The organism is Campylobacter sp. CNRCH_2007_0968H, assembly GCF_025773245.1.
GTDB lineage: Bacteria > Campylobacterota > Campylobacteria > Campylobacterales > Campylobacteraceae > Campylobacter_D > Campylobacter_D lari_D.
Map to the genome: position 1 here is coordinate 57672 of NZ_JAKMTQ010000006.1, position 57204 is coordinate 114875.

A 57204-nucleotide genomic window follows, 5' to 3' on the forward strand; every position below is an offset into this window, starting at 1 on the left:
TCAGTTGTTCCTGGTTCTATTATGCCAGCTTACAAACATATGTTTAGCAATAATGCAAATATAGAAACAGCTTATGCAGAAGCACTAACTGTAAAAAAAGTTTTCAATGTTCCTTATGATGTTGAAAATGGTACAAAACTTGGTACTTGGGAAGAAGCTCAAGCAGAAGTTAAAGCAGAAGCCCAAGCTATAGTAGATCAAATGAAAAATCAAGATGTTAAAGATGCGTTTGCTAGAGGTGAAATTAGAGAAATTGTCGCTTTGATTGCGTATCTTAATAGTTTGAAATAGGAAAAATTATGGATTTAGAACTAATAAGAGAGTTGCAAGCTTATGGCTTTTTTGCCCTTGTAGTATTCTTAGTGGTAGTTTTGTATTCTTATTGGTTTCATTTGTATAGATCTGAAAAAACAGGTAGAAGAAACTATGAAAAATATGCTGATTTAGCATTACATGATGAAATTGGTGATCGTGTTTTAGAGCAAAATAAAAGGAGTGCTTAATGCAATGGTTGAACTTACAAGATAATGTTAATTTATTATCTTTTATTGGAGCAATTCTTATCATATTGATTACGCTTGTTGTGGTAGGAAAATTGTTTAAAAGTATGAAAGAAGAAAAAAGTCAGGGTGAGCTAAGTGAACATAGTTGGGATGGTATAGGTGAATATAAAAATCCTATACCACTTGGCTGGGCTGTGGTATTTTTCTTAGCTATAGTATGGTGTATATGGTATTTTCTTTGGGGGTATCCTTTAAATAGTTATTCTCAAATTGGTCAATATAATAAAGAAGTGCAAGCGCATAATGAGAAATTTGCACAAAAATTTGCAAATTTAAGCAATGAAGATAAGCAAGAAATGGGTAAAAATATCTTTTTAGTTCAATGCTCTTCTTGTCATGGTATTACAGGCGATGGTATCAATGGAAAAGCTCAAAATCTTAATGTTTGGGGTTCAGAAGAGGGACTTATAGAAGTAATTACTAAAGGTTCTAAGGGCTTAAATTATCCTATGGGTGAGATGTTAAGTGCAGCAGATAATGGTATAGATGAAGCTGATATTCCTGCAATTGCTGCTTATGTTGCTTCTGAAATTTCAGCAATTAAAAAAACTGAAAATCCTCAACTTGTAGCAAAAGGAAAAGAATTATTTGTCACTTGTACAGTATGCCATGGTGAAGATGGAAAAGGAACTATTGATGGTCAATTAGTGGCTCCAGATTTAACAAAATATGGTAGTGCAGAATTTGTAGTAGATGTTTTAAATCGTGGTAAAGCAGGTAGTATAGGTGTAATGCCTCATTTTAACAATGGCTTGTTAAATGAGCTTCAAAAAGAAGCAGTTGGCGAATATGTGATTTCTCTTTCAAGGGGCGAATAATGGAAAATTCAAACAGATGTGTATTTTCACTTTCAGGCGTTAGCGGAATGTTAATAGCAACTATTTTATTATTATCGATTTTAGCAGGATTAACTATTTTGGGTCTAAAAACACAACAAGATGTTATGCAAAAACCTTATAAAATAGAAAATGCAGAACAAATTAAAATGTTTGACTCTAAAAGAGAAGAACATATCATTATAAAGGAATGATTATGGCAAAAGTTCTTGAGTATTTAATCATAGCCGGTTTAGTTGTAGCGGCTGGAATCACTGCTTGGTCGGTTTTAACTGCAAATCATCTTTTTATAGGATGAAAAATATATTTAAAGGCGGTTTTTTAGCCGCCATTTTTATTTGTTTTGCTAATTTTTTACATGCTGAAATATTGTTAAATGATAATATCTTAAACACTGCGATAGAACAAAATATCACTACAAGTTCTAGACAAATTTATGAATTAACTGGAGTAAATATCGCTTTAGCATTAAGTGATAAAAAAGATTTTGAAAGTTTAAAAAATTATGAAGCTAATTTAAGTAAGCCATATATTTTACTTGTATTTTCTAAAGCTTCACATAAGGTAGATATACTTGCAAGCGATGATGCTTTGGCTTTTTTTGATAAAGAAGGTGTTTTGAGTCCTTATCCTGAAAAAGGAACAATTTTACCTATACTTGCAAATCCTAAACAAAAAGATATTTATAATGCAGCTATTTTAAATGGTTATGCAGATATAGCCGATCAAGTAGCAAATTATTTTAATATAAAACCTTTTTATGGAAATTCAAATCGTGATACTTTAAATATCATGAGAATTTTAATCTATGGATTTTTATGTGTTGCAATTTTAATGCTAGTTCAAAGAAAAATCAAAAGGAGAAAATAAAAATGGAAAATAAGAAAACATTTTGGCCTTATGGTATTTTGATTTCTTTGGGGCTTATTGTTATAGCTTGTATTGTTACGATTTTTATTGCAAGCAAGGCTCCTGTGTATGAAGATAATTTTTATTTTGATTCTTATCAAAATGTAGAGTTAAATTATAATGAAATTCAAAACAGACAAAAGACTTTTGATGAAAATTTTAAGCTAAGCATTAAAGACAAAGAAAGCTTTATGCATAAGAAAAATCAAGTTTATTATATCAATGAAGGACAAAATGAGCTTAGGATTACAATTGAAAATTTAAAAGATTATGATTTAAGTAAGCTTCAAATCCAAACTTTACTTTCGCGTCCACATACAAATGTAAATGATGAGAATTTGCAAGTAAGATTAGAAGGAAGTGATTTGGTGTTTGATTTTAATATCAAAGAAAAAGGTGTTTGGCAAATACTTTTAAAAATCACTCAAGATGAAAATAGTGTAGGGTTTTTTAAATTCTTTTTGCAGACTAAATAATGAAACTTTTTGTATTTAGCTCACTAAGAGCTTTAAGAAAGTATTATGAGAAAAAACTACAGGTTGATAGTTTAGTAGAACCGGCTATGAGTATAGCCGAATTTATACAAAAGTTAGTTTTTTCTCCGCATTTTCAAGCAACACACTATGAGTGTTTACTTTTGATGAAAAAGGCTTGTGAGCAAACTAAAAATTTAGAGCAAAGCTTAAAAATACCGAGTAATTTTTTTGCTTTCTTAAAAAATAATGCTTATTTATTTAGTTTCTTTAAAGAGCTTAGTTTGGAAAAAAAAGATATCAACTCATTAAAATTTCATGATGCTTACGCTCAGTATGATGAACATTTGCAAATTTTAGAAGAACTTTTTAAAAATTATCTTACCTTGTTAAAAGAGCAAAATCTATATGATGATATTTCTTTGCTGCTAGATTATGAAATTAATAGTGATTTTTTAAAAAATTATGATGAGATTATTTTTGATTTTCAAGGTTTTTTAAATGCCTTTGAAGTAGAGCTTTTGTTAAAAGTTAAGGAAATACTTCCTCTTAAAGTGCAGTTTAATTGCACTAAATTTAATAAAGATTTTTTAAATACTCTTAGCTTTTTACAAGGACTTTCTCTTAAGGCAAATTATGCTTATTTGTTTGATTTAAATCAAAAAACAATTTTAAAAGAAGAGTGCTTTTTTAAAGAAAGTAAAATTAGTTATAAAAGTTTTCATTTAAGATCTTTGCAAGCTGCTTTTGTTTTTGAAAAAATTAATTCTTTTTTAAAATCCGGTATAAGCGCAAAAGATATTGTAGTGATTACACCTGATGAGAATTTTGTAGATATTTTAAGACTTTATGATAAAAACAATGTTTTAAATTATGCAAGTGGAGAAAGTATTAAAAATACACTTTTTTATCATAGATTAAAGTCTTTGTATGAAAGTGCTAAAGATGATGAGTTTGAGTATGAAGAAAATGAAGAATTTTATGAAAGGTGTAATTTAAACAAACATTTGTGTAATTTACATTTTTTTCCTTCTAGTGTTGATTTTACAGAGTTTAAAAAGCTTTTTGATGAAAATATTTCTTATGATTTTTTTGAGAATTTTATTTTTAATTTGCTAGAAGATAGTGATGAGGAATTAAAAAATTATATACACCAAGAGCTTATTTTTATCAAAGAGCTTGTAAAAACACACGAGTTAAGCTTTGTGCAAATTTTAGAATTATTTTTCATGCAAATTGATGGTATAAAATTAAGCAGTGTTGGTGGTGGTGAAGTTACTGTAATGGGACTTTTAGAAAGTAGGGGACTTAGATATGACGGGGTGATTATAGTCGATTTTAATGATGAATTTATCCCAAAAAGAGTTTCAAGCGAGTTATTTTTAAACAATGAAATTCGCAAAAAAGCAGGACTTATCACTCATGCTCAAAGAGAAAATTTACAAAGACATTATTATTATACTTTAATAGCTAAGGCAAAATTAGTTGGAATTTCTTATGTGGAAAATGAAGAAAAAATCAAATCAAGATTTTTAAACGAACTTGAACTTCCATTTTATGAAGACAAGACTTATAGTAATAATGCTTATGTGAAATATTTTCAAACTTATCCATGTACTTTTAATCTTGAGCCTATTGTAAGTATTAAAGCAAAGCACGATTATTTTCAAAACGATCTTTCTTTTTCAAGATTTCATCTTCTTGTGCATTATGGTTTGGATTATTATTATAAATATGTTTTAAGATTAAAAGAGCCAAAGACTTTAGACGATACACTTAGAGCAAATGAGTTGGGGAGTTTTATCCATAAGGCTTTAGAACTTTATTATACGCAAAAATCTAAAAATCATTTTGATTATGAAGTTTTTATGCAAGTGGTAAAAAGCATTAAACAATACCGAGTTGATGCGCTAAATTTAGCTTTAATACAAACTATATTTAAAGAATTCCAAACACTTGAAAATGAGCATTTTAAGCAAGGTTATGTGGTAGAAAAATGTGAATTTAATCCACCAAGAAAAGAATTTATTGCAGAAAATGGAGTGAAAATTCACGCCATAGGCTTTTTAGATAGAGTAGATAATAATGGCAATGAAAGATTGATTATAGATTATAAAAGTGGCAAGGCAGATGAAAAGTCTTATCAACTTGCTTTTTATAAGTTTTTATTAGAAAATCAAAATGCCTTATTAAATACAAAAGCTTGTTTTTATGATCTAAAAAATATCAAAATCATACATGAAAATGTTAAAAGTAAGAGTGTACAAGAACTTAAAGCTTTACTTAATGAGCTTGCTAAAGAACCTTTGGAAAAAGAATTTTTTAATCAAAAAAACGACAATACTTACAGCCCTTATACCATGCTTTATAAAAAGGAGTTTAAGCTTTGAGTTATCATTTTGAGCCTTTTTTAGCTTTGGAAGCTAGCGCAGGAAGTGGAAAAACTTTTGCATTAAGTGTGCGTTTTGTAGCTTTGGTTTTAATGGGAGCTAAGATTAATGAAATTTTAGCCCTTACTTTTACTAATAAAGCTACAAGCGAAATGAAAGAAAGAGTTTTTAAAACCTTTTTAGAATTTGATGTGCTTGAAAATGGGGAGAATAAAGCAGAGTGTAATGAGCTTATGAAAATGCTAGGTAAAAGCAAAGATGAGCTTATAGCTTTAAGAGAAAAATACAAAGATGAGTTTTTAAGATCTAAGCTTAATATCTACACTTTTGACAGCTTTTTTTCACAAATCATTCGTTCTTTTGCTTTAAATTTAGGTCTTATGAGTGATTTTGACATTATAGAAAGTCAAGATAGTTATAAAAATTTCATTTCTAAATTAGACGAAGAAGAATTAAGAGCTTTAGCTTATTACATTGTCCAAACAAAAAGTAAAAGTGATTTTTTGCAAAATCTTGAAAGCTTGTATGAAAGATCTTGTGAAATAAAATCTATACAAAATGCACATTTTCCAAATAAAACTTTTTTAGAAAAAAGCTTAAGTGAGTTTATAGCTTATGCAAGAAATTTAAACACAGATAAAAACTATCAAAAAAATTTCGAATTTGAAAACATAGAAGATTTCTTTACTAAACCTATTATTTGTGATTTAGATAAAAAATATTTTGTAAAAGTCATCGATAGTGAATTTTTACAAAAAAGAGCAGAGTTTTTACAAAGCGCAAAAGAGTATTTTACTCAAATGGAAAATTATCGCATTAGTATGCTTGCAAAGCTTTTGAAGCATTTTAAAGAAGCAAGAAATGAAAATAATGCCAAGCAAAATGCACTGACTTTTTCAGATATAGCTTTAAAAACTCATGAGTTAATTAGTGATGAAACTAATAAAGATTTGATTTATTTTAGACTCGATGGTTATATTTCGCATTTATTAATCGATGAATTTCAAGATACTAATGTTTTGCAGTATCAAATTTTAAAACCCATCATTGCTGAGCTTGTTTCAGGCGAGGGAGTGAAAAAAAATAGAAGCTTTTTTTATGTGGGGGATAAAAAGCAAAGCATATATGGTTTTAGAGGGGGTAAAAAAGAGCTTTTTGATAAGCTTTTAAAAGATTTTCCACAAATTAAATTAGAGCATTTAGATACTAATTATCGTAGTAAAAAGATTATTGTTGATTATGTAAATGAAGTCTTTAAAGATAAATTTTTTGATAGCTTTTTAAATCCTAGCTTTACTTTGCAAAAAAGCATTAAAGAAGGTGGATATGTGGAAGTTTTACAAAATCATATCCCACCAAAAAGTTCTTTGCATGAAGCAAGTGGCAAAGAAGTTTTAAAAATCATCCAAAAGCTTTTAGAAAAAGGCGTAAAGCTTAGTGAAATTTGCATTTTGGTGTGGATTAACAAAGACGCTACTTTAATGAAAGAATTTCTTGAAGAAAATGACATTAAAGCTTATACGCAAAGCAATGTAGCTTTGATGGATTGTATTAGCGTAAGAGTGCTTTTTGAGTATGCAAAGGCTTGTGTACTTAAAGATGAGTTTAGTTTGTACTTTGCAAGCAGTATTTTAGAAAAAGAGCTTGAGTTTATAACGCTTGATTTAAACCGCAGTGTAGGTGATATTTTAAAATACTTAGTACATGTTTTAAAGCTTGATTTAAGCGATGTTAATCTCATCGCATATTTAGAGTATGCAAGTACTTTTGATAATTTCTTTAATTTTTTATTTGCTCCATGTGAGTTAAAGTCTTTACAAGCTCAAGATGATGGAGTAAGCATTATGACCGTGCATAAATCTAAGGGGCTTGAATTTGAAAATTTAATCGTACTTGATAGACTTAGTAAAAAAGCTCCGGATAATGAAACTTTAATGTTTGAGTATGATTTAGAGCAAGGTTGGGAAGTAAAATACCGACACAGTGCTAGAAAACATCTTGAAGATCAAAATTACAATACCTTTTTAGCTAAAAGAGAAAAACTTCAAGCAGAAGATGAGATAAATTGTCTATATGTAGCACTTACTAGAGCTAAAAATTCTCTTTTTATCATAAAAAACGATGAGAGTTTTAAAACCTTTAAGAGTTATTTTCAAGACTATGAAGAAAAACAAATAGGCATTATAGAAGAACAGCTTGTTAAAACAAAAGAGCCTTTAGAAAATTTAGAACAAATAGAAAACTTTGAAGAATTTCAAAAGGTAAATTTGCAGGAAGTTAAAGTAAAAAGTCATCTTTCAAGCACGCAAATACACTTTGGTTTGGCTTTGCATGAGTTTTTGCAATATTTTGATTTTAACACTAAAAGCAATTTTGAATTTTGCAAGCAAATGGTGTATAAAAAATATCGTTTTTACTTAGATGATGAAAGTTTTAATGAGCTTTTTAAAAGACTTACTATGCTTTTAAAAGATGAGAGCTTTAACGCGCTTTTAGCGGGTAAAAAGCTACTAAAAGAGCAAATCATCACTTATAAAGGTGAGCAAAAACAACTTGATATGCTCGCATTTGATGATAATGAAGCTATCATTATAGACTATAAAACGGGTTTAAATTTAAACGAGCATAAAAAGCAAGTTTTACTTTACAAAGAAGCCATAGAAAAAATCTTAGCCAAGACTTCTACTAAGGCTTTTTTGGTGTATATTTTAAAAAATAAAGTGGAGGTAATGTATGTGTAGTATAGATAAAGAACAATTTTATGGTAATATTTCTCTTTTTCACGATAAAATAAAAAATGGAAACAATCATCGATATTTATCTTGGGAGCATTGCTATAAGTATTTTTATATCTATAGGAAGGATGTAGATTATGATTATGCTTCTTTGATGTTATCTTTTTATTTAGCTAGTTGGGGTATGTATAGAGGCTCTTCTTTTTTGTTGCATTATGATTATCAAATATATAAAACAATGCTAAAAGAGCTGTTAGATATTAACTTATGGGATAAGCATGATTGGATTCAAATAACTGAAGCAGGTAAAATTATAAAAGAAAATTTATTAAAGTATAAAGATAAAAATAAAGATAAAATTAGTGATATACTGATCACAAAAATTTTATTAGGAATTTTTGGCTGCACCCCTGCTTATGATAGATTTTTTGTAAATGGGTTAAAAAAGTATAATATAAACAACAATAAGATACCGATACAATATTGTGAAGATAGTTATATGGGAATTATGGACTTGATAGATAGATGTAAAAGTAGCTTTGAATTTCCAAAAATAAAATTAAAATTCAATGAAGATATATACTATCCGGATATGAAAATTATGGATATGTATTTTTGGGTTTTAGGACAACAAAAGCTTTAAATATTCTTAAATTAAGTATTAATTAAGCTAAAATAACTATAATCTCATTTTTAAAAAAATTTTTGGCAAAGGTAAGATGATGACAAAGATAACAAAGCCAAACGAAGTAAAACGCGAATGGATCGTTTTAGACGCTGAAGGAAAGCGTTTTGGTCGTCTTTTAACAGAAGTAGCGACTATTTTAAGAGGTAAAAATAAACCTTGCTATACTCCAAATGTTGATTGTGGAGATTATGTAATCATTATCAATGCTTCTAAAGCAGTTTTCACAGGTGCAAATAAAGCAGAAGATAAACTATACCACAGACATTCAGGGTATTTTGGAAGCGTAAAAAGTGAAAAATTTGGTGATTTATTAGAAAAAAATCCAGTTAAATTATATAAATTAGCAGTTCGTGGTATGCTACCTAAAACAAACCTAGGTAGAGCTATGCTTAAAAAATTAAAAATTTATGCAGGTAGCGAACATCCTCATACTGCTCAAATTGCTAATAAAGGAAAATAATCATGGCAACAACATACGCAACAGGTAAAAGAAAAACCGCTGTAGCTAAAGTTTGGGTAAAAGCTGGTAGTGGTAAAATCATCGTTAATGGTATGGATTTAAATACTTGGCTTGGCGGACATGAAGCTATAAAATTAAAAGTAGTTCAGCCTTTATTAGTAACTAAACAAGAAACTTCTATGGACATTAAAGCAACAACTTTAGGTGGTGGTTACAGTGCTCAAGCTGAAGCTTTAAGACATGGTATTTCAAGAGCTTTAGCTGCTATGGATGCAGATTTTAGAGCATTATTAAAACCAAAAGGACTTCTTACTAGAGATAGTAGAACTGTTGAACGTAAAAAATACGGTCGCAGAAAAGCAAGAAGAAGTCCACAATTCTCTAAACGCTAATATTTTTTGGATCCATTTTGGATCCATTTTCTCTATTTTTTTAAAAAAATCATATTTTTTTCATATATTTTTATTTTATTTAAAATCAAAGGATTTTTTGTTTAGAATAAATATTTATAATTCCAAGGTCCGATCAGGGAAACCTCCTTTTTGTAGTAAATTTAAGCCCCTTACCCAAAGGGGCTTATTTTATTTTAATCTTCTTTTTTATATAATCGCTCAATTTATTTTATAAGGATTGTTATGAAAAAAATTATAAGCTTAGTTAGTTTAGCTAGTGTTTTATTTGCTTTTGATGCTAGCAAAATAGAAATAACCCCGACCTTTAACTATACAACACCAGAAGGAAATTTAGATCTTAAAAATTATGGTGGAGTTGGCTTAAGATTTGGCTATCACTATGATGATTTATGGATAGATCAAGCTGAACTTGGTTTAGAGTATTATGATAATGCAAAATATAATAATCCAAATGATAATACACATACAGATACTAGTGTTTCAAGATTTTATGTGAATGCTATTAAAGGAATTGATTTAGCTAATCATGTGTATTTATATGGATTATTAGGAACAGGTTATGAGTATTTAAGTCATGGGGCTTATGAAAATAAAAGTGGTATGTTTGCTCAATATGGTGCGGGTTTTAAATTCGCGCTTGGAGAAGATTTAGCTTTAAGACTTGAAGCAAGAGATCAAATTAAATTCAACAATGGCGAACATAATTTAATTTCTAGTGTTGGTTTAAGTTTTTATTTTGGCAATAAAGCTCCAAAAACTCCTAATATTGAAACTAAACAAATTGAAGAAAAGCCACAAGTAAAACAAATCGATAAAACATGTTCAGAACCAAGAAAAGGTGCTTTGCTTGATCATATAGGTTGTGAAAAAACAATAGCCCTTGAGGGACATTTTGGTTTTGATCAGACTAATATAAATCCAGAATTTGCTCAAAAAATTCAAGAAGTGGGTAAGATCTTAGAAGAAAATCCTCAATACTATACTATTTTAGAAGGCCATACAGATAGTACAGGTCCTAAGGCTTATAATCAAAAATTATCATTAGAGCGTGCTAATGCCGTAGCGAAGGAACTTGAAAAAACAGGTGTTGCTAAAGAAAAAATTGTAACTAAAGGCTATGGTTTTGAAAAGCCAAAAGCAAGCAATGATACCAAAGAAGGTCGTGCGCAAAATAGACGCGTTGAAGCAAAATTTTTTATTAAAGAATAAACTTTGCTAAAAAAGACAATTTTATTTGATTTAGATGGCACTTTGATAGATTCTACAAGTGCCATTTTAGATGGATTTGATGCTGCTTTTAAAGCTTTTAATGAGCCTTTAAGAGATCATGAAGCTATTAAGGCTTTGATAGGTTTTCCTTTGGATGTAGCTTTTGAAAAGCTTGGTGTGGCAAAAGAGAAAACAAGTGAATATATTAATGCTTATAGAAATGTATATCAAAAAATCTATATAGAACAAACTTCTTTACTTCCTTTGGCAAAAGAAAGTGTATATGAGGCTAGTTTATTTGCTGATTTAGCTGTTGTTACGACTAAAAGTTCTAAATTTTCTAAACCTTTACTTGATCATTTAGGTATAGGAGAGCATTTTAAAGTTATTATAGGTAGAGACGATGTGACTTGTCCAAAGCCAGATGCTGAGCCTATTTTATTAGCTTTGAAGAAACTTTCTAAAAACAAAGAAAATGCTTTTATGGTAGGTGATACTCATTTAGATATAAAAGCTGCTCAAAATGCCAATATTATTCCTGTGGCTGTAAGTAGTGGTTATGAAAGTAAAGAAAGTTTAGCTAAATTTGAAATTCCGCTTTTTAAAAATACCTATGAAGCCATAAAATATATAAGAAATATCCGATAATTTCCCATTTAAACTCTATACCTATAAATAATAAAAAATTTTTATTATTGTTTAAGACAATTAAAGATAAAGTAGTTATTGACTTTAAGTAATTATTTAATTATAAGGATAGATTAAATGAGTAAAATAATGAAAACGATGGATGGTAATGAAGCAGCAGCTTACGCTGCTTATGCATTTACAGAGGTTGCTGGAATTTATCCTATCACTCCAAGCTCTCCTATGGCTGATTATACTGACATATGGGCTTCTCAAGGCAAAAAAAATCTTTTTGGAGTGCCAGTTAAAGTTGTAGAAATGCAAAGTGAAGCAGGTGCAGCAGGGACAGTTCATGGATCTTTACAAGCGGGTTCTTTAACCACGACTTATACCGCTTCTCAAGGACTTTTGTTAAAAATACCAAATATGTATAAAATTGCAGGTCAACTTTTACCTGGAGTAATTCATGTGGCAGCTAGAGCTTTAGCATCTCAAGCGCTATCTATTTTTGGAGATCATCAAGATATTTATGCTGCAAGACAAACAGGTTTTGCTATGCTTTGTTCGCATTCTGTGCAAGAAAGTATGGATTTAGCAGGTGTTGCACACCTAGCAGCTATTAAAGGTAGAGTGCCTTTTATGCATTTTTTTGATGGTTTTAGAACCTCTCATGAAATCCAAAAAATTGAAGTAATGGATTATGCACATTTTGATCGCTTATTGGATCGTAAGGCTTTATTGGAATTTAGAAATTCCTGTCTAAATCCAGAAAATCCAAAAACAAGAGGTACGGCTCAAAATGATGATATTTATTTTCAAACAAGAGAGTTGGCAAATAAATATTATGAAGCTGTTCCTGATATTGTTAATGAATATATGCAAGAAATTTCAAAAATTACAGGAAGAGAATACAGACCTTTTGTGTATTATGGGGATAAAAATGCAACGCGTGTTGTTGTAGCAATGGGTTCAGTGACTGAAGCTTTAAAAGAAGTTGTAGATTATTTGAGTAGCAAAGGTGAAAAAGTAGGGGTTTTAAAAGTTCATTTATATAGACCATTTAGTTTAAAATATTTATTTGATGTAATGCCTCAAAGTGTTGAAAAAATTGCTGTTTTAGATAGAACTAAAGAGCCAGGAAGTTTAGGCGAGCCACTTTATTTGGATTTAAAAAGTGCATATTATGGAAAAGAAAAAGCACCTTTAATCGTTGGTGGTAGATATGGACTTTCTTCAAAAGATGTGGATCCTGCTCAGTTAATAGCAGTTTTTGAAAATCTAAATCAAGCAAATCCAAAAGATGGTTTCACCATAGGAATTAATGATGATGTAACCTTTACCTCATTGCCTGTGGGAGAGAAAATTTCTTTGGGTGATGAAAGTACTATAGAGTGTTTATTTTATGGACTTGGTGCCGATGGCACTGTAGGTGCAAATAAAAACTCTATTAAAATTATAGGAGATAAAACAGATTTTTACGCGCAAGCTTATTTTGCTTATGATTCTAAAAAATCAGGTGGTTACACAAGAAGCCATTTAAGATTTTCTAAAAAACCTATTACTTCAACTTATTTAGTTTCTACGCCACATTTCGTAGCATGCTCAGTGGCTGCGTATTTAGAAATTTATGATGTTTTAGCAGGTATTAGAAAAGGAGGAACTTTCCTTTTAAATAGTATTTGGAGTGCGCAAGAAACTATTGAAAAAATTCCAAATGCGGTAAAAAGAGTTTTAGCGCAAAAGGAAATTAATTTTTATATCATTAATGCTACAAAACTTGCTAGAGAGATAGGACTAGGTAGTAGAACAAACACGATTATGCAATCAGCATTTTTCAAACTTGCTAATATCATTCCTTTTGAAGATGCGCAAAAATATATGAAAGAATTAGCTTATAAATCATATAGTAAAAAAGGTGATGCTATAGTTGAAATGAATTATAAAGCTATTGATGTAGGTGCAGATGGACTTGTAAAAGTTGATATTGATCCTTCTTGGGTAAATTTAGCTAATGAAGCAAAAGAAGAAACTATAGCTTATAAAGGTACTGAGTTTGTTGAAAAAATCGCAAAACCTATGAATGCAGCTAAGGGTGATGATTTACCAGTTTCGGCATTTTTGGGCTATGAAGATGGTAGTTTTGAGCATGGTACTACTGAGTATGAAAAAAGAGGCGTTGGTGTTATGGTGCCAAGATGGATAGAAACTAATTGTATTCAGTGTAATCAATGTGCTTCAGTATGCCCTCATGCAGTTATCAGACCTTTCTTGATTGATGAAGAAGAATTAAACAATGCTCCAGCAGGTGTAAAAGAGCACAGCTTAAATGCAAAAGGCGTGAAAGAACAAAAATTAAATTTCAAAATTCAAGTTTCGCCGCTTGATTGTACAGGTTGTGAGCTTTGTGTGCATGAGTGTCCTACCAAAGAAAAATCTTTAGTGATGGTACCACTAGGTGAAGAGCTTGATCATGGTGAGCAAGAAAATGCAGATTATTTATTCAAAAAAGTAAGTTATAAAGATAATATTTTAAATAGAGAAAATACCAAAGGCATCCAATTTGCTCAACCTTTATTTGAATTTCATGGAGCATGTCCAGGGTGTGGAGAAACTCCTTATATTACTTTAATTACTAGATTATTTGGTGAAAGAATGATTGTTGCTAATGCAACGGGTTGTAGTTCTATTTATGGTGGCTCAGCTCCTTCAACTCCATATAGAAAAAGCAATAAAAATGGTCATGGACCTGCTTGGGGCAATTCTTTATTTGAAGATAATGCTGAATTTGGTCTTGGTATGAAAATAGCAACTGAAACTACAAGACATAAAATAGAACACATAATGAATGAAAGTATGCAAGAAGTACCTAACGCACTTTCTGCATTATATAAAGAGTGGATTGCAAATAAAGAAGATTCTAAAGTTTCTTTGGAATTAAGAGATAAATTAGTTCCATTGTTAGAAGAAAATAAGCAAATCAAAGCAGTTAATGATATTTTAGAACTTAAAAGCTATTTAAGTAAAAAATCACATTGGATTTTTGGTGGTGATGGCTGGGCTTATGATATAGGTTATGGTGGACTTGATCATGTTTTGGCAAGCGGTGAGAATGTAAATATTTTAGTGCTTGATACTGAAGTGTATTCTAACACAGGCGGCCAGAGCTCAAAATCTTCAAGAACAGGTTCGGTAGCACAGTTTGCTGCAGCAGGTAAGCCAGTGCAGAAAAAAGATCTTGGTCAAATTGCTATGACTTATGGTTATATTTTTGTGGCTCAAGTAAATTCTAATGCAAATTATGCACAATTGTTAAAAGCTGTAATGGCGGCAGAAGCTTATGATGGACCTTCTTTGATTATTGCTTATTCTCCTTGTATAGCTCATGGTATTAAAGGTGGACTTGGAAATTCAGGAAATCAAGCAGAGTTAGCTACAAAATGTGGATATTGGCCAACTTATATTTATGATCCGCGTTTAGAAGCTGAAGGTAAAAATCCTTTAACAATTTCTTCAAAAGAACCTGATTGGGATTTATATGAAAGCTTTTTAATGAATGAAGTTCGTTATAATTCTTTGAAAAAATCAAATCCTGAGCAAGCAAAAGAATTATTTGAAAAAAATAAAGCAGAGGCACAACGTCGTTACAGACAGCTTAAGCGTTTAGCAAGTGCTGATTTTAGCAATGAAAATTAATTTTGTTTCGAATTTTTATTCTTGTTTTATGGATAATTAACGCTTTTGGTGTTAATTATCCATTTTTAAATCAAAATTGTTATGTTGATAATTTAATTTCAATTCAAGATCCTTTTTTTAAAAAGACTACAAATATAAAATCTAATTTTTCTTTGCAAGCTATTGTTTCAAATAAGATTAAGATTAATGATAAGTGGTATGCTTTAAACGATTATATTGATGGTTTTAAAATAGTTGAAATTAGAAATTCTCAAGTTGTATTAAAAAAGGAAGAAAAAATAATGGTTTTAAATTTGTATGAAAAAAATAGTATTTTTATGTATTAATTTTTTGTTTTTTACAAATGTATTTGCCATGCAGTGTAATCAGCATTTTTTTAATATAAGAGTAGAAGACAAAACTTCTTTGCTTGAAATTTTAAATGAACTCGGAAGAGAGTGTGATTTTAGTATTATTATTAAAGATATTTTTGCTCAAGAAAAATTAATGCATGCTCAAAATTATTTACATATAAAGAAAATGTCTTTAAGAGAGATTTTTAAGCTTTTATTGGTGGAAAACAATCTTGCTTATGAATACGATAAAAATGCTTTAAAAATTTATGGAAAACAAGTTAAAACTTTTAAAGTGCATTATATAAGTTCTATTAGAGAAGGACAAAGTATTACTAAAGCTTCAGTGGATTCTAGACCAAAACAAGGAGATTATGATAATTATAAAGAAGTAGATAATTTAGTTATTAGTACTGATAAATTTGATTTTTGGGAGAAAATTTCAGAAGAAATTCAAGCTTTGTTGGATGAAAATACAACTAAACCTATTGTCAATACTAATGCAGGAATTATTACTTTAAATGCAACTCCATATGAACTTGCAAGAGTTGGAAAATATTTAGATGACTTAAATAAAAGACTTAAAAAACAAGTTTTAATTGATGTAAGTATTGTTGCCGTGCATTTAAATAAAAATCATTCAAGTGGAATTAATTGGCAAGAACTCGCTTTTAAACTTAATGGTGATGATAATGATTTTATAATTAATAAAGATGGTGTTAGAAATATTAACTTAAAAGCAAATATTGAAACCAAAGCTATTTTAAATTTATTACAAGAAAATGGTAAAACAACTATACTTTCTAACCCAAAACTTATGGCTTTAAACAATCAGCAAGCTATTATTTCTATAGGCGATACAATAAATTATCAAGTAAAAGAAAGTTCTAAAGGGACAGAAAATGGTACAATAGTTAGTGAAATATATAATAATTATTCTATTTTTGTAGGAATTTTACTTAATATATTGCCTGAGATTTCAGATGATCATAAAATTATGCTTAGGATTAATCCAAGCTTGAGTGATTTTAAATATAGTTTTGATAATCATAGACAAAGCAAACCAAGAAATATAGCGCCAGATACTATACAAAAAAAGCTTTCTACTGTAGTTGAGGTTGATGATGGACAAACTTTAATTTTAGGCGGATTGATTAGTAAAAATACCATTAATAATCATAATGAAATAAGCATTTTATCTAAAATTCCACTTTTTGGAGCTTTATTTCAAGGAAAACAAAATTATGAAGATATTAGCGAAATAGTTTTTATTATCAAACCAAGTTTAGTAAAAACTAATAATAAAATTTTAAGTTTAAAAGACCTAGGTTTTCAGCATGAAGATGATATGTTTTAAAATCTTAATATGTTTTTCTTTTTTAAATGCTATAGAAATTCAAAACAATAGTTTCGATCAAAACATATTTTATGAAAAATTCATTAATCAACCAAACTATGAAAATGCTTTAAATTTAGCAAAATATTTTTATCAAAATAAAGAATACAAACAAGCAGTTTTTTGGGCTATAGAGGCTAATGATTTTGATTTATTGCAAAAAGAAGCTTGGCTTGTTTTTATTAATGCTAAAATAAAACTCGGAAGATATGAAGATGCTTTAATAGCTAAAAAAGAATACGAAAAGCTTTTGGAGATTTATTTTGAGTGATACACATCAAAAATTAAAAAACTTAAGTGAGTATTCTTTAAAAGAAATTGCTTCTCAATATAAAATGGAATTTTTAAATTTAAATCAAACTTTTGATTTTGAAAAATATCTTCACATTTTGCCTTTTTCTTTAATAGAACAACATGATATTTTTTGTTTTTATGAAGATGATGAAAATATCCATATAGCTTCCTTTAAACCATTGGAAGAGAATGTTTTGGAAAAAATACAAAATTTATATCGTTTTAAAACTATCAAGATTTTTCTTTGTGTTTTTACGCAATTTGAATTTTTGCTAGAAAGGGTTAAATTTTTAATTAAATTTCAAAATCATCTTGATAGATTAGAGCTTAGTTTGAAAAGTGATGAAAATAAAGATGAATTTTTATTAGAGCAGTTTTTGAATTTAATTTTAACTTATGCTTGTTTTTTAAGAGCAAGTGATATCCATTTAGAGCCTTTAGAAAATGAAGTATATATAAGATTTAGAATAGATGGAGAGTTAAAATATATACATAGTTTTGATGCAAAATCATACCAAGCCTTATTGATGCATGTAAAAATTATTGCTTTGCTTAATGTAGCTGAACAAAGACAAGCTCAAGATGGGAGTTTTTCTAAAATCATTTTAGAGCAAAAATATGATTTTAGAGTTTCAATTATGCCTTTATTATTTGGACAAAGCATAGTGTTTAGAATTTTAAAACAAGATGGATATGTTTTAAAACTTGATAAACTTTTTATCAAAGAAGAAAATTTAATTCAGCTGAAAAAACACACGAATGCACCTTATGGTCTGATTTTGTTTTGTGGGCCAACAGGGAGTGGTAAAAGTACTTTTATGCATGCTATTTTAAATGAAATTGAACAAAGTAAAAAAATCATCACTCTAGAAGATCCTATAGAATATAAACTTAAATATGCTCAACAAATTCTTTTAAATTCTAAAGCCGGATTTGATTTTCACAAAGCTTTAAGAGCAGTTTTAAGACACGATCCTGATGTGATTATGATAGGTGAAATTAGAGATGAGGATAGTTTGGATATAGTTTTAAAAGCTTCTTTAAGCGGACATTTAGTTTTAAGTACCCTACACACTAATGGCGCTATAGAAGCTATTTTTAGAATGAAGCATATGGGTGCAAGAGAATACTTAATAGCTCATTCTCTTAATTTAATTATAGCTCAACGATTAGTAAGAAAACTATGCGAATGTAAAGAACCTAACAAGGAAAAATTTTACTTTCAAAATCAAGTTTTTGAAGGAAAATTTTACAAAGCAAAAGGTTGTGTTGAGTGTATGTATAGTGGATATAAAGGGCGTTTGATGGTAGCTGAATTTTTGTTTTTAGATCATAATTTAAAAAATATGATAGAAAATAATGCAAATTATGAAAATATTTTAACATACGCTTTAAAAAAAGGTTTTTTGACTTTAGGTATGGATGCTTTAGAAAAGGCAAAACTTGGCTTAACAAGTATAGATGAGTTAAGAAAGATTAGTTTTTGAAAAAATTTGTTATTTTTTATGTATTAAATAAAGAGCAAAAACAATATATAATAAGGGCTAGAAATTTATATGAAGCTAGAAATTTTGCGTTAAAGTCATTTGTAAATATTATTAGTGTTGAAGAATATTTCAAACCGATAAAACATAAAATCAAAGAAGAAGAGCTTATTTTCATTCTTAAGGATTTAAATATGATCTTAAAGGCAGGATTAAGCTTACAGGAAGCAATTTTAGAATTTTTAAAATCAAGCTATGAAAAACAAAATATTAAAATTTTTAATACAATTTATAATAAACTCAATAATGGAAGTTCTTATAATGAAGCCTTTAAAGATATTTTAAATTCTAGAGAATGTGCTATTTTAAAAATTTGTGATGGCAGAGAAGATTTACATAAGGCTCTTGATATTATTATTAGTTTAAAAGAAAAAAATCTTTATAGTTTTAAGCAGTTAAAAAAGGCTATAGCTTACCCACTTTTCGTTTTTATGTGTATTATTTTTGCTTTTTTTATTCTTATAACTTTAGTTTTGCCTGAATTTAAAACTTTATTTTTACAACTTGAATTGGATTTGCCAAAAATCACTCAAATTCTTTTTATTATAGCTGATTTTTTTAGTCATTTTTATATGATTATTTTATTAAATATAGGATTTTTTATAATACTTACTTATTCTTTTAGGAAATCTTTGTTTTTTCATAGAATTCTTTTTTATTCTCCCATTTTTGGAAAAATAATATTTTATCAAGATAAATTTTGTTTTTTCTTAATTTTTTCATATTTATTAAAAGCAGGGGTGGATATAAAAAGAGCTTTTGAACTTGCTTGTGAAGGTATAGAAAATCAATTCTTTAAAAACAAAATGTTTATTATAAAGACTTCATTTGAATCAGGACTTGATTTAGCTCAAGCTTTTTCTAACACAAAGCTTTTTGAGCCTTTTGTAATAAGAATGTTAAATTTAGCTTTAAAAAGTTCTAAATTAGACGAAAGTACTTATGGGCTTGCTTTGTTTTATGAGTATAAAAAAGAAAATTATACTCAAAAGCTTTTGAGTGTTTTGGAGCCTTTGATGACAATTTTTATGGCGAGTTTGATTTTAGTTTTAGCCTTGGGTGTATTTTTACCTATGTGGCAAATTAGTCAAGAAATTTAAGCAAGATAATCATAAGCAACTTTAGCTATAGTTAAAGCAACCATAATCAAAAAGAGTTTTTTGATAAAAGTTCCTTGCGTTTTTAAGACTAGTTTTGATCCTATAAAAGCACCTAAAATTTGGCCTATACCCATTAAAATACCAACTTTCCAAAGCACCTCATAAGAGTATAAAAATACCCCTAAAGCTACTACATTGCTAGTAAAATTTAAGATTTTAGTATTAATGCTTGCATTTTTCATGCTAAAACCAAGAAATATCACGCAAGCAAAAATCCAAAAAGAACCAGTACCAGGTCCTAAAAAACCATCATAAAAACCAAGTAGCAAGCCAAAGATGATTTGAAAGCTTGTAGTACTCATTTTAGCTTTATTATGTACATGGCCTAAATCAGGCTTGAAAATAGTGTAAAAAAAGATTAAAACAAGGCAAATTAATACAATAATTTTAACAGCATTTTGATCTATTAGTAAGACTGCATAAGTTCCAATGGCAGCACCAATAGCAGTAAATAAAATTCCCAAGGCTATCTTTTCTATATGCATAGATTTTCTATAAGCTAAAACCGCAGTGAGTGATCCAAAGGTGCTTTGAAGTTTATTAGTAGCTAGGGCTAAATGAGGAGGAATACCACAAGCAAATAAAGCAGGTATGGTAATAAGCCCACCACCACCTACAATCGCATCAACACAACCTGCAAAAGCAGCAACAAAGAATAAAATCACATAATAAGTTAATTCAAGCTCCATAAGCTTTCCTTGTTTTGTCCGATTCTATATAGAGCAAAATCATATTTTATAGGATCAGTAGGATCGAATTTTTTAAGACTTTGCGTAAGTTCTAAAACACTTTTAAAATCATAAATCTTACGCTTTAAAAGCTTAAGTTTTAATGAAACTTTATGAGTATGAGTGTCTAAGGGTATGAGTAAATCTTTTTTGTCTATATTTTTAAACAAACCTAAATCTAATTCATCTTTTCTTACCATCCACCTAAGATACATATTGTATCTTTTTAAAGGACCTTTTGGAATGTTAAATTCTTTTGAAAAGAAAAATTCATAACCATAACTTTTATAAGGATTAAGCTTGTAAATTGTTTCTATGAAAGCTTTTATTGCTTGTGTTATGTTTTGCTCTTTTTGATAAGTTTTGGTAAAAATATTTTCTATACTATCTTCATTTTTTAAGCGCTTGAGTGTGATAAAAATTTGAGCTATATCTTGAGAGTTTTGAAAGCGGTATTTTAGATTTTTACATTCTTTTTTAATAATCTCATCGCTTTTCTCAAGCAAGGAAAAATCAAGTTTATTTAAAAAATTTACAATATTTTTAGCATTCCCATAGGCAAATAAAGCACAAAGCAAGGCTATATTTTCATCTTTATAAACACTTGCAATTTGCAAAGGATCAGGATGAGAAAAAAGCTCTTTTTGAGTGTTTTTGCTTAAAATTGCTTCATCTAAAAGAGCTTTAATTTGCATTAAGATTTTAAACCAAGCAAGGTTTCAAGCATTTGATCAACGGTAGTTACGATTTTAGCTGCAGCGCCATAACTTGCTTGATATTGTATGAGTGCTGCTAATTCTTCATTGGTATTTACACCACTTTTTGATTGGTATTCTGCATAAGCTGTATTAAATACCGTCATATTAGTCGCATGCGCAAAGCCATTGCTTTCAGCATCTGAAGCAATTTGGCCTGTAAATTTTCTATAATATCCATCTAAAGTCATAGTATCTACTGTACCATCTTTATTATAAAAATTTACTTTTTGATTTTGAAGTTGCAACATAGCATTAGCTACATCGTTATTTCCATCAACTCCGTTTGAACTTGCTTTTAAGCTATTTGGATCATTTCTAATGCTTGAATTTACATTAATGCTACTTGCATCTTGACCATTAAAAAATGAAGATACATTTAAAGCGCCTGGGAAATTTGTGCCATTGTCTTTAAAAGCTATTTTATAACCTTTTTTTAAGCCATTGATTTGGAAATTTCCACTATCACTTTTTCCATCATAATGATAAAAGGCTTGAAAATAATCATTTAAATCATCACCACCTTGACCATTTTTATTATCATCAATATCTGCATTGATTTGTTTAATAACATCTTCTATAGTGGTATTGACATCTATTTTTATAGTTCTAGTAGCTACTGCATTACCTTTTTCATCATAAACTGTGATGTCAAAGCTTCCTGCTTGGATGTTTTTATCATAACTCATTAAAGAAGTATCAGATTTTAAACCTTTTAAATCATCTGAATTTACTTTATCGGTTGCTGCTTGAGCATAGACATTATTAGTTTGAGTTATGAGTGTTTTTGTAAAGGTATTGAGCATATCTTTATACTCTTGTAATTTTCCATCGCTGTAAGTATCATGATTGCCATCATAATTTCTACCTCTAAGATCAAGTTGAGCACCAAGCTGCCCACCTGAAATTTTGCTTGTTAAATCATAGCGGTTTTCATCATTTACTTCATAATAAATTTGATAAAAACCATTAGGGTTGTTATTATCTAATTTTAAAGGGTGAAAGCTAGAGCCATTTACTATACTAAAACCTTGAATACTTAAATCATAATATCTTCCAGAATCAGTCATGGTAGATTCTAAAGTACTATCTTGAGAGCTTGTTCCTTTCCAAGCAACAGCATTAACTAACTTTGAAAGTCTAAGTTCAAGTTCATCTCTTTTGTCTCTTAGTTGATTTGCATTATCGGTAGGTAAAACTTCTTCATTTTCAAGTTGTTTATTAATATTTGCAATTTCTTGACCAATGTTATTAATCTCATCTACGGTTTGTTGAATTTGCTCATTAACTGTTTGTTGCATTTTACTAAGATCTTGTAATGTTTTTTGTATGTTTTGAGCTAATGTGTTTGCACTATTAACAAGATCTATTTTACTTGCTCCATCGCTTGGGTTGGAAGCAAAGTTATTCCACGCATCATAGTAATTTTTATAATCTTGTAAAATACCAGTTCCTTGCATATCAGGAAATCTTTGACTTGCTTCTTGTAAAATTTGTCCTAAATAATTTGTATAGTTTTGTTGAGTAGTGGCGTTTTTTAGCTCATAATAAGAATGCTCATCATGTAATCTTTTAATAGTATCAATTTGCGTACCTGTTCCTAGGTGTAAGCCACCTCTATCAAGAGACATACCTGAACTTTGCACCGCTCTTTGTCTAGTATAAAATACTGCATTTGCATTAGAGATATTGTTACCTGTGGTATTGATTTGAAGTTCAGCAGCTCTAATACCACTAACCCCTGTATATAAACTATCAAAAATTCCCATGACTTAGCCTTTAAACATTGATCTTAAATAATGAATCTGGAATTGTCTTATTATCCCCATAAGCATTATTTGTTCCATTTTGTTCAAACATTGTATTTAAAAGATTGTCGTAAAAATTTTTAATAATAAGAGCCAATTTAGCATATTCTTTATTTTTTTGATGTAAGGTGTTTAAATTTTGCTTTAAAAGAGCAAGTTTTTCTTTATCTTCATCATCTAAAAGTTCGTCTAAACCCTTATTGTTTCCTTGATTGCTAAGTTCTACTAAAGCCTTATCAAGATTTTTTTTAGCAATTTGAAAATCATTTACAAGTTTAGTTTTTTCTTCTACGCTTTTGCTAACATGTTGGTGATTAGCAGCTTGAATTTGAGCTATATCTTCTAAAGTAAGATTGATGAGTTTTTCTAAAATAGAATTTGTTTTGTCTAAGTGTTGTTTAACCATTTTTTATCCTTTCTTAGGCACTAACCCAAAAAAGGATAAAAATTATAATAAAGAATCTACTATTGCTTTTGAAGTGGCTTGCAAGTCTATTTTATACTCGCCATTCTTTATTTGTGAAGCAATAAAAGATGCCTTATTTTCTTCTACCTTTTGAGTTTCTTTTGCCTTGTTATTTTCTTTGTTTTCTGTTTTATTTATATCGCTAGTAGCAACTTGAGCCACATAGCTTTGATGTATAGGGTTTATCATTTTAAGCCTCCAGTTCTATTGAAAAACTCTAAGAACCATATCGACACTTAAAAAAATAACTTAACGCCTTTCTTTTAAATAATCAAATAATAATTTTGAAAAACCTAAACCACCACTTAATGCTTTACTCATAGTATCATTATACATAGATGAATAAATTTCATCACTTGCATCTTTTCCAAATAAAGAATTTTCTTGTTTTAAAGAAATATCCAAAACACTTTTGATTAAGAAAGCTTCAAAAGCATCGGTTTGTTCTTTTAAAGCTTTATCTTCATCATTTAATGCTTGTATATGAGTTAAATCATTTTTAAAAGCACTATCTGCATAGTTTTTAGCAGCCTTATAGCTATTATTATGCTTGGTAATGTTTTCATAAAGCTCACTGCTGTAATTTTTGCTCGCTAAATAATTATCAACTCTCATCATATCACCTCTAATTCAGCACTGATTGCACCAGCTCTTTTTAGATTTTGCATAATAGCTATGATATCATTTGGTGCTGCTCCAAGTTTATTTAACATTCTAGCTATGTTTGCTACTGTTGTTTTATTGTTTGTGATTTTTAAAGTATTAGATACAGGGTCTAAAATACCACCATCTTTCATATCGATTTCATTTTGTCCTAAAGCTACGGTATTGTTTGGATCAATTTTTATAGTAATATCTTTATGAGTAATTAATATAGGTTCAACTTCTATATTTACTCCCGCAACGATAGTTCCTGTTCTTTCATCAATGATTACTTTGCTTTCTGGGGTATAAGCTATATCTTGTTCTAATACTCTTGCCATAAATTCAACATGAGAAAATTCTTCAGGTTTTGTTAATTTTATAGTTCTAGAATCTAAAGCTTTTGCTATATCTGCGTCAAAAATAGTATTTAAAACTCTTTCTATATTATTAGCTGTTTTAAAATCTGCTTCTTTTAAGCTTAAAATCAAATCTTCGCTTTGACTAAAGTTTTGTGGAATTTCTCTTTCTACTACAGCGCCATTAATAACATTTGCTGAGGTTGAGTGTGTTCCTGCTGCACCCGGTCTTGGGCTAAGTCCACCTATAGCTAATGAACCTTGAGCTACTGCATAAATCTCTCCATCAACTCCTTTTAGAGCTGTCATAAGTAAGGTTCCACCTTGTAAAGATTTTGCATCACCTAAAGAAGCTACACTTACATCAAGTTTATCTCCGCTTCTTGCAAAAGCAGGAAGTTTTGCTGTTACCATTACTGCTGCTGTATTTTTTGATTTTATATCGCCTGGGCTAACTTTTACATTCATACCTTGAAGCATATTTGAAATAGATTGTAGAGTAAATTCGCTACTTGTACCATCTCCACTTCCATTTAAACCAACAACCAAACCATATCCTATAAGTTGGTTATCTCTAACACCCACTACATTGGTAAGTTCTTTAATAGTAGCTGCAAAAACGCTTAGATTTAATACCAAGCAAAATAATAATATTCTCATCGATTCTTCCTTTAATCTATGCTATTTTCATAAAATTAAAGCAAAAAAAGTTCCAAATTTATATAAAGGAGTAAAAACTTAGAGTAGTTGAGCCAAATTTTTTTTCTTTAGTTTTCTCATAATCTTGTATTTTAGTTGGAGTTTTAAAAGTGCTGTGGTGTTCAATGATAATGATTTTTACATTTGAATTTTGTATATTTTCTATCAATTTTAAAGTTTTTTCATAAATATCAAAAAAACCTTCTCTAATATCAAATGGAGGATCAAGATATAAAATAATATCTTCTTTGGAATTTTGAATAATTTGAGGAGTTTTTTTAAAAGTATCATCATTAAAACAAAGAGTATTTTGATCAACACCAGAAGCGTTTTTTAAAGCTATTTCATAAGCCTTTTTATCTTTTTCTATGGCATAACTTTTTAAACAACCATTGCTTCTTGCTTCTAATGCCATTAAAGCACTTCCTCCAAAGGCCTCTATAAAAACCTTATCTTGCAAAGAAAAACGCAAAACATTAAAAACACATGATTTTACTATGCTTTTAGTGCTTCTTGTGGTATCTAGGCTAGGAAGTAAAATTTTTTTACCCTTATAAATTCCACTTTCTATGGTGGTGTAAATTTTTTGAGCTTGTTTTTTTGAGCTTGTTTTTTTATCCTCTTTGTAATTTTTTAAAAAATCTCTTACGCTTTGATATTCTTGTGTTTTATGCATTATTACTTTCTTCTTTGATAAGATTTTTTAACTCTGTTTTATAAAGATCAAATATTGCATCGATTTTTTCATGACTTTCTTGGCGTAGTTGTTCTAAAATGGCTTCACATTTTTGATTCATAATTTTTTTCTCACGCATTGCTATTTTATAGGCAATATTTTGCAAGCTTGCATTGAAATCATTTAAAGCACATAGCAACTCTTCTATGTTAAAAGGGTGAGTTAAGAAATTTGATTTTTTGTTGATGATAAATTGTGGCTTTTGTGTGTTGATTTTTTCATCACAGACTAAAAAATCACAATCTTTTTTTAAAACTAAAAAATCTTTTAAAGCAATTTCTAAAGTTTTTTCTAAAATTAAATCCTTGCATTCAAGAGCGATTTTCATTGACTAAACTCACTTTTAATTTGTGTTTTTTTAAAGTGTATGGTACTATACCTAGAGCTAAATTTGCAAGCTCTGCGAAACTTAAAATATAAAAATCTTCAAAATTTCTATTTGAAATTGCTTGTAATTCTTTAGAACACTTATCAAACATATAAAAAGAATAAAAATCTTCTACAACTAAAAAATCACAACCACTATCATAAGCATCTAAAATGATTGCTGCTGCACTTTTATAAGCTAATTGCGCATTTAAACTTAAGAACCCATAGCCACAACTCTTATATTTTCTTTCAAAATCAATTATATTTGCTTTAAGAATCTTAGCAAGTTCTAAAGAGCAATTAGCATGGGAAAATCCTTGATATACACCTATGTTAAATTTATCAAAAAAATATTTAATGTGTTCTGTTTTTAAGTATTTTAAAAAAAACTCTGGAGCGTATTTAATCTTATCGATTTTACTCATAATTTCATAAGAGCTATATTCGCAAGCTAAGATATTATTCTCATCCATCATTCTAGAATATTCATCTAAAATATCTTTAGGATCATAGTCAATAATAAAATAATTTTTACCCAAAGGTTTTTCACATAATGTGCTTTCAACACCGACTGTATCTAAGACATTTTTGATAATATCAAAATAACAAAATAAATCATTATTGCTATTGGTGTAAATTTTATACATTTTAATTCCTTAAAAAATACTTCTTGCAAGACCTGATTTTACAAGCATAACTTTTAATTCTTTGATGTAAGATTCATAGTCAAGCTCATTAGATGAAATAAAATTTTTGAATTTAGTATGATAATAAATTCCTTTTTCTTCATCTGCTATCAATTTTAAAAATTGTGGAGTTTTTTCTGGATATTTAAGTAGCATTTTATAGGCAAATATAAAGAAACTATCTCCTAAATATTCAGGTAGAAATTCTCTTACTTCGCTTGTATAATATAAAAAGTCATATTGCTTGTAAAGCTCTATATCATGTATGTCAATAAGTCCTTTAAAAAGTTCAAGTTTTTCTAAAAAATCACTCTTATCCATGATCAAGTCTTTAATAGCTCTTTTAGTATCGAGTGGTTCTATGATGAGTTCTTTTCCAAATCTTTCAATAATATTACTTAAATCTCTTCTTTGTCTAATGGTAACTTGATTAACTTTAATACAACTTTCTGGGTTTTCTTCAAAATCAAAATATATATCATCTTTTTTAATCTGACTTAAAATATCATAAACACTTTTAAAATTTTTACTATCATAAACATATGGTTTATAATAAGCTAAATAATCACTATCTTTATCAAAACGAAAAATTCTTAAAGTTATTTGCATTTTTTATCCTTGGTATTATTTTTGATTATATACATTTTAAACTTATAAAAATTTGATTATTATATAAAATTAAAAGCTTTTTGTATAAAATATTCACATGGATAAAGAAAAATTTATTATAAATGCTTTTGCAAATTCTATCAACGGAGATGATGGAGCAATCATCGATGGATATTGTTATTCTAAAGATTTATTTTGTGAGGATGTGCATTTTAAACGCTCTTGGATGAGTTTAGAGCAAATTGGTGCAAAAGCTATGCTCGTTAATATTTCTGATGCAATTGCTATGAATGCTACACCAAAATACGCTCTTTTAGGGCTTTCTTTACCAAAATGTTTAGAAATGAAACAAGTTAAAGCTTTGCAAAAAGGCTTGCTAGATAGCGCAAAAGAATTTGGGGTGCAAATTATAGGCGGAGATACTATAGCAGATAGGAAAATTAATATTAGTATAACTATTATTTCTAAAGTGAATAAAAGGGCTATTTTTAGAAAAGGTTTAAAAAAGGGAGATTTGCTTGCTTTTAGTGGGAAATTAGGTGAGAGTTTAAAAGGTTTAAATATACTATTTCGCGGTGGAAAATTACATTCTAAACATCGTTTTATAAAACCAAATTTAAGGCAGAAATTTTTTTATGATATAGCAAAAAAAGTCAGAGTAAGTATGGATATTTCAGATGGTTTAAATAAGGATCTATCGAGAATGCTCTTTATAAATCAACTTGGTATAAAATTTCTTAAAAAATTAGATAAATTTAGCTTAAATAGTGCAGAAGAGTATGAAATTTTATTTGCTTTTGATAAAAAACATAAAGTATTTATACAAAATATGGCTAAAAAACATAGAATTAAACTAAATATTTTTGCAAAAACAACAACAGGAAGGTATAAATTTTATGGAAGAGAACATCATTTTTAAGCCCTTATATACTTTAAAACACAGCCCGATAAATGTGTATTTTTCAAAAAATAGTAATGATTTTGTAGTAAGAGAAAAGCCTTTGTATGAATTTAGTGGTAAAGGTGAACATCTTATTTTACATATACAAAAAAAAGATCTAAGCACCAGTGAAGCTTTGAGAATTTTAAGTGAGCAAAGCGGTGTTAAAATGAGAGATTTTGGTTATAGTGGTTTAAAAGATAAACAAGGCTTAACTTTTCAATATATTTCTATGCCTAAAAAATTTGAAGAGGGCTTAAAAAATTTTAAACATGATAAGATGAAAATTTTAGAAAGTTTTTATCATGATAATAAACTTAGAATAGGGCATTTAAAAGGAAATTCATTTTTTATAAGATTAAAAAAAGTTTCAAAAGTAGATGCTTTAAAAATAGAACAAGCTTTCAAAAATATCCAAGAACAAGGTTTTGCTAATTATTTTGGATATCAGCGTTTTGGTAAATTTCAAGATAATTTTTTACAAGGACTAGAAATTTTAAAAGGTAAAAAAATCAAAAATAAAAAAATACAAGAATTTTTAATTTCTGCCTTTCAAAGCGAACTTTTTAACAGATATTTGAGTAAAAGGGTGGAATTATCACATTTTATCAATGATTTTAGTGAAAAAGAAATAAAACAAATTTATGATTTAGATAAAGATGAAATCAAAAGTTTAAAAAATCAAAAGCAGTTTTTTAAGCTTTTAAAAGGTGAAGTTTTAGGGCATTATCCTTTTGGTAAATGCTTTGTATGTGAAGATTTGCCAAGTGAAGTAGAAAGATTTAATCAAAAAGATATTAGTTCTATGGGGCTTTTAATAGGCTCTAAAGCTTATGAAACAAATGAAGGTCTAGCTAAAAAATTAGAAGATGAGATTTTTTCTTTTGCATATGAGTTTAAAGATAAAATGCAAGGTTCAAGACGCTTTATGTGGTCTTATTTGCAAGATTGTAAAAGTTATTATGATGAAGAAAAAGCTCATTTTACTTTAGAATTTTTCTTGCAAAAAGGTTCATATGCTACAGTGGTTTTAGAAGAGATTTTACACGCAGATATTTTTGATCAAACCTATAATACATAATTTTAAAAATTGATATTGAGTATCAGTTAAAATTTATCTTTTATAAATTATAATAACAATTATCATTTTTATAAAAGGAAAGCTCAATGTCAGTTTTGGTTATAGGTGCAGATGAAATTACTCCAATTAAGGCGGTTTTGACAAATTTAGGCGCAAAAAGTATAGAGCATTGGGATGCTAGAAATGAAAATAGGGTAAATAGAAAACCCATTCCACAAAATACTGAATGCATAGTCATGCTTACTAGTTTTTTAAATCACAACACCATGAAAAAAATTAAAACAGAGGCAAAAAAACGCAATATACCTTTGGTTTGTGCTAAACGCAGTGTGAGTTGTGTATATTGCGAATATTGCAAGGTTTTTGGTCTTGAACAAACTTATGAATGTACAAAAAAGGCATAATATGTTTGGTTTTAATAACAAAGAGGATTTGGTACCTAAAATATTTAGAGATTTAGAACAAGAAAATATTAATTTTATTTTTTTAAATTTGTATAATTCTTTGGTGGAAAATGATCTAAAAATACCTTATATTTATGCAAAAAAAGCTACTAGTTTAAGAAATATTTTTGAGTTAAAAATCCAAAATATGATCACAGAAAGGGTTTTGAAATTTAGTAAAATAAAACAATTTTGTCCATATTCTCATAAAATCATCAAAGCATATAAAGAAGGAAATTTAAATAAATTACAGCTTGAAGCAAAGATGCCAAAATACGCTTTAGCTAGATTAATACAAAATGTTTTTATGTCATCAAATTTTATCTTAGATCCACAGGTGGCTTTTGAGTCTTTTGTGTATGATAAAATTTGTAAAAGCAATGTAAAGGCTAGGGTAGATATTCAAGAAAATATCATTATTATCAATGATAAAATGGCTATTATGCCTTCTTTTTTTGAAGATAATAAAAAGGATATAAATTTAGCTTTGCAAATTATCAAAAAAAATGTTTTTGAAATATTTTATATTGTGTATCCAAGAAATAAAAATTTTACTCAACATAAAGAAATAAGACATAATTTATGTGAAAATAACAAAACTTTGCTAAAATTAGTTCCCTATACTATTAATAATCAAATTTTAAGGAGATGTTAAATGTCAGTAGCAGTAATTTATGGTAGCTCTATGGGAAATACCGAAGGTGCGGCAAATATGATCGCTCAAAAATTAGGAATTTCAGATGTGTTAAATATTGCAGATATTAATGCAGAAAAAATCAATTCTTATGATAAATTAATCTGCGGAACTTCTACTTGGGGAAGTGGAGATTTTCAAGATGATTGGGATAGTTTTGATTTTTCAGCTTTAAATCTTAGCGGAAAAACCGTTGCAGTTTTTGGTATGGGAGATAGTGAAAGCTACTCAGATACATATTGTAGTGCTATGGGAAAACTTGCTCAGGCTTTAAAAGCAGCAGGTGCAAATTTAGTAGGTTCAGTTTCTACAGGTGGTTATACTTTTGAATCAAGTGATGCGGTAGAAGGAGATAAATTTGTAGGGCTTGCATTAGATAATGATAACCATGAGGATTTAACCGAAAGTAGAATTGATGCTTGGTTAGAACAAATTAAACCTTCTTTTTCTTAAATCTAGATGCCAAAAAGGCATCTTTTAAAATTTCCTTTTTTTTGTTTCACTTAATATATCTTGTGCTAAAGAATCTACTTCATTTGCAATAGCATTTGTATGTATTGCTGTTTGAGAATTTTGTTGTGTAAGTTTTTCTATAGTAGCCACTGACTCATTAATTTGGCTAATATCATTAGCTTCTTCCTTTATAGCTTCACCCATATCATTTATAGACTGGGCTAAGATATTAGTATTAGCTTCAATCTCACCTAAAGACTTTTGAGTTCTTTCTGCTAGATTTCTAACTTCATCAGCAACAACAGCAAAGCCACGACCATGTTCTCCTGCACGAGCTGCTTCAATAGCTGCATTTAATGCAAGTAGGTTAATTTGATCAGCAATATCTGAAATCATAGTGGTAACACTTTTAATATCATTACTTTGTTTAACTACATCTTGTGCTTTGATAGAAATTTCACTCATAGTTGAATTCATTTGCTCTAAAGCTCTTGCACTTTCTTGTAATGATGAGGTTTGATGTGTGGCATCATTTGTAAGTTCATGCATACTTTGTTTGAGTGCTTCGGCTTTTTGATTTAATAACTCACCTTGGTTTAGTGATTTTGAAAGCATGTTTTTGATTTCATTCCCAAGGGCATTGATTGCTTTTTCAACATCGCCTTTTGGGGTATTAATAGCTGCAGTAAAATCTAATTGTTTATAACTATCAAATACCGCTTGAATTTCGTTTAAATTATTACCAATTTTTTGTTGTAAAGTATCAAGCATTTTATTTAAAACATCTATGAGTTCTTGAATTTGTGGATTGTTAGCATGAGAGCTAATGTGTAAATTAAGCTCACCTGTTTCTATTTTTCTAGCAACATTTACAGATTCTTCAATAGCTTTTGCATCTTTACTTAAAGCCTCTTTGATAATATTAATATTTTCATTAATCTCATCAGCCATTTTTCCAAATTCATCTTGAGTTTTTAGTTTAATAGGGTGTGAATGAATGTCTTTATGATTTAAATAGTTAAAGAAATTATGCAAGCCTGAAGATATAATAGCAATTGGCTTAAGATTATAAGAAATGATTATTCTAATAAAAATCAAAGTAATAAAAATAGCAATTAAGGAAATAATAATTTGTTCCGTCAATGTTTGTTTAGCTGTATCGCTGTAAAAATCATAATCAGCTATAGAGCAAATAGTATATTTTGGATTGATACTACCATTACAAATTAAAGCTTTGATCCCTTCTTCTTTAGTTTGAATTTTGAAAATATCCCTAGAAAGACCTTTGTTTGCACCTTCAGTTGTTTTAAAATAATTTGAAATAATATCTTTACTAATATTAGTTGAGGTTAAGATTTTGGAAGAATCGGTATGAAAAAGATAAGTTCCATCATCAGCTAAAACAGCAGCATGTGAATAAGGTGTTTTACCTATAGCCAAAACTTCTTCTGAGAATTTTTTCAAATCATAATCAGCAGCAACTACACCTATAACTTTTCCATTGTCTATAATAGGACTAGCATAAGAAATGGTTGGTTTTTGCATACTAGATGATATGTAAGGATCTGTGACAATTAATTCTCTTTTTTCCTTGGCTTCTTTATACCATCCTCTAGATCTAGGATCATAACCACTTTCTGGAGTTTGATTATTGCCATTTGATCTAAATATAGTTCCATCTTCAAAACCCACATAGGTTAAATCAAAACCCAAAGAATTTCCTATAGAATTTAATAAACTAGTATATTGTGTTGAATTTAGATTATTTTTATTTTCTTTGATGTATTTTGTTAAAGAATTGATCACATTGCGTCTATCGCTTGCGTATAAATCAAATCTTTTACTCACATCAAAAGCAACCTTTTGTTGAAACTGAACTAACAGTGTATGGCTATTGGATTTAGATTTAACATAATTAAAAAAACCTAAAACACATAGTAAAACTACAACAAAAATACAAACTAAGAAAGCTATTTTGTTGGAAAAATTACCTAGTAGGTATTTCTTAATAGAAGAGAGCATTTTTTCTCCTTGATAAAGTCAATATTTGACTTTATGATTATGATGGTTTGTATGATTTTATTAAAAAAATATTTAAAAAATTATAAAAAAATTAATTTTTATTAAAAAATATTATATTTTTAGGATATTTTTAAATAAAAAATTCTAATTTTTTAGAAAGTAGAATTTTATTATCGGTATATTTTGCCCATTGTATATTTAGAGCAAAAATACAAGCTTTTGCAAGTTTTGCAAAGGGAAATTTTTCATAATATATTTTTTCTTGTTTTGCGGTAGCTTTTCTAAAAATAGCTTTAATTTGCACTCCTTTAATAAGATTGATAATATTTGTATCTAGTGCTATATTAACTCCTACTTTTGGATTTTTATAAGAAAGCTGAATGTGTTTAGTATGTTCTTCGCTAGCAAAAATCAATGCAAGATTTTTATCATCAAAAGCATAATAGCAACTTGCGCAATATATTTCATCATTATCTTGCACGCTCAAGGTTAAGAGTTTTTGAGAATGAATGAATTTTTTAATTCTCTCATCCATTATTTTTAGCTTCTAAATTTAAGATCTTTTGGTAACTTAAATGAGTTAAAAAAATTACATAAAATACTTGTAAAAATAGTCCAAGTAAAGGAATGCTTGATAAAATAAAAAATATTAAAGTACTTATTTTAAAGTTCAAAGGTGAAGAGTTCTTATAAAAATTATTAAAAGAATTTTTATCCAAGACATTGCTTAATACATCTAAGAGTAAAAGTTTATGAAATAAATAATAAAAAACTCCATAATAAATCACAATACTTATAAAAGGTATGATTAGTAAAAAAGTAGCGATTATAAATAATACGCAAAAAGTCAATATAAATTTAAATGTTTTGAGTAAAACTTCTAAAGAATTTACTTCTTTTTGTATGAAATAGTTGTAGTATTTTTGATTTATTTTTTTTACTATATAAGGCGTTAAAAAAGAAATAATTAGCATGGATAAAAATACTGAGGCAAAAACTACTATGAAAAATCCACCTATGGCACTCAAAAATGTAAGTGAAAATTGTACTATGGAAAAGCTAAAAAACCAAGCCATGAAAGTTCCGCTAATGACATCTTCAATATAAGAAAAAAAGATATCATAGGTGTAGAATACAAGCAAGGCTAAAATAATCAAACTAACAAAAAAAGGCAAAAAAGAAAATTTTAAAAAAGGTTTACTAAAAAAATTTTGCAAGCTTAGATATAAAATATTCATTTTAATTCATCGTAATAATTTTGAAGTTTTTTGTAAATTTCTTTATAATCTAAGGTTTCTTTTAAAATTTGATTTAAAACTTCATTATCTTCTACACCATTCCATGTTTTTTTATATGTGCCTTCTTTATAGCCATTTTCTTGTCTGAATTGATTTAAAATATTTTTTCCAATATATGTTTTGTAAAGTTTAAAGAAATTTAAGCCACATTTTCTAGCTAGAATAAAATAGACACTTAAAAGCTCACCTAAATCATAATCAAATCCACTGCATTTATGGATAATAAGCTCAATATCATTTAAAATTCCATAAATATCTGCTTCATTTGGATTAGAAGTTTCTTTGCAAAAATCATCAAAAAAACTTACAGAAGAAACTTCTTCTGCTATGAAATTTTTATCATTAATTTGTTTTTCTTTGTATTCTTCTAAAATTAAACTCAAGATAAAATGCCATATATCTACTATTTCAATACATACATTATCCCAGTTTGCAGGAGTGTGTATACTTTTCCAATGCTTCCAAGCAAAAGAATCAATAAGTTCAGCACACTCCATATAAATGCATCTTCTAAAGCTAATTAATTTACCTTCTTTGGTATAGCCATTTTCCCATCCTATACCATTAGTATCATCATTTAATTTTTGCTGGAGTTCTAGCATGCTTTTTAAAATATCTTTTACTTGCATTTATTTTCCTTCTTAAGCGTAAAATCCAAATTCTTTATTATTTTCTTCTTCTTTTTTCTTTTCTTGATTGTTATATTGCTTCCAAATTTCTTCTAATAATTTAGCACTATCTTGGAAAATCTGTTTTTTAATATCTTCAAGATCAGTTTTTGTCATTTCTTTATTTAAACTTTTATCCATAATATTAAATAACTCATGCAAGGTTGCTTTTTTGTGCTCTTCATTTTTTGGTATAGGCAGAGCATCGCCAATTTTCATCGCAGTGGTGATAAGCTCTTTTGGCTTTAAGGTTCCTACTCTTGAGTTTTTCATAAATTCATCAATTTGAGGCTGTACTTTGGCTACTGCTTCTTTAATTTCTTCAATTTCTTCTTGTGAAAGTTTTGTGCCACTATATGAAAACGAAAAACCAAATTGATTTCTTAAACTCAAAGATGCTGAATTTCCATCTTTATCTAATTTTGCTTCTTTTTTATCGTACATAGAAAAAGAAAGATGATTGCCATTTTTTGTTTTTATATCCATAGAAAAATTTTGAGAGTTGTAGCTAGAAATTTGCATAATGTTCCTTTCAAATCAAGATAAAGTTATATCGTCAAAATAACTAAATCTTAAATAAATTTGCAAAGTTTTTAAGCTTTGCAAATTTCAAATACTAGGGAGATAAATATTTTATCATTAAGTCTTTAAACACTCGTTAAATCCCAAAATAATTTTAGTATTTTTTCATTATTTGAGTGTATTAAAATTTGTTTTTTGTTATGTATATTTTTACATGCTTTTAAAGCCTGTTTTAAATTTTCTTTTAAAGAAAAAATCAATCCAAAAGCAATAGCTTCTTTATCTAAACCACCTAAAATATAAATCAAAGGCATACGCATTGACTTAGAAACATCAAGCTTTGCTTGTTCATTAATGGTAGTTTTAAAATCAAATTTGCTAGGATGTTTGAACTTATAAGCCAAAGCAAGATCTAAAAACTCATCTAAATGGTTTAATTTTTTTCCACTAATAAATGGATAAATAAAATAAAATAAATCTAAGATATTATTACTAATTTTGTTTTCATCATCATAATTTTCTTGTATAAAATCATAATATGTTTTAAATTGCTCTTGGTAATTTTGCACTAAAGTCATAGCCATTTTGGTTTTTGCGAAATTATTTAAAAAAACTTTAGGATTAGCTTCAAAACTAAAGTCTAAAAAATTAATCTTTGTGTCATTTTGATAAAAAATTCCACTAATATCGCTTTCTAAATCTAACAAAATATTATCTGAATTAAGCTCATTATTAGAGCTATTATGGACTATTTTATTATCCAATATAATAGAAAAATTATTATAAGCAAATTCATTGCTCATAGGTTTTTCATAAAAACCAAAATCATCCCAAAAATTCTCTTCACTACAGGCAATACAGCCATGTCCTGCAGCTACTGGCCAAGAGGTTTTGGAGTTAAATTTAACCTTAGGGCAATTATTATAAGCATAAGGTCCTTTACAACCTACTTTAAAAAGACAATAACCTTGTTTTATATTTTCATCGTTAAAACTTTGAGCAAAATTGCCCGCTTCAAATTTAGCTTTTCTTTCACATAAATCATGCAAACATTTACCATAAAAAGCCAAAGGTCTATTTTGTTCATCTAAAGCCATGTCTTGCTCAAATAATATATAAAAGCAAAGCGCTGCGATGATATTTACATCACTTGGAGGACAACCTGGTATATTGATTACTTTTTTTTCCAAGACTTTAGAAATTCCTATGCTTTTGGTAGGGTTTGGATGTGCAGCTTGAATTCCTCCATAGCTTGAGCAAGTTCCCATAGCAAAGATTGTTTTAGCATTTTTGGCACATTTTTGTAAAATTTCATATCCATTTTCACCATGTGCTCCTATAGTTAGATAAAAAGGATCTATAGCACAAACCCCGCCTTCAACGGCCAAAAGAAAATCTTTTTTTTCTAAAACTTCCTCTAAATGCGATTCTGCTTGGTGTCCGCTTGCACTCATAAAGGTTTCATGATATTCTAAAGAAATGAAATCAAAAATCAGATCTAAAAAGTCAGGCAATGAAGTTCTAAGCAAACTCTCACTACACCCTGTGCATTCACTTAAATGAAGCCATATGAGACTAGGTGGGGTGTGAAGTTGAAAATATCTATGTGCTAAAGGGCTAAAATCATTTGGCAAACCTAAAATTTTAATGATAGAATTTACGGCTTCTAATGAGATATTTTTCTCTTCTTTGTGCGAGTTTTCTAATAGAGCAATTTTATGCTCTAATATGCTTTTTAATTCTTCATTGCTTAAAGACATTTTTTAACCTTTGGCTATTTGTATTATATTTAAAAAATCATTTGCATTTAATGCGGCTGAACCTATTAATACTCCATCACAATTTTTTAAAGCACAAATTTCTTTAATATTGTTTTGATTAACACTTCCGCCATATAAAAGCTTAGCGTTAGTAAATTCTCTTAAAAAATTAAGTATGGTATTAATATCATCAAGATTAGCACTAACTCCTGTGCCTATAGAATAAATAGGCTCATATGCTATGATAAGTTTTTTATAAGATAAATCAATATTTTCAATTTGTTTTTTTAAAAAATCCAAGCTTTTATTAGTATTTTTGGTTTCTAAACTTTCGCCTATACAATAAATGATATTAAAATCAAGATTTTTTGCAAAATCAAATTTAGCCCTTAAAAAGCTTTCATTTTCATTTAAAGCTCTTCTTTCAGAATGACCTATTAAAACACTTTTGATATTAAATTCTTCTAAGTGAATTTTACCAATTTCTCCGGTATAGGCTCCATTTTCGCAAGGGTAGAAATTTTGCGTGCCTTGCTGAAATGAAAAATTGTCTTTTAAAAAAGCTATGCTAGGTGGGAAAATGAAAATTTCATCTTCTTTGTTTAAATTTTGATTTAATTCTTGAGCATAAAGTTCAAAGCTTGATCTTGTGTGATTGCACTTTAAATTTGCTGCAAAAATCATTCATTATCCTTTATAGTCAAAGGTTTTACACCAGGAAGTTCTTTTCCTTCTATAAGTTCTAATGATGCTCCACCGCCAGTTGAAATGAAAGTCATCTCATCAGCATCACCAGCTCTTGCTACAACATCAGCAGTATCGCCACCACCTATTACAGTTGTTGCGTGAGATTCACTAATATAATGGCTCATTTTAATGCTACCTTTTGAGAATTTATCGATTTCAAAAACCCCCATAGGCCCATTCCACCATATAGTTTGAGCATCAGAAAGTGCCTCTTTAAATAATCTTACGCTAGCAGGACCTATATCAAGTCCCATCCAACCTGCAGGAATTTCTTGCACAGGGGTGTATTTCATCACTGCCTCTTGGGAGCAAGTTTGTGCTGCTGTAACATCCACAGGAAGGTAAATTTTTACACCTAGATTTTTACCTTTGAGTAAGATTTTATTTGCTTCTTCAATTAAATCTTCTTCTAAAAGAGAATTTCCTATATCATAACCTTGAGCTTTTAAGAAAGTAAAGGCCATACCTCCACCTATGATTAATTTATCTACTTTTGGAAGTAAGTTAGTCAAAGCTTGTAATTTTCCACTTACTTTAGAACCACCTACTACGGCTACAAAAGGACGCGCAGGGTGTTTGATAAGATTGCTTGCAAACTCAATTTCTTTTTGGAGTAAAAATCCCGCACCCTTGTTTGTATTATCAAAGTATTTTGTAATAGCTTCAACGCTAGCATGGGCTCTATGACAAACCCCAAAAGCATCATTAATATAAACATCAGCCATAGAAGCAAGTTCTTTGGCTAAATTTTCATCATTCTTAGTTTCACCCTTTTCAAAGCGTAAATTTTCTAAAAGCAAAATTTCACTTGATTTTAATTCGCTAGCTTTTTTCTTTGCATCTTCACCTATAACATCTTTAGCCATGATGACTTCTTTAGCCATTAAGCGTGCAAGTCTTTTTGCAACTGGTTCTAAAGAGTATTTTGAAGCTATTTCTTTTGGACGCCCTAAATGTGAAGCTAAAATAACTGCACAGCCATTATCTAAACAATACCTTATAGTAGGGATGGCCGAGCGAATACGACGATCGTCGGTGATATTTAAAAACTCATCTTGAGGAACATTAAAATCACATCTTATAAATACTTTTTTCTTTGCAAGATCAATATCTTTAATCGATAAAATACTACTCATCTTAAGCCTTTGCTATAAATACTGCCATATCTACTAAACGAGAAGAATAACCCCATTCATTATCATACCAAGCAACCACTTTAACAAAATCATCACAAATAACTTGAGTTAAATCACTTGCTACAATTGCACCATAAGAGCAAGTTATAAAATCACTTGAAACTCTTTCTTCATCATCTACCAATAATATGCCTTTTAAATTACTAGCAGCTGCTTTTCTAAAGGCTTCATTGATTTCTTCTTTACTTACTTTTTTCTTTAAAGTTGCAGTTAAATCTACAGTTGATACATCAGCTACAGGCACACGCATGCTTTGACCATGTAATTTTCCATCAAGTTCAGGCATAACAAGCTTCATAGCTTTTGCTGCACCGGTAGAAGTAGGGATGATATTTTGTGCAGCAGCGCGTGATCTTCTTTTATCTCTTGCTTTTGCATCAATAATACTTTGACCATTGGTGTAAGCATGTATAGTAGTCATTAAACCTTTTTCTATGCCAAAATTATCTTGCAAAACTCTACAAATTGGTCCTAGGCAGTTGGTGGTACAACTTGCATTTGAGATGATATTTTCGCCTTTGTATTCATGTGCATTTACTCCTAAAACATAGGTTGGAGTTTTATCTTTTGCAGGTGCACTCATGATGACTTTTTGCACCCCATGATCTAAAAATCCTTGACATTTTTCCATAGTTAAGTGTGCACCGGTACACTCTAAAACAATTTGTGCACCATATTTTGCAAAGTCCAAATCTGCTACATTTCTACTTTTTAAAACTTTTATTTTTTTATTATCAATTATTAAATCATCATTTTCATTTTCAACACTACCATCATATACCCCATGAACGGTGTCGTATTTAAAAAGATATTTTGTGAGTTCAATATCAGTAGTATCATTAATCGCTACAAGTTCTATATCATCGCGTTTCATGATAATTCTTGCAACACATCTTCCAATGCGTCCAAAGCCATTTATTGCAACTTTTACAGCCATTTTCATTTCCTTTTTATGATTAAGTAGATAAAATTCTACTAAAAAAAGGTTAAATTTTAATGAAAATCGCACTTTTTGGCGGTAGTTTTGATCCGCCTCATTTAGGTCATAATGCTATAGTCTTAAATGCATTAGAAAATTTAGAGCTTGATAAGCTCATTATTATGCCTACTTTTATTAGTCTTTTTAAACAAGAATTTACTGCAGATGAACAAAGACGCTTAAAATGGTGCAAGGAAATTTGGGGAAGCTTAATAAAAGTTGAAATTTGTGATTTTGAAATAAAAAAGCAAAGACCTGTGCCTAGTATAGAAAGTGTTGAATTTCTATATAAGCAATATGAAATTTCAAAATTTTATCTTATTTTAGGAGCTGATCATTTGCAAAGTCTTGAAAAATGGCATAAATTTGAAAGATTGCAAAATTTGGTAGAATTTGTTATAGCTAAAAGAGATGATATTTTTATACCAAAACATTTTAAAACTTTAGATACTAAAGTAAATATCTCTTCATCTTTTATAAGACAAACTTTACAAACAACGCAAGTTTGTGAGCAAATCAAAGAAGAAGTTAAGCTTTATTATTCTAAATTTAAAAATATTTAACAAAAGGAAAACAATGCAAGAAAGAATTAATAATATAGTGCAGATTTTAGATGATAAAAAGGCAGATTTAATAGAAAGCTTTGATATGCAAGATAAGGATTATTTTGTTAAATTTGTAGTGATTGCTACTACTATGGGGGAAAGACACGCGCTTTCTTTGATTGATGATTTAAAAACTAATCTTAAAAGCAAAGGTGAGGAGTTTTTAAATATAGAAAGTAGTGAAGAATGGACTGTACTTGATTTAGGAGATATTTTGATTCACTTAATGAGTGAAACTTATAGAACAAAATATAATATAGAAGAATTTTTGAAAAGTTTAAATAAAGAAAATCAAAACTAGGGTTAAGATTTAGATAATTTAATTACTGAGTTATCAGATTTAGCTAAAGAATATTTTGAAAATTCAGAATTTGGAAGATTATCAAAAGGCTATAGAGCTTTTTAATAAAATGATTGAGTAAACAAGTTTTAGAATATACCAAAGAATTATCAAAGCTTGATGGAGAAAATGAGTTTGCATTAAAAAATCAAAATATTTTAATGCAAAAATTAAAACAGTAAAATAAAAAGTGGTGGTAAATTTGGAATTAAATTAGAGTTTGTTGATGTATTTTTCAATCTCTTTTTTTGATTTTGTCTTTTTTGTCTTTTAAAGCTTGTTTTTTATTTTTATACTCTGTTTTACTCATATAATCTTTTTGTTTTTTTAATTCTTTTAACTCTTGTTCGATTTTTTCTATCTCTTGCTCTTTAAGTTTTTTGCCCTCTAATTTTTTATCATAAAAAAGAGGATCTTTTGCGCAATCTGCCTGGACTTCTTTTAAGGCTAATTCTAAACTTAAAGCTTTTTCTTGATGATTGTAATTTTTAGCATAAGCTATTTCTTTTTGAATTTGCTTTATTTTAACCTCACATTGCGTGGAAAATGCAAATGAGCAAAGTGTAAGTAAAAATAACAATTGCTTCATAATTTAAACCTTTCTTTTTTGAAATTTTAATTTATTATATTAAATAATTTATTTGCTGTTTTTAATAAAAACATGAGTTTTAAAAAAAGTTATTTGACCTTTTATAAAAACAAAGATGAATTATTATCAAGCTTATAGTTTGATTTTCTCATATTTTAAACTTATATGATTTTTGTACTAAAATAATCCTAAGTAGATGATGTGATAGGACTTGATAACTAGAATTAATAAATTTTTTAAACATAAATATTTTTTATTTTTTTAAGTAATATTGATGTAAATCCTTCAAAATCAGGTAAATTTAAATCCTTAATTTCTCTTTGCTGTTTTCCCCACATACTTTCAGGAAAAAACCCATCTTCTTTAAAACGTGCCATAACATGAAAATGCACTCTTGGTACATAGTTTGCAAAGGAAGCTATGTTGATTTTTTCTGGGTTGTAGTATTCTCTAAGGCTTAACTCACAAGCTAAAACATACTGAAAAAGCATATTTTGCAAAAAGGTTGGACAATCACTTAATTCTTTGTAGTTTTCTTTAGTAAAAATTTTCACCCAAGGAATTTGAGAATCTTCTTTTTCTATAAATAAAAAATCATTTTCATAAATCATTTAAATCCTTAAAAAGACTAGGGTTATTCCTAGTCTTTTGATTATTTTTTTACTCCTATCATTTTTGTAGGATCTACAAATTTAGCAAAGTCTTCTTCGCTTACTAAGCCAAGTTCCATAGCACTTTCTTTTAAAGAAATACCTTTTTTATGAGCATTTTTTGCTACTTTAGCTGCATTTTCATAGCCAATATGTGGATTTAGTGCAGTTACTAGCATTAAAGAATTATGTAAATTATGATCTATTTTTTCTTTATTTGGCTCTATACCAACAGCACAATGGATATTAAATGAATGCATAGCATCAGCTAATAAATCAAGGCTTTGCAAGAAGTTATAAATAATCACAGGTTTGAAAACATTAAGCTCGAAATTTCCTTGGCTTGCTGCAAAGCCAATAGCTGTATCATTTCCCATAACTTGCACTGCAACCATAGTTAAAGCTTCGCATTGGGTAGGATTAACCTTGCCTGGCATGATAGAACTTCCTGGCTCATTTTCAGGTATGTTTAATTCCCCAAGACCACATCTAGGACCACTTGCTAGCCATCTAATATCATTTGCTATTTTCATTAAATTTGCAGCTAAGCCTTTCATGGCTCCATGAGTAAAATTAATTGCATCATGGCTTGTTAGGGCATGGAATTTATTTGGACTTGAAATAAATTTAGTGCCTATTAGCTTGCTTAATTCTTCGCTTACTTTTTCACTAAGTTCTGGATGCGCATTCAATCCTGTACCAACAGCTGTCCCACCTATTGCAAGTTCTCTTAATGTAGGTAAAGAAGCGATGATTTGCTCTTTTGAGTGAAGTAACATAGAAAGATATCCGCTAAATTCTTGAGCTAGGGTAAGTGGTGTAGCATCTTGAAGGTGAGTTCTTCCTATTTTAATAATTCCTTCAAATTCTTTTACTTTTTTTTCAAAAGTTGCAATAAGCTCATCTAAAGCAGGGATAAGTTTTTTCTCTACTTGCTCTACCGAAACTATACTCATAGCAGTTGGAAAAGTATCATTTGAACTTTGACTCATATTTACATGATCATTTGGATGAACAAGCTTTTCTTTTCTAAAATCTCCACCCATAATTTCAGTTGCACGGTTTGCTATAACTTCATTCATATTCATATTGCTTTGAGTGCCTGAACCTGTTTGCCATATTGCTAGTGGGAAATTATCGTCAAATTTTCCTGCTACAATTTCATCGCAAGCTTGCACGATAGCATTTTTTTTAGCATCATCTAATTTACCAAGTTTATTATTTACCAAAGCCAAAGATTTTTTAAGATTTGCAAAAGCATAAATTAAAACTTTTGGCATTTTTTCACAACCAATTTTAAAATTTTCAAAACTTCTTTCAGTTTGTGCTCCCCAATATTTATCATTAGGAACTTTAATCTCTCCCATAGTATCGTGTTCGATTCTGTATTCCATGGCCTTTCCTTGTAATAAAATAAGTTGTGATATTTAAACTAAATAAACCCTAAAGTTTGCTTATAATTTAAGAAGTATTTATAAAATTTTTGAAGAAAGGTGTAGTTTTTTTCAAAACTACACAAATATTATTCTACTGTAACACTTTTTGCTAGATTTCTTGGCATATCCACATCATTGCCAAGTCTTATAGAAACTTCTAAAGCTAGAAGTTGTAAGATTACCATCATTTCGAAAAATTCGCACATATAGTGCTCTTGCTTTGAAGTTTTTATAAAATCATCACTTAAATCAAAATCAAGTGGAGAGATAGCAAGTAAAGTAGAATCCCTTGCAGCTAATTCTTCTACATTTGATTTTGTTTTTTCATAAAGACAATTTTGCGGCATTAATGCAACGGTAAAAAGCTCACTATCTGCTAGAGCAATAGGTCCATGTTTCATCTCTCCTGCTGGATAGCCTTCAGCATGTAAGTATGAAATTTCTTTAAGTTTTAAAGCTCCTTCTAGTGCTAGTGGATAAAATACATCTCTTCCTATAAAGAAAAAGCCATGGCCATGTAGGTATCTTTTTGAAATTCTATGTACTTTTTCATGCAAGTTTTGTTCAACTTTAACTATACTTGGTAAACTTCTTAGAGCTTTGATTTCTTTACTCATATCTAAATTTGCTTTTTGTGCAAGATAGATTGCAAGCATCCATAAAGTTGCTACTTGAGTGGCAAATGCTTTAGTTGAAGCTACGCCTTTTTCAATACCCGCTCTAGTAAGTAAAGATATATCAGCCAAACGCACGATGTTAGAATTATCCACATTGCATATTGCTAAAGTTTTAACTCCTTGTGTTTTTGCTATTTTTAAAGCTTCTAGTGTATCAGCTGTTTCACCACTTTGAGAGATTACTATAAAAAGAGTATTTTTACCTATAATAGCTTCTCTGTATCTAAATTCACTTGCTACTTCAACTTTAGTTTTAATTTTTGCAAGTCTTTCAAGTAAATAAGCCCCACTTAATGCTGCATGATAGCTTGTACCACAAGCACAAAGTGTGATTTCATCTATGTTTTGTAAAAGAACTTCATCTATATCTTCAAAAACAATCTGCTCACCTTGCAAGCGTCCCATTAAAACTTCACCTAAAACTCTACTTTGCTCATAAATTTCTTTTTCCATGAAAAATCTATAACCATCTTTTTGAGCATAACTTTTATCTTGACTTAAAGCCACAAAAGTAGGTTGTATACAAGCTTGATCATGACAAATTTTGCATTCATTTAAATTAATATATCCATAATCTCCATCTTCAAGATAAGCTACTTTATCCACTAAAGAAACTAAAGGTGCATCACTTGATGCAAAATAATATTCATTTTCATCGCCATTTTTTCCGATGATGAGTGGTACAGCATTTTTAGCAAAATAAATTGTATTAGGATCTTTTTTACTCACAAGTAAGATTGCAAAAGCACCTTTTAGTTCAGCTATAGTCTTTTTAAAAGCTTCAAATGGCTCTAAATTACTCGCATGATATTCAAATAAATGTACAATAACTTCAGTGTCTGTTTGACTTAGAAAATTAATACCTTCTTGTGTGAGTTTTGTTTTTAATTCTTGGTAATTTTCTATGATTCCATTATGTATTACACAAGAGTATTGTCCTAAATGTGGATGCGCATTTATTTCAGTTGGTTTTCCATGGGTTGCCCAACGCGTATGGCCTATAGCAAGCCCAAATCCATCACTATTAAAATTAGCAGTCTTATTAGCTAAATTTTCTAATTTTCCAACCGCTTTAAAAAAGTCTAATTCTCCATCTTTCATTACTGCTATACCAGCGCTATCATAACCTCTATATTCAAGCTCTTTTAAACCTTCTAATATGATTTTTTTCTTTTCTTTAGTTCCTATATAACCTACTATTCCACACATCTTTTACTCGCTTATTAGTGATTTAAGAATTTGATCTTTATGATCTTGCAAGCTTTCATTTTTATGCAAAATCAAAACATTTCGCGTTCTTTCTTTTATAGTTTGAATTTTTGCTGCACTTAAGACAATATCATATCTTACAAGCACATCCATTACATAAGCCATTAAACCTTTTTGATCTTTTGTGTTTAAGGTTATTTTGGCATAGCTTTTGGAATAATTCATGTCTAATTTTAATTCATCTTTTTTAATGTTTGGTTTTTTTGCTTTTTTTTGTACTTTTAAATGTAATTTAGAATTAAGTAAATTTTCTAAACTTTGTTTTTGATTATCACTTACTATATCTGAATATTCAAATTTCAGATAAACTTTTTCATCAAATAATTCAAAAAAACTCATAAAGACTAAATTTAAAGAACTTAAAGTGTTGAGTATATTTTCAAGATTATTTTTTCTATTCATTATAAGCTCTAGAGTAAAATTATCTTGATTGTCAAGCCAAAAAGTAAAATTTTCTTTTTGCGCAATCTGTGTTATTTTAATAATTTTTTCAAAGCTATTTTTTATAAAAAAGAGATTAGATTTAATATGAGTGATATTGTTTTGAGTTTGCTCATCAAGATCTAAAAAAGCCTTGCTTCTTTTTAGGGTTTGTTCTTTTTTTACCCTTCTTTGACTCTCATCAATTAAATTTTCATCCTCAAAACCTTCTAGTGCATTTTGAAACAATCTTTCTAAACTTTTATAATAAAAATGATTTTCTATACCCAAAGCTTTAGCATTGCAAAAAGATAAAAGATGTAAGGTTTTTAGGGTATGAGTATCATTTAATTTGGAAATAAAATTTAATACAATAGTAGAATTATAAATATCTTCTTTTTCTATAATATCTTTAAAAGCATTAAAATTTTTAAATAATCTTAAGCCAAAATCTAAAAGTTCATTATCAACTTGGAATTTTCCAACATAAGCTCTATAAATATTAGCTAAAGAAATTTCATTTTCTTCATGAATAGCACTTAAAAGTATGGTAAGCTTTATTATTAGAAGTGTTTTTTTATCAAATTTGCAATCTTTTTCTTCAAAGTATTTTAAGCAAAGTAATGCTCTATCTAATGCGCTATAAACACCTTCTTCTTCGAGTAAAAATTTACTTTGAATTAATGGTTTGCAAAAATCTTTTAAAATGTTTGCATTGTTTAGTAGTTTTAAAATACTAAAAGAATGTTTTTTTTCTAATATGCCTTTAAATAACTCCAAATTTTCATCATTATTTTTTGCTCTTTTTAATGCAAAAATTAGTTTAATATCAAAAATAAAATCCTCATCTTCTAGTTTTAAAAGTCGATTGAGTATTAAATTTAAATTTTCATTTTCATCTGAATGAGTAAAAAAGTTATCTTGTATTTCATAAAGTTTATTTTCTTTATAATGTTTTTCCTGGATGCATCTTGCTAAAAAATGTGTATAAATTCCACAAATTTGCATACTTTGCATTGCTTTTTGAATGAGTATGGATTTAAGATCTAAATTTTTCTTTTCTTTTTTATGCATTAAGTTAGCAAGTTCTTGTGAATTTTGTATTAAAAATAAATTTGTGTTTTTACCTTCTAAAAGATTCATTGCACATTTAAGTGAAAATAAAAAATCACTCGCAAGCTTAAATTCGCTAAATTCTTTTTCATTGATAAAATTAAGCATATAATTTTTGGGAGAATCTTTAAATAAAATATTTAAATTTTCTATACTAAGTTGCTCATCTAAACCGCCAAAATTTTTATTAATATCAAATTCTTGCTTGATTAAAGGTTGATAATAAGGGTTAAATTCTTGCAAGATTTTTAGAGCAAATTCTTCTTTTAACTCATCTTGAGCTTGGGAAATTTTTTCTTTGATTTGTTTAAATAAAATCTTAGAACCACTAATATAGCGATATTGTAAAATATTTTGTTTAAGCTCATTTTTAGCTATATTATAAAGTCCATTTATTTCACAAATTTGATAGTTAATGCTTAAACCAATATCGTTTAAAAAAGTAATAAATGCTTTCATTAAAGGCTTAATATTATAAGCTTTTATATCTTTATAAATAAGCAATAAATCAATATTTTCTTTTATGCTTAAATTCATTTTAGCATATTGTTTAATGGCGATAATACAAAAAGGAATTTTGTCATTATGTGGAAAAAAATCATCAAAAAAATCATTTAAAACAAGTTCATAAATATCTTCTATAAAACGATCAATCTCTTTAGAATGGTAAAAGCTAAAAGAGCCTTGCTTTAAAAAAAGTCTAGAACAATATGCTTCATAGTCTTTTAAAGAATTTTTTAATTTTTGAATTTTTTGCATATCCATTTTTGAAAATTATTCCTTGCTTTAAATTTTTATTAAAATCATACCAAAAAATACTTTGTATTAAATTTTAAGTAAGTTAAAATTATAATTGTAGTTTAAAATTAAAAATATGGTAAGAATATGCAAACAATTATAGAAAAATTAGAAAATCAAGAAAGATTAAATGAAGAAGAGGCTAATAAACTTTGGGATTTAGAGCTTTTTACTCTAGCTAAATATGCACAAAAAATTCGTACTAATTTGCATGGCAAAAAGGTTTATTTTAATATCAATCGACATATTAATCCTACAAATATATGTGCAGATACTTGTAAATTTTGTGCTTTTTCAGCACATAGGAAAAATCCTAATCCTTACACTATGACACATGAAGAGATAATGAAAATAGTTGATGAAACAGTTTTAAGAGATACGAAAGAAATTCATATTGTTTCAGCGCACAATAAAAATACATCATGGCAGTGGTATTTAGAAATTTTTAAAATGATTAAAGAAAAATATCCATTTTTACACATTAAAGCTCTAACTGCTGCTGAGGTTGATTTTTTAAGTAGAGCTTTTGATATGAGTTATGAAGAAGTAATAGAAAAAATGCTTGAGTATGGTGTTGATTCTATGCCAGGTGGTGGAGCTGAAATTTTTGATGAAGAAGTTAGAAAAAGAATTTGTCATGGTAAGGTAAGTAGTGAAAATTGGCTAAAAATTCACAAACTTTGGCATGAAAAAGGCAAACAAAGTAATGCTACTATGTTATTTGGGCATATAGAAAGTAGAGAAAATAGAATTAATCACATGATAAGATTAAGAAATCTCCAAGATCAAACAAGTGGGTTTAATGCTTTTATTCCTTTAGTTTGGCAACAAGATAATAGTTTTATTACAGGTAAAAAGCCACTTGGCTCGGTGGAAATTTTAAAAACTTTAGCTATAGCAAGAATTGTACTTGATAATATTAAAAATATCAAAGCTTATTGGGCAACTATGGGTATAAATTTAGCTATGGTGGCTCAAGATTTTGGCGCAAATGATTTAGATGGTACCATAGAAAAAGAAAGCATACAAAGTGCAGGTGGAGCAAAAAGTTCAAATGGCTTAAGTTTAAAAACCTTCATAGAGATGATTCAAAGTTCAGGTTATATAGCAATAGAGCGAGATAGTTTATATAATGAACTAAAAATTTATTAAGGATTAAAATGGATTTTTTTAAACTTAAAGAGCATAATAGCGATGTAAAAACTGAAATTTATGCAGGTATTGCTACCTTTTTAGCAATGATTTATATTATACCGGTTAATGCTAATATAATGAGCAATTCAGGTATGCCACTAGAGGCTTTAATCGTAGCAACCGCTTTGGTAACTATTATAGCTACTACTTTAAGTGCTTTTTTTTCTAATACTCCTGTGGCTATGAGTGTAGGCATGGGATTAAATGCGTATTTTACTTTTAGCGTGTGTAATACTTATCAAATTCCTTGGCAAAGTGCTTTGGGGGCTGTTTTTTTATCAGGTATTGTTTTTACTTTTTTATCTTTTACTAATTTTAGAATTTGGGTTATAAAAAGCATACCAAATGATCTAAGAAAAGCTATATCAGCGGGTATTGGAACTTTTATAGCTTTTATGGGACTTGTGCAAATGGGAATTATCACCAAAAGCGAAGCAACTTTAGTAGGCTTGGGAGATTTTTCAAGCACTAAAGTACTTTTTGGATTATTTGGTTTGTTTTTAGTTTTTGTTTTTTGGGCTTGGAGGATTAAAGCTGCTTTTATCTTAGCTGTTTTTGTAAGTGCTTTGTGTGCTTGGATTTTTGGTATTGATGGAGCTAGGTTTCCAGAACAACTTTTATCGATGCCAGTTATAAACGGAGATAATGGCTTAAGTGCAATATTTGGTAAGCTTGATATTAAAGGAGCTTTAGAGCTTAGTATGATTCCTATAGTGCTTACTTTTTTTGTTACTCAGCTTTTTGATAGCGTAGGGACAATCACAGGCGTAGGCTCAAGAGGAAAAATATTTGATGATCCAAAACAAGGTGATAAAAAACTAGGAAAAACTTTAGGGGTAGATGCTGTTAGTTCAGCTATGGGAGCAGTTGTTGGTACCTCTACTGTAACGGCATTTGTGGAGAGTTCAGCAGGAGTTGAAGCAGGCGGTAGAACAGGTCTCACAGCTTTAGTTACTGCTATATGTTTTGTTTTCACTTTATTTTTACTACCAGTATTTAAAGCTATTCCTGCAAATTCTATTTATCCTGTATTGGTTCTTGTTGGAGTTTTAATGTTTATGGAAGTTGCAAATATTAATTTTAAAGATAAAGCAATAGCTGTGAGTGCGTTTTTTATTATTATTATGATGCCGCTGACTTATTCTATTACAACAGGTTTTGCTTTTGGTTTTATTGCGTATTTATTTATGCGTATTATGCAAAAAGAATTTGATAAAATTAATCTTGGAATTGTCATTTTAAGTGCAATTTCATTATTGGTATTTTTATTACAATTTTTATAGGAAGTGATTATGTATTATTATGCTTATGAAGAATTTCAAAAAGAAATTATCCCTTTTACGCGCAAAATAAAAGAGGAATTTAATCCCGATGTTTTACTTGCTATAGCAAGAGGTGGTATGACTTTAGGCCATTTTTTAGCAGAAGGTATGGGTAATAGAAATTTATTTTCTTTAAATTCTATCCATTATGAAGATACTCAAAAATTAGATACGATTAAAATTTTTAATATTCCTGATCTTAGTTCATATAAAAAAGTTCTTTTGGTAGATGATATCATAGATAGTGGTGAAACTATGATAGAAATTAAGAGAGTCTTAAGTCAAAAGTTTCCTCATTTAGAGCTTAAAGTAGCAAGTGTTTTTTACAAAACTTCAGCATTATTAATCCCTGAATTTTATATTAAAGAAGCTAAAGAATGGATTGATTTTTTCTGGAGTATTAAAATTTAGTTTATTATTAGCTATAAATAATACAATATAATTAAATACTAAACTAAAAGGAAGGACAAACATGAGTTTAACAAGAAGAAAATTCTTAAAAGGTCTTGCTGCAACTTCAGCAGTTGCTTCCGTTAATCCTTTAATGGCAGCACAAACAAAATTTTACGATACTAAAAAAATTCCTCATGCAACTCACTTTGGTGCTTTTTGGGCTGAAGTAAATTCAGAAGGAAAAATAGTAAAAGTTACTCCACAAAAATCTGATAAACATCCTTCAGTAATAACTGATGCTATTATCGATAGAACTTATTCAGACACTAGGGTAAAGTATCCTTGTGTTAGAAAAAGCTTTTTAGAAGGTAAAAAAAGACCTAAATTAAGAGGTAAAGAACCTTTTGTAAGAGTAAGTTGGGAGAAAGCTTTAGAGCTTGTATTGGAAAAATTAAAAGAAACCCCTATTGAAAATTTATTTAATGCAAGTTATGGTGCATGGGGACATGTAGGTTTATTGCACAATTGCAACTCAGTAGCAGGAAGATTTTTTAACACCGCTTTAGGTGGCCATATTGGCACTGATGGTGAGTATAGTAATGGTGCTGCTGGTAAAGTAAATGCTAGCATAGTAGGAGATTTGGAAGTTTATTCTTTACAAACTTCTCATGAAGTTATTTTGGAAAACACTCAGGTTTATGTTTTATGGGGAGCTGATCTTTATAAATGTAATCAAATTGATTTTAAAGTTGCAAATCGTGGTAATGATGATTATTATAAAAAATACAGCAAATCAAAAATTAAATTTATAACTATCGATCCTCAATATACTCAAACAGCAGAAATTTTAAATGCCCAGTGGATTAAGATTCGTCCAAATACTGATGTTGCTTTAATGCTTGGTATGATGAATTATTTATATAAAAGTGGAAAATATGATAAAAAATTCATTGAAAAATACACTGATGGTTTTGACAAATTCTTACCTTATTTGCTTGGAAAAACTGATGGTATTGATAAAACTCCAGCTTGGGCTGCAAATATTACCGGCGTTGAAGAAAAAGTTATTACTGCATTAGCAGATACTTTTGTAAAAAATAGAACCTTTTTAGCAGGTAACTGGGCTATGCAAAGAGCACACCATGGTGAGCAAGCCGATTGGACTTTAATGGTTTTAGCTTCAATGATAGGTCAAGTAGGCTTACCTGGTGGTGGATTTGGTTTTTCTATGCATTATTCAGGTGGTGGTCAAGCATTTTCAGGTGTAAGATTACCAGTAGGTTTACCACAAGGTAAAAATAATCTTGATATTAATATTCCTGCAAGTAGAGTTTCAGAAGCTATTTTAAATCCAGGTAAAACAGTTAAATTTAAAGGTAAAGAAATCACTTATCCTAAAATTAAACTCATGTATGTAGTGGGTGCTTCTGTATTGGGTCATCATCCAAATACAAATGAACTTATCAAAGCTTTAAGAACACTTGATACATTAATTGTACATGAGCCTTGGTGGACTCCTATGGCAAAAATGGCAGATATTGTATTACCTTCAACTACAACTTTAGAAAGAGATGACATTAGCTTTGGTGGCTCTTATTCTCAAGATTATGTTTATGCTATGAAAAAAGTAATTGAGCCTTATTTTGAAAGTAGAAATGACTATGATATTTTCGAAGAATTAGCAAAAAGAATTGGCGAGAGAGAGCATAAAAAATTTACAGGTAATAAAACAAAACAACAATGGCTTGAAGGTTTTTATGGAAGAAGTGATTGTCCTTATTATATGGAATTTGCTGACTTTTGGAAACAAGGTTTTATCCATTTTGAACCACCAAAAGAAGCTTATAATTTTGTAAGACACTCTGAATTTAGAGCCGATCCTGTGGCAAATAAACTTGCAACAGAAAGTGGAAAAATCCAAATTTATTCTCCAAAATTTGAAAAATACAATTTAGATGATTTTAAAGCACATCCAACATGGTTTGAGCCTGCAGAGTGGTTGGGTAATGAAAAATTAGTTAAAAAATATCCTTTCCATTTAGTAAGTCCACATCCAAGATATAGAGTGCATTCTCAACTTGATAATACTTGGGTAAGAGATTTGTATAAAATTCAAGGTAGAGAGCCTGTGATGATTAATACAAATGATGCTAAAAAACTTGGTATTACCCACGGAGAAGTTGTAGAAGTATATAATGATCGTGGATCACTTTTAGCAGGTGCTTTTGTAACAGATAATATCATGGAAGGGGTTGTTAGTATCCAAGAAGGTGCTTGGTATGACCCTGAAGATGTAAGCGATAGCAAGCCAAGATGTAATGCAGGTCATGTAAATGTTTTAACAAGCTCAAGACCAACTTCAACTATGGCTCAAGCAACTAGTGTAAATACTTGCTTAGTGGGTATTAAAAAGCTAAAAGAAGTTATAAAACCTTATAATTCAACTACACCACCAGAAATCATAGGAGCTTAAAATGAAGAAAATTATATTGACATTAACTTTTTTAGCTAGTGCTTTGTTTGCTAAAGATATGTTTATTTTTAATGAAAAAGTAGATCTTTTAGATAGTGCTAGTAAAAAAGTAGTAGGACAAATTTATGAAGGCTCTAAAGTGGAGCTTATAAAAGAAGAAGGTGAATACTCTTTAATTAAAGTCAAAGGTGAGGTTGTGGAGTCAAATCCAAAAAGCCTTGCTTATACCAAAGATGGAATTTATCTTTTACTTACTTTAAATGGTAAAAATGCAAGTAATGAAATGGAATTTTTAGTTAAAAGTAAAGATTTGACCGATCAAGAAATTCTTGCTTGGGATGAGATAGAATTAACTTATTATGATACTTGCACAAGTTGTCACGCAGCACATAAACCAAAAGAACATTTAATGGAAGAATGGGATGCATATTTATCTGCTATGCAAGGTTTTGCTAAAATCACTGATGCGGAAAAAGATAGAATTTTAAGATTTTTACAATCTCACGCAAGTAATGGGCCTGTAAAACTTGACTAATCAAAAATGAAAAGGTATTTATTAGCCGTTTTATTTTTTGATTTTTGTGCTTTATTATATGGTGTAAGCACTTTATCTATCAGCTATAATGAAGCACAAATTTATTTTTACGATCATAGCTTAATTGCTATGATTGCTAGATTTGGTACTACTCTTCTTGGACAAAATGATTTTGGATTAAGACTTCCGTTTGTTTTGTTGCATTCTTTAAGTTGTATTTTGTTGTATATTTTGGCTTTAAGATACACCAAAACTTCTTTTGATGCTTTTATTTCTGTTGTGCTTTTTATATTGCTTCCTGGTAGTGTAGCCAGTGCTTTGCTTATCAATGAATCTAGCATAGTAATATTTTTTACGCTTTTGATTTTGGTGCTGTTTGAATATAAAAAATTTTTTTTATTTTATATCTTGTTTTTTTTAGTTCTTTTTGTAGATGGAAATTTTGTAATTTTATATTTATCTTTTTTCTTTTTTGCTATATATAAAAAAGATAAATTACTTATTGCATGCTCTTTGATTTTATTTGCTATTGCAATGAGTATTTATGGTTTTGATGCAAGTGGAAAACCTAAAGGATATTTTTTAGATACTTTAGGTATTTTTGCAGCTTGCTTTTCACCTTTAATTTTTCTTTATTTTTTTTATGTTATTTATAAAATTCTTTTACAAGATGATAAACCGCTTTTATGGTTTATTAGTGCAACTACTTTTGTTTTTTGTTTGATTTTTTCTATAAGACAAAGACTTTTTTTAGAAGACTTTTTACCTTTTTGTGTAGTTTGTACTCCATTATTAGTTCGTTATTTAATGTCTTCTTATCGCTCAAGAATGCCACAATTACGCCTAAAACATAAAATTTTTATAGAATGCTCTTTAGTTTTTTTACTATTTTTTTATCTTGGTATTATTTTTAATCAAAGTTTTTATTATTTATTAAAAGATCCAAAAAAACATTTTGCTTATGATTATCATATTGCTAAAGAATTGTCTTTAAAATTAAAACAAAGAAATTTTACACATATTTTCACTAAAGATAAAGAGTTAGCTTTAAGACTTAAATTTTATGGTATTTCCAAAGGTAAATTAGAACTTCATTCTAGTAAAAAAGCTAGTAAGATATATGTTAGTTTAGGTAAGCATAAAATTTATTATTATATAAAATGAAACAAGCTTTTACTTTAATAGAACTAGTTTTTGTTTGTATTATATTGTCTTTATTGTTTTCTATGGGGTATTTTTATTACAAACCTGACTATTTGCGTTTAGGGGCTGAACAAATTTTAAATGATATTAAATACACAAGACATTTAGCATTAATACAAAATGATTTTAGAGTAAAAGAATTTAACATTGCTAAACGAGAGTGGTTTAAAGCCAAATGGCAATTATATTTCATACGCTCAAAGTCAGCTACAAATAATGAACAAACTTATACTATTTTTTTAGATAAAAATGGTGATGGTAATGCAAATATAGGTAAAAACATGATTAATAAAGACAGAGAAATAGCTGTTGATTTAATTAATCCAAACTTATTGATGAACTCAGGACAAAGCGGAGTAATAAATCAAAATGATTCTAAGGCGAATTTAAAATATAATATAGAAAAAACATATGGTATTTCAAAAGTTTTGTTTGAAGGTGCTTGCAAGGGAAGTACGCGTTTAATTTTTGATGATTATGGTCGCTTATATACACCTTTGAAAAATGCTATGCGTCCTTATGATAAACTTGCTTCTTTTAATAATGATTGCATTATAAGATTATCTAATAAACAAGATCAGCATATATGTATAGTTATAAATCCTATTAGCGGTTATGCTTATATACCTCATTTTTCTTCACTAAACCAGCAGAGTATTATTTTAAATAATAAACAAATATTTTGTCATAATATATAATTTTTATTAAAATTTATTATTTTTTTGATAAAATATATTTACTAAAATACTTCAATTTAAATACAAAAAAGGAGATATATGAATGTAAATACACAAATGAGTGTGAAAAATAAATTGTCCATTGTTGTTGGTGTTATTGTCTTTTTAGCTTTATCAATAATCACTATAATGGCATTTGTTTCTAGTAGAAATAATTTAATTTCAAACAGTAAACAAGCGAATGAAGATTATTTATTGATCACAGAAACTCAAGTGGAAGGATATGTTGATGGTTATATAGATATTTTACTTGCCATAAAAAAATACATTGATTCTTTGGGAAAAAATCAAGTTTTAAATTTTGATTCTATGGAGCAAATACTAGGAGATGATTTAAAAATTTTTAAAGATGGATCAAATACTTTAGCTGTCTATGTTGGTTTTCCCGATGGAACTATGCTTGTAAGCGATACTGTTTCTGATAAAAAAGGAGTTAATTTTAGAAAAAGAGGTGGTGGAGTTTCTTCTTATGATGATCCAAGTTACGATGCTACTTCTAGAGACTGGTATAAAGGGGCTATTGCAAATGATGGAGTGTTTATAAGCGATGTTTATGAAGATTCTGTTACAAAATTACCTAGTTTTACTTATTCTACCCCGATCAAGAAAAATGGTAAGTTGATAGGTGTTTTAGGTGTTGATTTACTGCTAACATCTTTGCAAAAGACCTTTGAAAAACTTCCAGGAAATGTTTTTGTTTTTGATACAACAAGCTCTATTCCTTTTGCATCAAATAATAAATCACTAATCTTAACTCAACATCCAAGTATAGAAGAGATAAAAAAATATCATCAGCAATTTGGAGATTATAAAACATTTGAATATATAAGCGTTGATACACAAGAAGAAAGATTTGGAATTTGCGCTAATATAGATAATTCAAAAGCTAAAGTAAGCTATATTGCTTGTGCAACTCAAAAGCAAGATGAGTTGGAAATGTTGGTTTTAAAAGACGCATATAAGCAAATTATTTTTTCTATTATTATATTGTTTATTTCATGTTTTGCTATTTACTTTTTTTCTTCAAAATTACTATCCCCTTTACAAGCAATCCAAAAAGGTATCAAT

General features: G+C 28.8%; 58 protein-coding genes and 2 pseudogenes (1 of these 60 cut by a window edge). 34 read left to right on the plus strand and 26 right to left on the minus strand.

Features of this window, described 5'->3' with window-relative positions; translation table 11 throughout:
* The 19 genes from ccoO to L8Y18_RS04730 form a co-directional block, all read left to right on the plus strand.
* Window positions 1-291, plus strand: the final stretch of a protein-coding gene (ccoO, locus tag L8Y18_RS04635; RefSeq protein WP_087700416.1) for a cytochrome-c oxidase, cbb3-type subunit II. 375 nt of this gene lie to the left of the window's left edge; only the last 291 of its 666 coding nucleotides appear in the window; its start codon lies off the left edge, out of view; the stop codon is at window positions 289-291.
* An 8-nt stretch (window positions 292-299) separates the two neighbouring features.
* Entirely contained in the window at window positions 300-503 is a 204-nt protein-coding gene (locus L8Y18_RS04640) for a cytochrome c oxidase, cbb3-type, CcoQ subunit (RefSeq protein ID WP_133319395.1), read from the plus strand.
* Window positions 503-1381 (plus strand): cytochrome-c oxidase, cbb3-type subunit III, encoded by an 879-nt coding sequence (ccoP, locus tag L8Y18_RS04645; RefSeq protein WP_133319394.1) that lies wholly within the window; start codon window positions 503-505, stop codon window positions 1379-1381. The genes L8Y18_RS04640 and ccoP overlap by 1 nt, the downstream gene beginning before the upstream one ends.
* The gene (locus L8Y18_RS04650; RefSeq protein WP_133319393.1) at window positions 1381-1593 is read left to right on the plus strand and encodes a DUF4006 family protein; all 213 of its coding nucleotides are present in this window, start codon (window positions 1381-1383) and stop codon (window positions 1591-1593) included. Before ccoP ends, L8Y18_RS04650 begins: the two co-directional genes overlap by 1 nt.
* 100 nt (window positions 1594-1693) lie before the next feature.
* The gene (locus L8Y18_RS04660; protein ID WP_261529512.1) at window positions 1694-2269 is read left to right on the plus strand and encodes a hypothetical protein; all 576 of its coding nucleotides are present in this window, start codon (window positions 1694-1696) and stop codon (window positions 2267-2269) included.
* A gap of 2 nt (window positions 2270-2271) precedes the next feature.
* The gene (locus L8Y18_RS04665; protein ID WP_263676374.1) at window positions 2272-2784 is read left to right on the plus strand and encodes a FixH family protein; all 513 of its coding nucleotides are present in this window, start codon (window positions 2272-2274) and stop codon (window positions 2782-2784) included.
* Window positions 2784-5171, plus strand: a complete 2388-nt coding sequence (locus L8Y18_RS04670) for a PD-(D/E)XK nuclease family protein (protein ID WP_263676375.1) — start codon at window positions 2784-2786, stop codon at window positions 5169-5171. The genes L8Y18_RS04665 and L8Y18_RS04670 overlap by 1 nt, the downstream gene beginning before the upstream one ends.
* A complete protein-coding gene (locus L8Y18_RS04675; RefSeq protein ID WP_263676376.1) occupies window positions 5168-7912 on the plus strand; it encodes a RecB-like helicase in 2745 nt (914 codons plus the stop codon). Before L8Y18_RS04670 ends, L8Y18_RS04675 begins: the two co-directional genes overlap by 4 nt.
* On the plus strand, window positions 7905-8549 hold the full coding sequence (locus L8Y18_RS04680) for a hypothetical protein (RefSeq protein ID WP_263671002.1): 645 nt from the start codon (window positions 7905-7907) through the stop codon (window positions 8547-8549). Before L8Y18_RS04675 ends, L8Y18_RS04680 begins: the two co-directional genes overlap by 8 nt.
* 79 nt (window positions 8550-8628) lie before the next feature.
* Window positions 8629-9054 (plus strand): 50S ribosomal protein L13, encoded by a 426-nt coding sequence (gene rplM, locus L8Y18_RS04685; protein WP_039617653.1) that lies wholly within the window; start codon window positions 8629-8631, stop codon window positions 9052-9054.
* Window positions 9055-9056: 2 nt separating this feature from the next.
* Window positions 9057-9446, plus strand: coding sequence for a 30S ribosomal protein S9 (rpsI, locus tag L8Y18_RS04690; protein WP_039617655.1), 390 nt, complete (start codon window positions 9057-9059; stop codon window positions 9444-9446).
* A 243-nt stretch (window positions 9447-9689) separates the two neighbouring features.
* Entirely contained in the window at window positions 9690-10676 is a 987-nt protein-coding gene (locus L8Y18_RS04695; RefSeq protein ID WP_220566443.1) for an OmpA family protein, read from the plus strand.
* A 3-nt stretch (window positions 10677-10679) separates the two neighbouring features.
* Complete coding sequence (locus L8Y18_RS04700; protein ID WP_220566444.1) at window positions 10680-11324, plus strand: HAD family hydrolase; 645 nt, start codon at window positions 10680-10682, stop codon at window positions 11322-11324.
* Window positions 11325-11441: 117 nt separating this feature from the next.
* Window positions 11442-14996, plus strand: a complete 3555-nt coding sequence (gene nifJ, locus L8Y18_RS04705; protein ID WP_133319384.1) for a pyruvate:ferredoxin (flavodoxin) oxidoreductase — start codon at window positions 11442-11444, stop codon at window positions 14994-14996.
* 2 nt (window positions 14997-14998) lie between these two features.
* Complete coding sequence (locus L8Y18_RS04710) at window positions 14999-15322, plus strand: hypothetical protein (protein ID WP_263659499.1); 324 nt, start codon at window positions 14999-15001, stop codon at window positions 15320-15322.
* A complete protein-coding gene (gene mshL / locus L8Y18_RS04715; RefSeq protein WP_263659500.1) occupies window positions 15294-16685 on the plus strand; it encodes a pilus (MSHA type) biogenesis protein MshL in 1392 nt (463 codons plus the stop codon). Before L8Y18_RS04710 ends, mshL begins: the two co-directional genes overlap by 29 nt.
* Window positions 16666-16995, plus strand: coding sequence for a CDC27 family protein (locus L8Y18_RS04720; RefSeq protein ID WP_133319381.1), 330 nt, complete (start codon window positions 16666-16668; stop codon window positions 16993-16995). The genes mshL and L8Y18_RS04720 overlap by 20 nt, the downstream gene beginning before the upstream one ends.
* Window positions 16988-18505 carry a GspE/PulE family protein gene (locus tag L8Y18_RS04725; RefSeq protein ID WP_263676377.1) on the plus strand — a complete coding sequence of 506 codons (1518 nt, stop codon included), beginning with the start codon at window positions 16988-16990 and terminating at the stop codon, window positions 18503-18505. Before L8Y18_RS04720 ends, L8Y18_RS04725 begins: the two co-directional genes overlap by 8 nt.
* Entirely contained in the window at window positions 18502-19662 is a 1161-nt protein-coding gene (locus L8Y18_RS04730) for a type II secretion system F family protein (RefSeq protein ID WP_263676378.1), read from the plus strand. Before L8Y18_RS04725 ends, L8Y18_RS04730 begins: the two co-directional genes overlap by 4 nt.
* Here the strand turns inward: L8Y18_RS04730 and L8Y18_RS04735 are convergent.
* Genes L8Y18_RS04735 through L8Y18_RS04785 form a run of 11 tightly spaced genes read right to left on the minus strand, consistent with a single transcriptional unit; the run spans window position 19659 to window position 27579 of the window.
* The gene (locus L8Y18_RS04735) at window positions 19659-20411 is read right to left on the minus strand and encodes a TSUP family transporter (protein ID WP_220566448.1); all 753 of its coding nucleotides are present in this window, start codon (window positions 20409-20411) and stop codon (window positions 19659-19661) included. The genes L8Y18_RS04730 and L8Y18_RS04735 overlap by 4 nt on opposite strands.
* Window positions 20396-21145 (minus strand): TIGR02757 family protein, encoded by a 750-nt coding sequence (locus tag L8Y18_RS04740; RefSeq protein ID WP_133319377.1) that lies wholly within the window; start codon window positions 21143-21145, stop codon window positions 20396-20398. Before L8Y18_RS04740 ends, L8Y18_RS04735 begins: the two co-directional genes overlap by 16 nt.
* Window positions 21145-22974, minus strand: a complete 1830-nt coding sequence (gene flgK / locus L8Y18_RS04745; RefSeq protein ID WP_263660511.1) for a flagellar hook-associated protein FlgK — start codon at window positions 22972-22974, stop codon at window positions 21145-21147. The genes L8Y18_RS04740 and flgK overlap by 1 nt, the downstream gene beginning before the upstream one ends.
* A gap of 10 nt (window positions 22975-22984) precedes the next feature.
* Window positions 22985-23419 (minus strand): flagellar export chaperone FlgN, encoded by a 435-nt coding sequence (gene flgN / locus L8Y18_RS04750; RefSeq protein ID WP_133319375.1) that lies wholly within the window; start codon window positions 23417-23419, stop codon window positions 22985-22987.
* Between the two features lie 42 nt (window positions 23420-23461).
* The gene (locus L8Y18_RS04755) at window positions 23462-23668 is read right to left on the minus strand and encodes a flagellar biosynthesis anti-sigma factor FlgM (RefSeq protein WP_133319374.1); all 207 of its coding nucleotides are present in this window, start codon (window positions 23666-23668) and stop codon (window positions 23462-23464) included.
* Between the two features lie 60 nt (window positions 23669-23728).
* Entirely contained in the window at window positions 23729-24094 is a 366-nt protein-coding gene (locus tag L8Y18_RS04760; RefSeq protein WP_207921002.1) for a rod-binding protein, read from the minus strand.
* Window positions 24094-25140, minus strand: a complete 1047-nt coding sequence (locus tag L8Y18_RS04765; RefSeq protein ID WP_133319373.1) for a flagellar basal body P-ring protein FlgI — start codon at window positions 25138-25140, stop codon at window positions 24094-24096. The genes L8Y18_RS04760 and L8Y18_RS04765 overlap by 1 nt, the downstream gene beginning before the upstream one ends.
* A 58-nt stretch (window positions 25141-25198) precedes the next feature.
* Complete coding sequence (locus L8Y18_RS04770) at window positions 25199-25855, minus strand: RsmD family RNA methyltransferase (protein ID WP_133319372.1); 657 nt, start codon at window positions 25853-25855, stop codon at window positions 25199-25201.
* Window positions 25848-26243: an ornithine carbamoyltransferase gene (locus L8Y18_RS04775; RefSeq protein WP_133319371.1), complete on the minus strand. Its 396-nt coding sequence runs from the start codon at window positions 26241-26243 to the stop codon at window positions 25848-25850. Before L8Y18_RS04775 ends, L8Y18_RS04770 begins: the two co-directional genes overlap by 8 nt.
* Window positions 26227-26931, minus strand: a complete 705-nt coding sequence (locus L8Y18_RS04780) for a hypothetical protein (RefSeq protein ID WP_220566453.1) — start codon at window positions 26929-26931, stop codon at window positions 26227-26229. Before L8Y18_RS04780 ends, L8Y18_RS04775 begins: the two co-directional genes overlap by 17 nt.
* A 9-nt stretch (window positions 26932-26940) precedes the next feature.
* Entirely contained in the window at window positions 26941-27579 is a 639-nt protein-coding gene (locus L8Y18_RS04785) for a DUF5644 domain-containing protein (RefSeq protein ID WP_133319369.1), read from the minus strand.
* Window positions 27580-27676: 97 nt separating this feature from the next.
* Between L8Y18_RS04785 and L8Y18_RS04790 the strand changes: the two genes are divergently transcribed.
* The 5 genes from L8Y18_RS04790 (at window position 27677) to fldA (ending at window position 31190) form a co-directional block, all read left to right on the plus strand.
* The gene (locus L8Y18_RS04790) at window positions 27677-28498 is read left to right on the plus strand and encodes a thiamine-phosphate kinase (protein WP_263660509.1); all 822 of its coding nucleotides are present in this window, start codon (window positions 27677-27679) and stop codon (window positions 28496-28498) included.
* Window positions 28467-29600 carry a tRNA pseudouridine(13) synthase TruD gene (gene truD, locus L8Y18_RS04795; protein ID WP_133319458.1) on the plus strand — a complete coding sequence of 378 codons (1134 nt, stop codon included), beginning with the start codon at window positions 28467-28469 and terminating at the stop codon, window positions 29598-29600. Before L8Y18_RS04790 ends, truD begins: the two co-directional genes overlap by 32 nt.
* Window positions 29601-29686: 86 nt before the next feature.
* A complete protein-coding gene (locus tag L8Y18_RS04800) occupies window positions 29687-30004 on the plus strand; it encodes a DUF2325 domain-containing protein (protein WP_133319367.1) in 318 nt (105 codons plus the stop codon).
* Window position 30005: 1 nt separating this feature from the next.
* The gene (locus L8Y18_RS04805) at window positions 30006-30698 is read left to right on the plus strand and encodes a hypothetical protein (protein ID WP_133319366.1); all 693 of its coding nucleotides are present in this window, start codon (window positions 30006-30008) and stop codon (window positions 30696-30698) included.
* On the plus strand, window positions 30699-31190 hold the full coding sequence (gene fldA, locus L8Y18_RS04810; protein WP_133319365.1) for a flavodoxin FldA: 492 nt from the start codon (window positions 30699-30701) through the stop codon (window positions 31188-31190). It begins immediately after the preceding gene.
* Between the two features lie 24 nt (window positions 31191-31214).
* On the opposite strand, the gene L8Y18_RS08735 is transcribed toward fldA, so the two are convergent.
* From L8Y18_RS08735 to gap, 10 genes and pseudogenes are all read right to left on the minus strand, one after another.
* Window positions 31215-32141, minus strand: coding sequence for a methyl-accepting chemotaxis protein (locus tag L8Y18_RS08735; RefSeq protein ID WP_412175792.1), 927 nt, complete (start codon window positions 32139-32141; stop codon window positions 31215-31217).
* A gap of 402 nt (window positions 32142-32543) precedes the next feature.
* A pseudogene (locus L8Y18_RS08740) lies at window positions 32544-33212 on the minus strand (cache domain-containing protein); the annotation flags it as partial.
* Window positions 33213-33342: 130 nt separating this feature from the next.
* Window positions 33343-33747: a hypothetical protein gene (locus L8Y18_RS04820; protein ID WP_263676380.1), complete on the minus strand. Its 405-nt coding sequence runs from the start codon at window positions 33745-33747 to the stop codon at window positions 33343-33345.
* On the minus strand, window positions 33740-34450 hold the full coding sequence (locus L8Y18_RS04825; protein ID WP_133319362.1) for an EI24 domain-containing protein: 711 nt from the start codon (window positions 34448-34450) through the stop codon (window positions 33740-33742). Before L8Y18_RS04825 ends, L8Y18_RS04820 begins: the two co-directional genes overlap by 8 nt.
* On the minus strand, window positions 34447-35139 hold the full coding sequence (locus L8Y18_RS04830) for a dUTP diphosphatase (RefSeq protein WP_133319361.1): 693 nt from the start codon (window positions 35137-35139) through the stop codon (window positions 34447-34449). Before L8Y18_RS04830 ends, L8Y18_RS04825 begins: the two co-directional genes overlap by 4 nt.
* Before the next feature lie 12 nt (window positions 35140-35151).
* On the minus strand, window positions 35152-35700 hold the full coding sequence (locus tag L8Y18_RS04835; protein ID WP_133319360.1) for an ATP-binding protein: 549 nt from the start codon (window positions 35698-35700) through the stop codon (window positions 35152-35154).
* Window positions 35701-35825: 125 nt separating this feature from the next.
* Window positions 35826-37460: a hydrogenase small subunit gene (locus L8Y18_RS04840; protein ID WP_263659826.1), complete on the minus strand. Its 1635-nt coding sequence runs from the start codon at window positions 37458-37460 to the stop codon at window positions 35826-35828.
* A 3-nt stretch (window positions 37461-37463) separates the two neighbouring features.
* Complete coding sequence (locus L8Y18_RS04845; RefSeq protein WP_263659825.1) at window positions 37464-38144, minus strand: triose-phosphate isomerase; 681 nt, start codon at window positions 38142-38144, stop codon at window positions 37464-37466.
* Window positions 38141-39343, minus strand: a complete 1203-nt coding sequence (locus L8Y18_RS04850; RefSeq protein WP_263659824.1) for a phosphoglycerate kinase — start codon at window positions 39341-39343, stop codon at window positions 38141-38143. Before L8Y18_RS04850 ends, L8Y18_RS04845 begins: the two co-directional genes overlap by 4 nt.
* Window position 39344: 1 nt before the next feature.
* Complete coding sequence (gap, locus tag L8Y18_RS04855; RefSeq protein ID WP_220566300.1) at window positions 39345-40340, minus strand: type I glyceraldehyde-3-phosphate dehydrogenase; 996 nt, start codon at window positions 40338-40340, stop codon at window positions 39345-39347.
* A gap of 59 nt (window positions 40341-40399) precedes the next feature.
* Here gap and nadD point away from each other — a divergent pair, with 59 nt between their 5' ends.
* Both nadD and rsfS read left to right on the plus strand, forming a co-directional pair.
* Window positions 40400-40945: a nicotinate (nicotinamide) nucleotide adenylyltransferase gene (nadD, locus tag L8Y18_RS04860; RefSeq protein ID WP_263676381.1), complete on the plus strand. Its 546-nt coding sequence runs from the start codon at window positions 40400-40402 to the stop codon at window positions 40943-40945.
* A 13-nt stretch (window positions 40946-40958) separates the two neighbouring features.
* A complete protein-coding gene (rsfS, locus tag L8Y18_RS04865) occupies window positions 40959-41288 on the plus strand; it encodes a ribosome silencing factor (RefSeq protein WP_133319354.1) in 330 nt (109 codons plus the stop codon).
* Between the two features lie 252 nt (window positions 41289-41540).
* Here the strand turns inward: rsfS and L8Y18_RS04870 are convergent.
* From L8Y18_RS04870 to L8Y18_RS04890, 5 genes and pseudogenes are all read right to left on the minus strand, one after another.
* Window positions 41541-41916 (minus strand): annotated as a pseudogene (locus tag L8Y18_RS04870) (DUF1090 family protein).
* 236 nt (window positions 41917-42152) lie between these two features.
* Window positions 42153-42527 (minus strand): HIT family protein, encoded by a 375-nt coding sequence (locus L8Y18_RS04875; protein ID WP_263660500.1) that lies wholly within the window; start codon window positions 42525-42527, stop codon window positions 42153-42155.
* 41 nt (window positions 42528-42568) lie between these two features.
* Window positions 42569-43960 (minus strand): class II fumarate hydratase, encoded by a 1392-nt coding sequence (gene fumC, locus L8Y18_RS04880; protein WP_263676382.1) that lies wholly within the window; start codon window positions 43958-43960, stop codon window positions 42569-42571.
* Between the two features lie 128 nt (window positions 43961-44088).
* Window positions 44089-45888, minus strand: coding sequence for a glutamine--fructose-6-phosphate transaminase (isomerizing) (gene glmS / locus L8Y18_RS04885; protein ID WP_263676383.1), 1800 nt, complete (start codon window positions 45886-45888; stop codon window positions 44089-44091).
* Window positions 45889-45891: 3 nt separating this feature from the next.
* A complete protein-coding gene (locus tag L8Y18_RS04890) occupies window positions 45892-48246 on the minus strand; it encodes a nucleotidyltransferase (RefSeq protein WP_263676384.1) in 2355 nt (784 codons plus the stop codon).
* 120 nt (window positions 48247-48366) lie between these two features.
* Here L8Y18_RS04890 and mqnE point away from each other — a divergent pair, with 120 nt between their 5' ends.
* The 8 genes from mqnE to L8Y18_RS04930 all read left to right on the plus strand — a co-directional run.
* On the plus strand, window positions 48367-49431 hold the full coding sequence (gene mqnE / locus L8Y18_RS04895; protein ID WP_133319349.1) for an aminofutalosine synthase MqnE: 1065 nt from the start codon (window positions 48367-48369) through the stop codon (window positions 49429-49431).
* 8 nt (window positions 49432-49439) lie between these two features.
* On the plus strand, window positions 49440-50756 hold the full coding sequence (locus L8Y18_RS04900; protein ID WP_263676385.1) for an NCS2 family permease: 1317 nt from the start codon (window positions 49440-49442) through the stop codon (window positions 50754-50756).
* Window positions 50757-50765: 9 nt separating this feature from the next.
* Entirely contained in the window at window positions 50766-51206 is a 441-nt protein-coding gene (locus L8Y18_RS04905; protein WP_133319347.1) for a phosphoribosyltransferase, read from the plus strand.
* Window positions 51207-51267: 61 nt separating this feature from the next.
* Window positions 51268-53661: a molybdopterin guanine dinucleotide-containing S/N-oxide reductase gene (locus L8Y18_RS04910; protein ID WP_263676386.1), complete on the plus strand. Its 2394-nt coding sequence runs from the start codon at window positions 51268-51270 to the stop codon at window positions 53659-53661.
* Window position 53662: 1 nt separating this feature from the next.
* Window positions 53663-54196 carry a hypothetical protein gene (locus L8Y18_RS04915; protein ID WP_133319345.1) on the plus strand — a complete coding sequence of 178 codons (534 nt, stop codon included), beginning with the start codon at window positions 53663-53665 and terminating at the stop codon, window positions 54194-54196.
* 6 nt (window positions 54197-54202) lie between these two features.
* Window positions 54203-55360, plus strand: a complete 1158-nt coding sequence (locus L8Y18_RS04920) for a hypothetical protein (protein WP_263676387.1) — start codon at window positions 54203-54205, stop codon at window positions 55358-55360.
* The gene (locus tag L8Y18_RS04925) at window positions 55357-56097 is read left to right on the plus strand and encodes a Tfp pilus assembly protein FimT/FimU (RefSeq protein ID WP_133319343.1); all 741 of its coding nucleotides are present in this window, start codon (window positions 55357-55359) and stop codon (window positions 56095-56097) included. The genes L8Y18_RS04920 and L8Y18_RS04925 overlap by 4 nt, the downstream gene beginning before the upstream one ends.
* 78 nt (window positions 56098-56175) lie before the next feature.
* Window positions 56176-57204 (plus strand): cache domain-containing protein (locus L8Y18_RS04930; RefSeq protein WP_263659815.1); only part of this gene is annotated, 1029 nt, incomplete at its 3' end.

Excerpts from the sequence above, each read along its gene's own strand:
- L8Y18_RS04640 (WP_133319395.1), top strand. The coding sequence starts at position 300 with ATGGATTTAGAACTAATAAGAGAGTTGCAAGCTTATGGCTTTTTTGCC.
- ccoP (WP_133319394.1), top strand. The coding sequence starts at position 503 with ATGCAATGGTTGAACTTACAAGATAATGTTAATTTATTATCTTTTATT.
- L8Y18_RS04650 (WP_133319393.1), top strand. The coding sequence starts at position 1,381 with ATGGAAAATTCAAACAGATGTGTATTTTCACTTTCAGGCGTTAGCGGA.
- L8Y18_RS04660 (WP_261529512.1), top strand. The coding sequence starts at position 1,694 with ATGAAAAATATATTTAAAGGCGGTTTTTTAGCCGCCATTTTTATTTGT.
- L8Y18_RS04665 (WP_263676374.1), top strand. The coding sequence starts at position 2,272 with ATGGAAAATAAGAAAACATTTTGGCCTTATGGTATTTTGATTTCTTTG.
- L8Y18_RS04670 (WP_263676375.1), top strand. The coding sequence starts at position 2,784 with ATGAAACTTTTTGTATTTAGCTCACTAAGAGCTTTAAGAAAGTATTAT.
- L8Y18_RS04680 (WP_263671002.1), top strand. The coding sequence starts at position 7,905 with ATGTGTAGTATAGATAAAGAACAATTTTATGGTAATATTTCTCTTTTT.
- rplM (WP_039617653.1), top strand. The coding sequence starts at position 8,629 with ATGACAAAGATAACAAAGCCAAACGAAGTAAAACGCGAATGGATCGTT.
- rpsI (WP_039617655.1), top strand. The coding sequence starts at position 9,057 with ATGGCAACAACATACGCAACAGGTAAAAGAAAAACCGCTGTAGCTAAA.
- L8Y18_RS04695 (WP_220566443.1), top strand. The coding sequence starts at position 9,690 with ATGAAAAAAATTATAAGCTTAGTTAGTTTAGCTAGTGTTTTATTTGCT.
- nifJ (WP_133319384.1), top strand. The coding sequence starts at position 11,442 with ATGAGTAAAATAATGAAAACGATGGATGGTAATGAAGCAGCAGCTTAC.
- mshL (WP_263659500.1), top strand. The coding sequence starts at position 15,294 with ATGAAAAAAATAGTATTTTTATGTATTAATTTTTTGTTTTTTACAAAT.
- L8Y18_RS04720 (WP_133319381.1), top strand. The coding sequence starts at position 16,666 with ATGAAGATGATATGTTTTAAAATCTTAATATGTTTTTCTTTTTTAAAT.
- L8Y18_RS04735 (WP_220566448.1), bottom strand. The coding sequence starts at position 20,411 with ATGGAGCTTGAATTAACTTATTATGTGATTTTATTCTTTGTTGCTGCT.
- L8Y18_RS04740 (WP_133319377.1), bottom strand. The coding sequence starts at position 21,145 with ATGCAAATTAAAGCTCTTTTAGATGAAGCAATTTTAAGCAAAAACACT.
- flgK (WP_263660511.1), bottom strand. The coding sequence starts at position 22,974 with ATGGGAATTTTTGATAGTTTATATACAGGGGTTAGTGGTATTAGAGCT.
- flgN (WP_133319375.1), bottom strand. The coding sequence starts at position 23,419 with ATGGTTAAACAACACTTAGACAAAACAAATTCTATTTTAGAAAAACTC.
- L8Y18_RS04755 (WP_133319374.1), bottom strand. The coding sequence starts at position 23,668 with ATGATAAACCCTATACATCAAAGCTATGTGGCTCAAGTTGCTACTAGC.
- L8Y18_RS04760 (WP_207921002.1), bottom strand. The coding sequence starts at position 24,094 with ATGAGAGTTGATAATTATTTAGCGAGCAAAAATTACAGCAGTGAGCTT.
- L8Y18_RS04765 (WP_133319373.1), bottom strand. The coding sequence starts at position 25,140 with ATGAGAATATTATTATTTTGCTTGGTATTAAATCTAAGCGTTTTTGCA.
- L8Y18_RS04770 (WP_133319372.1), bottom strand. The coding sequence starts at position 25,855 with ATGCATAAAACACAAGAATATCAAAGCGTAAGAGATTTTTTAAAAAAT.
- L8Y18_RS04775 (WP_133319371.1), bottom strand. The coding sequence starts at position 26,243 with ATGAAAATCGCTCTTGAATGCAAGGATTTAATTTTAGAAAAAACTTTA.
- L8Y18_RS04780 (WP_220566453.1), bottom strand. The coding sequence starts at position 26,931 with ATGTATAAAATTTACACCAATAGCAATAATGATTTATTTTGTTATTTT.
- L8Y18_RS04785 (WP_133319369.1), bottom strand. The coding sequence starts at position 27,579 with ATGCAAATAACTTTAAGAATTTTTCGTTTTGATAAAGATAGTGATTAT.
- L8Y18_RS04790 (WP_263660509.1), top strand. The coding sequence starts at position 27,677 with ATGGATAAAGAAAAATTTATTATAAATGCTTTTGCAAATTCTATCAAC.
- L8Y18_RS04800 (WP_133319367.1), top strand. The coding sequence starts at position 29,687 with ATGTCAGTTTTGGTTATAGGTGCAGATGAAATTACTCCAATTAAGGCG.
- L8Y18_RS04805 (WP_133319366.1), top strand. The coding sequence starts at position 30,006 with ATGTTTGGTTTTAATAACAAAGAGGATTTGGTACCTAAAATATTTAGA.
- fldA (WP_133319365.1), top strand. The coding sequence starts at position 30,699 with ATGTCAGTAGCAGTAATTTATGGTAGCTCTATGGGAAATACCGAAGGT.
- L8Y18_RS08735 (WP_412175792.1), bottom strand. The coding sequence starts at position 32,141 with ATGGCTGATGAGATTAATGAAAATATTAATATTATCAAAGAGGCTTTA.
- L8Y18_RS04820 (WP_263676380.1), bottom strand. The coding sequence starts at position 33,747 with ATGGATGAGAGAATTAAAAAATTCATTCATTCTCAAAAACTCTTAACC.
- L8Y18_RS04825 (WP_133319362.1), bottom strand. The coding sequence starts at position 34,450 with ATGAATATTTTATATCTAAGCTTGCAAAATTTTTTTAGTAAACCTTTT.
- L8Y18_RS04830 (WP_133319361.1), bottom strand. The coding sequence starts at position 35,139 with ATGCAAGTAAAAGATATTTTAAAAAGCATGCTAGAACTCCAGCAAAAA.
- L8Y18_RS04835 (WP_133319360.1), bottom strand. The coding sequence starts at position 35,700 with ATGCAAATTTCTAGCTACAACTCTCAAAATTTTTCTATGGATATAAAA.
- L8Y18_RS04840 (WP_263659826.1), bottom strand. The coding sequence starts at position 37,460 with ATGTCTTTAAGCAATGAAGAATTAAAAAGCATATTAGAGCATAAAATT.
- L8Y18_RS04845 (WP_263659825.1), bottom strand. The coding sequence starts at position 38,144 with ATGATTTTTGCAGCAAATTTAAAGTGCAATCACACAAGATCAAGCTTT.
- L8Y18_RS04850 (WP_263659824.1), bottom strand. The coding sequence starts at position 39,343 with ATGAGTAGTATTTTATCGATTAAAGATATTGATCTTGCAAAGAAAAAA.
- gap (WP_220566300.1), bottom strand. The coding sequence starts at position 40,340 with ATGGCTGTAAAAGTTGCAATAAATGGCTTTGGACGCATTGGAAGATGT.
- nadD (WP_263676381.1), top strand. The coding sequence starts at position 40,400 with ATGAAAATCGCACTTTTTGGCGGTAGTTTTGATCCGCCTCATTTAGGT.
- rsfS (WP_133319354.1), top strand. The coding sequence starts at position 40,959 with ATGCAAGAAAGAATTAATAATATAGTGCAGATTTTAGATGATAAAAAG.
- L8Y18_RS04875 (WP_263660500.1), bottom strand. The coding sequence starts at position 42,527 with ATGATTTATGAAAATGATTTTTTATTTATAGAAAAAGAAGATTCTCAA.
- fumC (WP_263676382.1), bottom strand. The coding sequence starts at position 43,960 with ATGGAATACAGAATCGAACACGATACTATGGGAGAGATTAAAGTTCCT.
- glmS (WP_263676383.1), bottom strand. The coding sequence starts at position 45,888 with ATGTGTGGAATAGTAGGTTATATAGGAACTAAAGAAAAGAAAAAAATC.
- L8Y18_RS04890 (WP_263676384.1), bottom strand. The coding sequence starts at position 48,246 with ATGGATATGCAAAAAATTCAAAAATTAAAAAATTCTTTAAAAGACTAT.
- mqnE (WP_133319349.1), top strand. The coding sequence starts at position 48,367 with ATGCAAACAATTATAGAAAAATTAGAAAATCAAGAAAGATTAAATGAA.
- L8Y18_RS04900 (WP_263676385.1), top strand. The coding sequence starts at position 49,440 with ATGGATTTTTTTAAACTTAAAGAGCATAATAGCGATGTAAAAACTGAA.
- L8Y18_RS04905 (WP_133319347.1), top strand. The coding sequence starts at position 50,766 with ATGTATTATTATGCTTATGAAGAATTTCAAAAAGAAATTATCCCTTTT.
- L8Y18_RS04910 (WP_263676386.1), top strand. The coding sequence starts at position 51,268 with ATGAGTTTAACAAGAAGAAAATTCTTAAAAGGTCTTGCTGCAACTTCA.
- L8Y18_RS04915 (WP_133319345.1), top strand. The coding sequence starts at position 53,663 with ATGAAGAAAATTATATTGACATTAACTTTTTTAGCTAGTGCTTTGTTT.
- L8Y18_RS04920 (WP_263676387.1), top strand. The coding sequence starts at position 54,203 with ATGAAAAGGTATTTATTAGCCGTTTTATTTTTTGATTTTTGTGCTTTA.
- L8Y18_RS04925 (WP_133319343.1), top strand. The coding sequence starts at position 55,357 with ATGAAACAAGCTTTTACTTTAATAGAACTAGTTTTTGTTTGTATTATA.